The 56,386-nt window shown below is 46.1% G+C and carries 58 protein-coding genes (1 of these 58 only partly in view); 34 read left to right on the plus strand and 24 right to left on the minus strand.

Features of this window, described 5'->3' with window-relative positions; translation table 11 throughout:
* The 4 genes from D9A03_RS02695 to D9A03_RS02710 all read right to left on the minus strand — a co-directional run.
* Positions 1-510, minus strand: partial view of a metal ABC transporter permease gene (locus D9A03_RS02695; RefSeq protein ID WP_120495708.1) — the 5' portion only. It extends 456 nt beyond the left edge of the window; the window shows 510 of its 966 coding nt (coding positions 1-510); the start codon lies at positions 508-510; its stop codon lies beyond the left edge, outside the window.
* The gene (locus tag D9A03_RS02700; RefSeq protein ID WP_120495709.1) at positions 510-1,724 is read right to left on the minus strand and encodes a metal ABC transporter permease; all 1,215 of its coding nucleotides are present in this window, start codon (positions 1,722-1,724) and stop codon (positions 510-512) included. Before D9A03_RS02700 ends, D9A03_RS02695 begins: the two co-directional genes overlap by 1 nt.
* Positions 1,725-1,805: 81 nt before the next feature.
* A complete protein-coding gene (locus D9A03_RS02705; protein WP_120495710.1) occupies positions 1,806-2,618 on the minus strand; it encodes a metal ABC transporter ATP-binding protein in 813 nt (270 codons plus the stop codon).
* Positions 2,619-2,639: 21 nt separating this feature from the next.
* Positions 2,640-3,623 (minus strand): metal ABC transporter solute-binding protein, Zn/Mn family, encoded by a 984-nt coding sequence (locus tag D9A03_RS02710; RefSeq protein WP_254054959.1) that lies wholly within the window; start codon positions 3,621-3,623, stop codon positions 2,640-2,642.
* A 290-nt stretch (positions 3,624-3,913) separates the two neighbouring features.
* On the opposite strand from D9A03_RS02710, the gene mntR reads away from it, so the two are divergent.
* The 3 genes from mntR (at position 3,914) to D9A03_RS02725 (ending at position 7,274) form a co-directional block, all read left to right on the plus strand.
* Positions 3,914-4,438 (plus strand): manganese-binding transcriptional regulator MntR, encoded by a 525-nt coding sequence (mntR, locus tag D9A03_RS02715; protein ID WP_120495712.1) that lies wholly within the window; start codon positions 3,914-3,916, stop codon positions 4,436-4,438.
* A gap of 187 nt (positions 4,439-4,625) precedes the next feature.
* Positions 4,626-5,231, plus strand: a complete 606-nt coding sequence (locus tag D9A03_RS02720) for a superoxide dismutase (protein WP_120495713.1) — start codon at positions 4,626-4,628, stop codon at positions 5,229-5,231.
* Between the two features lie 315 nt (positions 5,232-5,546).
* A complete protein-coding gene (locus tag D9A03_RS02725; RefSeq protein ID WP_120495714.1) occupies positions 5,547-7,274 on the plus strand; it encodes a hypothetical protein in 1,728 nt (575 codons plus the stop codon).
* Between the two features lie 80 nt (positions 7,275-7,354).
* Here D9A03_RS02725 and D9A03_RS02730 read toward each other — a convergent pair whose 3' ends face one another.
* Complete coding sequence (locus D9A03_RS02730) at positions 7,355-7,705, minus strand: hypothetical protein (protein ID WP_162937946.1); 351 nt, start codon at positions 7,703-7,705, stop codon at positions 7,355-7,357.
* Between the two features lie 185 nt (positions 7,706-7,890).
* On the opposite strand from D9A03_RS02730, the gene pgk reads away from it, so the two are divergent.
* Positions 7,891-9,093: a phosphoglycerate kinase gene (gene pgk, locus D9A03_RS02735; RefSeq protein ID WP_120495716.1), complete on the plus strand. Its 1,203-nt coding sequence runs from the start codon at positions 7,891-7,893 to the stop codon at positions 9,091-9,093.
* A gap of 42 nt (positions 9,094-9,135) precedes the next feature.
* Here pgk and D9A03_RS02740 read toward each other — a convergent pair whose 3' ends face one another.
* The 4 genes from D9A03_RS02740 to D9A03_RS02755 form a co-directional block, all read right to left on the minus strand.
* On the minus strand, positions 9,136-9,495 hold the full coding sequence (locus D9A03_RS02740; RefSeq protein WP_120495717.1) for an AzlD domain-containing protein: 360 nt from the start codon (positions 9,493-9,495) through the stop codon (positions 9,136-9,138).
* Complete coding sequence (locus D9A03_RS02745; protein ID WP_120495718.1) at positions 9,495-10,229, minus strand: AzlC family ABC transporter permease; 735 nt, start codon at positions 10,227-10,229, stop codon at positions 9,495-9,497. The genes D9A03_RS02740 and D9A03_RS02745 overlap by 1 nt, the downstream gene beginning before the upstream one ends.
* 122 nt (positions 10,230-10,351) lie before the next feature.
* Positions 10,352-11,920, minus strand: coding sequence for a PAS domain-containing sensor histidine kinase (locus tag D9A03_RS02750; RefSeq protein WP_120495719.1), 1,569 nt, complete (start codon positions 11,918-11,920; stop codon positions 10,352-10,354).
* A complete protein-coding gene (locus D9A03_RS02755) occupies positions 11,920-13,059 on the minus strand; it encodes a DUF2336 domain-containing protein (RefSeq protein WP_162937947.1) in 1,140 nt (379 codons plus the stop codon). The genes D9A03_RS02750 and D9A03_RS02755 overlap by 1 nt, the downstream gene beginning before the upstream one ends.
* A gap of 469 nt (positions 13,060-13,528) precedes the next feature.
* On the opposite strand from D9A03_RS02755, the gene D9A03_RS02760 reads away from it, so the two are divergent.
* The 3 genes from D9A03_RS02760 to D9A03_RS02770 all read left to right on the plus strand — a co-directional run bounded on the left by D9A03_RS02760 (position 13,529) and on the right by D9A03_RS02770 (position 14,752).
* Positions 13,529-13,789 (plus strand): hypothetical protein, encoded by a 261-nt coding sequence (locus D9A03_RS02760; protein ID WP_120495721.1) that lies wholly within the window; start codon positions 13,529-13,531, stop codon positions 13,787-13,789.
* Positions 13,790-13,941: 152 nt separating this feature from the next.
* A complete protein-coding gene (locus tag D9A03_RS02765; protein ID WP_120495722.1) occupies positions 13,942-14,493 on the plus strand; it encodes an NUDIX domain-containing protein in 552 nt (183 codons plus the stop codon).
* A 58-nt stretch (positions 14,494-14,551) separates the two neighbouring features.
* Positions 14,552-14,752, plus strand: a complete 201-nt coding sequence (locus tag D9A03_RS02770; protein WP_120495723.1) for a hypothetical protein — start codon at positions 14,552-14,554, stop codon at positions 14,750-14,752.
* On the opposite strand, the gene D9A03_RS02775 is transcribed toward D9A03_RS02770, so the two are convergent.
* The gene (locus D9A03_RS02775) at positions 14,739-15,677 is read right to left on the minus strand and encodes a LysR family transcriptional regulator (protein ID WP_120495724.1); all 939 of its coding nucleotides are present in this window, start codon (positions 15,675-15,677) and stop codon (positions 14,739-14,741) included. The two genes, D9A03_RS02770 and D9A03_RS02775, sit on opposite strands and share 14 nt — an antisense overlap.
* A 97-nt stretch (positions 15,678-15,774) precedes the next feature.
* Between D9A03_RS02775 and speB the strand changes: the two genes are divergently transcribed.
* Positions 15,775-16,737: an agmatinase gene (speB, locus tag D9A03_RS02780; protein WP_120495725.1), complete on the plus strand. Its 963-nt coding sequence runs from the start codon at positions 15,775-15,777 to the stop codon at positions 16,735-16,737.
* Between the two features lie 49 nt (positions 16,738-16,786).
* Here speB and D9A03_RS02785 read toward each other — a convergent pair whose 3' ends face one another.
* The 7 genes from D9A03_RS02785 to D9A03_RS02815 all read right to left on the minus strand — a co-directional run bounded on the left by D9A03_RS02785 (position 16,787) and on the right by D9A03_RS02815 (position 23,226).
* Complete coding sequence (locus D9A03_RS02785) at positions 16,787-17,521, minus strand: hypothetical protein (RefSeq protein WP_120495726.1); 735 nt, start codon at positions 17,519-17,521, stop codon at positions 16,787-16,789.
* A 27-nt stretch (positions 17,522-17,548) separates the two neighbouring features.
* Complete coding sequence (gene ftsY, locus D9A03_RS02790) at positions 17,549-18,490, minus strand: signal recognition particle-docking protein FtsY (RefSeq protein ID WP_120495727.1); 942 nt, start codon at positions 18,488-18,490, stop codon at positions 17,549-17,551.
* A 36-nt stretch (positions 18,491-18,526) separates the two neighbouring features.
* Entirely contained in the window at positions 18,527-19,834 is a 1,308-nt protein-coding gene (gene mtaB, locus D9A03_RS02795; RefSeq protein WP_120495728.1) for a tRNA (N(6)-L-threonylcarbamoyladenosine(37)-C(2))-methylthiotransferase MtaB, read from the minus strand.
* A gap of 70 nt (positions 19,835-19,904) precedes the next feature.
* The gene (locus D9A03_RS02800; protein ID WP_162937949.1) at positions 19,905-20,768 is read right to left on the minus strand and encodes an alpha/beta hydrolase; all 864 of its coding nucleotides are present in this window, start codon (positions 20,766-20,768) and stop codon (positions 19,905-19,907) included.
* A gap of 47 nt (positions 20,769-20,815) precedes the next feature.
* Entirely contained in the window at positions 20,816-21,661 is an 846-nt protein-coding gene (locus D9A03_RS02805; protein ID WP_120495730.1) for an alpha/beta hydrolase, read from the minus strand.
* Between the two features lie 145 nt (positions 21,662-21,806).
* Positions 21,807-22,637, minus strand: a complete 831-nt coding sequence (gene dapF, locus D9A03_RS02810) for a diaminopimelate epimerase (RefSeq protein WP_120495731.1) — start codon at positions 22,635-22,637, stop codon at positions 21,807-21,809.
* Positions 22,638-22,773: 136 nt separating this feature from the next.
* A complete protein-coding gene (locus D9A03_RS02815) occupies positions 22,774-23,226 on the minus strand; it encodes a PAS domain-containing protein (protein WP_120495732.1) in 453 nt (150 codons plus the stop codon).
* A 406-nt stretch (positions 23,227-23,632) separates the two neighbouring features.
* On the opposite strand from D9A03_RS02815, the gene ffh reads away from it, so the two are divergent.
* The 5 genes from ffh (at position 23,633) to rplS (ending at position 27,288) form a co-directional block, all read left to right on the plus strand.
* Complete coding sequence (gene ffh / locus D9A03_RS02820; RefSeq protein ID WP_120495733.1) at positions 23,633-25,003, plus strand: signal recognition particle protein; 1,371 nt, start codon at positions 23,633-23,635, stop codon at positions 25,001-25,003.
* 70 nt (positions 25,004-25,073) lie between these two features.
* Positions 25,074-25,463, plus strand: a complete 390-nt coding sequence (gene rpsP, locus D9A03_RS02825) for a 30S ribosomal protein S16 (RefSeq protein WP_046506346.1) — start codon at positions 25,074-25,076, stop codon at positions 25,461-25,463.
* 27 nt (positions 25,464-25,490) lie between these two features.
* A complete protein-coding gene (gene rimM / locus D9A03_RS02830) occupies positions 25,491-26,015 on the plus strand; it encodes a ribosome maturation factor RimM (RefSeq protein ID WP_120495734.1) in 525 nt (174 codons plus the stop codon).
* A gap of 55 nt (positions 26,016-26,070) precedes the next feature.
* Positions 26,071-26,802, plus strand: coding sequence for a tRNA (guanosine(37)-N1)-methyltransferase TrmD (gene trmD / locus D9A03_RS02835; protein ID WP_120495735.1), 732 nt, complete (start codon positions 26,071-26,073; stop codon positions 26,800-26,802).
* A gap of 57 nt (positions 26,803-26,859) precedes the next feature.
* Entirely contained in the window at positions 26,860-27,288 is a 429-nt protein-coding gene (rplS, locus tag D9A03_RS02840; RefSeq protein ID WP_120495736.1) for a 50S ribosomal protein L19, read from the plus strand.
* Positions 27,289-27,418: 130 nt separating this feature from the next.
* Here rplS and D9A03_RS02845 read toward each other — a convergent pair whose 3' ends face one another.
* Positions 27,419-28,309: a DUF547 domain-containing protein gene (locus D9A03_RS02845; protein WP_120495737.1), complete on the minus strand. Its 891-nt coding sequence runs from the start codon at positions 28,307-28,309 to the stop codon at positions 27,419-27,421.
* 510 nt (positions 28,310-28,819) lie between these two features.
* Between D9A03_RS02845 and leuC the strand changes: the two genes are divergently transcribed.
* From leuC to D9A03_RS02875, 7 genes are all read left to right on the plus strand, one after another.
* Positions 28,820-30,226: a 3-isopropylmalate dehydratase large subunit gene (gene leuC / locus D9A03_RS02850; protein WP_120495738.1), complete on the plus strand. Its 1,407-nt coding sequence runs from the start codon at positions 28,820-28,822 to the stop codon at positions 30,224-30,226.
* 17 nt (positions 30,227-30,243) lie between these two features.
* Positions 30,244-30,846 (plus strand): 3-isopropylmalate dehydratase small subunit, encoded by a 603-nt coding sequence (leuD, locus tag D9A03_RS02855; protein ID WP_120495739.1) that lies wholly within the window; start codon positions 30,244-30,246, stop codon positions 30,844-30,846.
* Positions 30,847-30,987: 141 nt separating this feature from the next.
* Positions 30,988-32,100: a 3-isopropylmalate dehydrogenase gene (gene leuB / locus D9A03_RS02860; RefSeq protein WP_120495740.1), complete on the plus strand. Its 1,113-nt coding sequence runs from the start codon at positions 30,988-30,990 to the stop codon at positions 32,098-32,100.
* 133 nt (positions 32,101-32,233) lie between these two features.
* Entirely contained in the window at positions 32,234-32,395 is a 162-nt protein-coding gene (locus D9A03_RS19720; protein ID WP_162937950.1) for a hypothetical protein, read from the plus strand.
* Between the two features lie 155 nt (positions 32,396-32,550).
* Positions 32,551-33,567, plus strand: coding sequence for an aspartate-semialdehyde dehydrogenase (locus D9A03_RS02865; RefSeq protein WP_120495741.1), 1,017 nt, complete (start codon positions 32,551-32,553; stop codon positions 33,565-33,567).
* Positions 33,568-33,859: 292 nt separating this feature from the next.
* Complete coding sequence (locus tag D9A03_RS02870; RefSeq protein WP_120495742.1) at positions 33,860-34,447, plus strand: TetR/AcrR family transcriptional regulator; 588 nt, start codon at positions 33,860-33,862, stop codon at positions 34,445-34,447.
* Entirely contained in the window at positions 34,444-36,969 is a 2,526-nt protein-coding gene (locus tag D9A03_RS02875; RefSeq protein ID WP_120495743.1) for a PEP/pyruvate-binding domain-containing protein, read from the plus strand. Before D9A03_RS02870 ends, D9A03_RS02875 begins: the two co-directional genes overlap by 4 nt.
* Positions 36,970-37,032: 63 nt before the next feature.
* Here D9A03_RS02875 and D9A03_RS02880 read toward each other — a convergent pair whose 3' ends face one another.
* Positions 37,033-38,073 carry a GlxA family transcriptional regulator gene (locus tag D9A03_RS02880; RefSeq protein ID WP_120495744.1) on the minus strand — a complete coding sequence of 347 codons (1,041 nt, stop codon included), beginning with the start codon at positions 38,071-38,073 and terminating at the stop codon, positions 37,033-37,035.
* Between the two features lie 173 nt (positions 38,074-38,246).
* On the opposite strand from D9A03_RS02880, the gene D9A03_RS02885 reads away from it, so the two are divergent.
* The 8 genes from D9A03_RS02885 (at position 38,247) to D9A03_RS02920 (ending at position 47,873) form a co-directional block, all read left to right on the plus strand.
* Positions 38,247-39,455, plus strand: a complete 1,209-nt coding sequence (locus D9A03_RS02885) for an MFS transporter (protein ID WP_120495745.1) — start codon at positions 38,247-38,249, stop codon at positions 39,453-39,455.
* Between the two features lie 183 nt (positions 39,456-39,638).
* Positions 39,639-40,520 carry a CoA ester lyase gene (locus D9A03_RS02890; protein WP_120495746.1) on the plus strand — a complete coding sequence of 294 codons (882 nt, stop codon included), beginning with the start codon at positions 39,639-39,641 and terminating at the stop codon, positions 40,518-40,520.
* A gap of 22 nt (positions 40,521-40,542) precedes the next feature.
* Positions 40,543-41,613: a MaoC family dehydratase gene (locus D9A03_RS02895; RefSeq protein WP_120495747.1), complete on the plus strand. Its 1,071-nt coding sequence runs from the start codon at positions 40,543-40,545 to the stop codon at positions 41,611-41,613.
* Positions 41,614-42,057: 444 nt separating this feature from the next.
* On the plus strand, positions 42,058-42,450 hold the full coding sequence (gene sdhC, locus D9A03_RS02900; protein WP_162937951.1) for a succinate dehydrogenase, cytochrome b556 subunit: 393 nt from the start codon (positions 42,058-42,060) through the stop codon (positions 42,448-42,450).
* 1 nt (position 42,451) lies between these two features.
* Positions 42,452-42,832: a succinate dehydrogenase, hydrophobic membrane anchor protein gene (gene sdhD, locus D9A03_RS02905; protein ID WP_120495749.1), complete on the plus strand. Its 381-nt coding sequence runs from the start codon at positions 42,452-42,454 to the stop codon at positions 42,830-42,832.
* A 10-nt stretch (positions 42,833-42,842) separates the two neighbouring features.
* A complete protein-coding gene (gene sdhA / locus D9A03_RS02910; RefSeq protein ID WP_120495750.1) occupies positions 42,843-44,645 on the plus strand; it encodes a succinate dehydrogenase flavoprotein subunit in 1,803 nt (600 codons plus the stop codon).
* A gap of 35 nt (positions 44,646-44,680) precedes the next feature.
* Positions 44,681-45,469, plus strand: a complete 789-nt coding sequence (locus D9A03_RS02915; RefSeq protein ID WP_120495751.1) for a succinate dehydrogenase iron-sulfur subunit — start codon at positions 44,681-44,683, stop codon at positions 45,467-45,469.
* Positions 45,470-45,692: 223 nt separating this feature from the next.
* Complete coding sequence (locus tag D9A03_RS02920; RefSeq protein ID WP_120495752.1) at positions 45,693-47,873, plus strand: PAS domain S-box protein; 2,181 nt, start codon at positions 45,693-45,695, stop codon at positions 47,871-47,873.
* A gap of 16 nt (positions 47,874-47,889) precedes the next feature.
* On the opposite strand, the gene D9A03_RS02925 is transcribed toward D9A03_RS02920, so the two are convergent.
* From D9A03_RS02925 to D9A03_RS02945, 5 genes are all read right to left on the minus strand, one after another.
* The gene (locus tag D9A03_RS02925) at positions 47,890-48,354 is read right to left on the minus strand and encodes a periplasmic heavy metal sensor (RefSeq protein WP_120495753.1); all 465 of its coding nucleotides are present in this window, start codon (positions 48,352-48,354) and stop codon (positions 47,890-47,892) included.
* A complete protein-coding gene (locus tag D9A03_RS02930; RefSeq protein ID WP_120495754.1) occupies positions 48,354-48,839 on the minus strand; it encodes a hypothetical protein in 486 nt (161 codons plus the stop codon). The genes D9A03_RS02925 and D9A03_RS02930 overlap by 1 nt, the downstream gene beginning before the upstream one ends.
* The gene (locus D9A03_RS02935; RefSeq protein WP_120495755.1) at positions 48,839-49,429 is read right to left on the minus strand and encodes a sigma-70 family RNA polymerase sigma factor; all 591 of its coding nucleotides are present in this window, start codon (positions 49,427-49,429) and stop codon (positions 48,839-48,841) included. The genes D9A03_RS02930 and D9A03_RS02935 overlap by 1 nt, the downstream gene beginning before the upstream one ends.
* 54 nt (positions 49,430-49,483) lie before the next feature.
* On the minus strand, positions 49,484-49,897 hold the full coding sequence (locus tag D9A03_RS02940) for an EF-hand domain-containing protein (RefSeq protein WP_120495756.1): 414 nt from the start codon (positions 49,895-49,897) through the stop codon (positions 49,484-49,486).
* A 78-nt stretch (positions 49,898-49,975) separates the two neighbouring features.
* Entirely contained in the window at positions 49,976-50,182 is a 207-nt protein-coding gene (locus D9A03_RS02945) for a DUF6494 family protein (protein ID WP_120495757.1), read from the minus strand.
* A gap of 168 nt (positions 50,183-50,350) precedes the next feature.
* Here D9A03_RS02945 and D9A03_RS02950 point away from each other — a divergent pair, with 168 nt between their 5' ends.
* The 6 genes from D9A03_RS02950 to sucD all read left to right on the plus strand — a co-directional run bounded on the left by D9A03_RS02950 (position 50,351) and on the right by sucD (position 56,344).
* A complete protein-coding gene (locus D9A03_RS02950) occupies positions 50,351-51,097 on the plus strand; it encodes an SDR family oxidoreductase (protein ID WP_120495758.1) in 747 nt (248 codons plus the stop codon).
* Between the two features lie 48 nt (positions 51,098-51,145).
* Positions 51,146-52,267 (plus strand): cell division protein ZapE, encoded by a 1,122-nt coding sequence (gene zapE, locus D9A03_RS02955; RefSeq protein ID WP_120495759.1) that lies wholly within the window; start codon positions 51,146-51,148, stop codon positions 52,265-52,267.
* A 221-nt stretch (positions 52,268-52,488) separates the two neighbouring features.
* Positions 52,489-52,806, plus strand: a complete 318-nt coding sequence (locus D9A03_RS02960) for a TraR/DksA family transcriptional regulator (RefSeq protein ID WP_120495818.1) — start codon at positions 52,489-52,491, stop codon at positions 52,804-52,806.
* 211 nt (positions 52,807-53,017) lie between these two features.
* On the plus strand, positions 53,018-53,977 hold the full coding sequence (gene mdh, locus D9A03_RS02965) for a malate dehydrogenase (RefSeq protein ID WP_120495819.1): 960 nt from the start codon (positions 53,018-53,020) through the stop codon (positions 53,975-53,977).
* A 293-nt stretch (positions 53,978-54,270) separates the two neighbouring features.
* On the plus strand, positions 54,271-55,467 hold the full coding sequence (sucC, locus tag D9A03_RS02970) for an ADP-forming succinate--CoA ligase subunit beta (RefSeq protein ID WP_120495760.1): 1,197 nt from the start codon (positions 54,271-54,273) through the stop codon (positions 55,465-55,467).
* Position 55,468: 1 nt separating this feature from the next.
* Positions 55,469-56,344 (plus strand): succinate--CoA ligase subunit alpha, encoded by an 876-nt coding sequence (gene sucD / locus D9A03_RS02975; RefSeq protein ID WP_120495761.1) that lies wholly within the window; start codon positions 55,469-55,471, stop codon positions 56,342-56,344.
* The last annotated feature ends 42 nt before the right edge of the window (positions 56,345-56,386 follow it).

Below are 56,386 nucleotides of genomic sequence, written 5' to 3' on the forward strand. Positions count from 1 at the left end.
GACCACAAGGGTGACGCCGCCAAGTCGGCTGATGCTTCCCGGCATCTGTGCCAACCCGTCTGCTGAGAGAATATCAGACCAGTCGTTCAAACCGAACCAAAGGGTAGATTCCAGGTTTCCATAAAGAGCGTGTTCGACATCAAGGTGTACGCCTGATGTGCCTGTCTGTTCCAAAATAAGCACGCCAAGGGCAAACATAGATGTAAAAACCACGCCCATGGCTGCTCCGGGCTCTACATTGCCCAAGCGGCGAATAATTTCGATCAATAGTGCTGATATAAGGGCAGCACCCAAAGCCCCGAGGAGCATCGGTAAAGTATCCAAAGTTCCAGACAGGAGATACCCGACAACAATACCGGGTAGAACCACGTGGCTCATCGCATCACCGATCAGGCTTTGCCGCCTGAGAACTAGGAAATTGCCGGGTAGGGCACAGCAAAGTCCCGCAAGGGACGCAACAAGAAGTGCCGGGAAGTCGATTTGTAGAAAATCTGCGAGAGGTAACTCCATTAGCCGATTTCCTTCTTTGGATGGTCAATCGACATTTCCAGCTCTTTTATCAAATCGCGGGGGAGAATGTCGGTAATCATGGCGAGTGACCAGCGGTTTTGGGCGAAAGCTTCTTCCGGGTAGTCACTGAGGTATTGATTCCAAAGTGCTTGATCTCTGGACATAGAGCTAACGGTTCTTTTGCCTTTTTCTGTCAGGGTGAGATCGCTGTTCAGAACGCCTTCACGCTTTAACATGAAGGAAGCTAAAAGAGATAGATCCTGTTTATTTTTGCCGAGGGATAAAAGGGCACGGCGTCGTGTGATTTTGAGCCTGAAGGAAAACTGTCGTAAGGCAGTGGCAATCACGCCTCTTTTCGGAGCGAAGAGAAGAGATAGTGTAAAGAGGGCAGTGGCTGTCAATACTATTGTTGCCCCAGATGGTAAGTCAGGGGTGAGTGCGGATAATGCTGCACCAAGATAACAACTCATTCCACCCGTAAAAGCAGAAATTGCGACCATAACACCTAAGCGGTCGGTCCAAAAACGGGCGGCAACAGGTGGAATGATGACTAATGCAATAATCAGAATAAGACCAACTGTTTTAAGGCCAATGACAACTACGGCAAGCAATAGTGCCATCATAAGAAGGTCGACTTTGCTTACTGCCCAGCCACGTGATGCGGCATAGTCAGGGTCGAAGCATACCAAGCCAAATTCTTTCATGAACAAGACAGCGAGCACGGTTATGACAAGAGCAAAAAGGGCAATTATTTCGGCTTCGCTTTGTAACATGCTGGCTGTTGAGCCTAGCAAATAGCTTTCCAGGCCGGCCTGGCTACCGCTTTTTAAAGTTTGGATGTAGCTCATCAAAACGACCCCAAGGCCAAAGAAAGAGCTAAGTACAGTACCAATTGCTGAATCTTCCGGAAGGCGTGTATTGTCCTTGATCCATTGAACCAATAAGACGCCAAGAATACCGCTTAGAGTTGAACCGACCATCAGGAAAGGAAGGCTCTTGCCTGTTCCTGTAAGGGCAAGGGCAACGAGAAAACCCAGTGTGATCCCGGGAAGGGTTGCGTGGCTGATCGCATCACTGATTAAGGCACGTTTGCGCAAAAGAGAGAATACACCGACAACTCCCCCTGCGGTGCCCAGTAAGCCAGCACCGAGAAGGACAACATTTGTGTTGTAACCGCTCTGGAAAGTTAGGATTTCAAAAAGTTCCTGAAGCACGATTCTGCCTTTGGTGTTTCTGGTGGTGTTTATTGGTTTTCAAAGTGTTCTGAGTATTTGTCTCTGCAGGCGCAAGTTAAGTTACTGGCCCGCGAGTGACATTAGTCCTGACAACTCCGAAGGTGCGAGGCGGCCACCGTAGGCACGTTGCAGGTTTTCAGAGGTAAAGGCCTCGTGCATTGGGCCACTGGCCACTGATCTTACGTTGAGAATAAGCGCGTGATCGAAATAATCTGGTGCGGATTGCAGATCATGATGAACGCAGATTACAGTTTTACCTTGGTCTTTTAGCTTTTTCAAAACGTTGATAATGGCACGCTCAGTTGCGGCATCGACGCCGACAAAAGGTTCATCCATGAAATAAAGTGATGCGTCTTGTGCCAGAGCGCGGGCAAGGAAAACACGTTGTTGTTGACCGCCTGATAGCTGTCCGATTTGCCGATCTGCAAAATCGACCATCCCGACTTTGTCCAGATAAGACAGAGCCTGTTCTTTGTGATTTTTTCGAACGGGTTTGAGCCAGCCAATCTCGCCATAAAGACCCATGGTGACAACATCCAGTGCAGACGCTGGGAAATCCCAGTCCACACTGCCTCGTTGAGGAACGTATCCGATAAGCTTGCGTTGTTTATCTACTGGCTTGCCGTAAACTGTGATTTTTCCGGATAATTTAGGGATCAAGCCAAGGGCGGCCTTGATAAAAGTTGATTTTCCTGCGCCATTGGGGCCGACAACCGCGACCAAACCCTTTTCAGGGGCAACAAACGAGAGATCCCATACCACTGGCTTGTGGTGGTAAGAAACTGAGAGGCCTTCGATTGCCAAAGGGGCTTTCTTGGCAGTATCTGTGCTGAGGGAAGTACTCGGTTGCAGTTTCAATAGCTTCGCGATCATCGGAAAATTTCCTATACAGCCTTAGTTAGCTGTGTGTTGCGTCAAGGTCAATTGTTTGCTCATGCCTGCCAGTGGTGCTTCACCACCAAGGGCGCGACTAATTACAGTTGCATTATGATCGAGCATGCCAATGTAAGTACCTTCGTAGGTTCCCTCAGGCCCCATAGCATCCGAAAACAATGTTCCACCGATTGTTATGTTATGACCGCGTGCTTCAGCACCTTCAATCAAAGCTTTCACATTGCGATCCGCTACCGAGCTTTCGACAAAAACGGCTCTGATCTTGCGGGTGACAATTAAATCAACCAGATTTTCTATCTTTTTCAGACCTGCTTCACTCGCCGTGCTTAGCCCCTGGATGCCGACAACTTCAAAACCATATGCTTCACCAAAATAGTTGAAAGCATCGTGGGCCGAGATAACAACACGTTCGTTTTCAGGGACACTCGCAAGGACGGTTTCTACATACCCATTAAGCTGTTCCAGTTTGATCAGATACTCTGCAGCATTTCTATCGTAAAAATCCGCATTTGCAGGATCGTATTCTTTGATGACGTTGAGCGCTTGACTTGTGACGGCCATCCACTTTCTAACATCCATCCAGACATGCGGATCATTCTTGTCCTCGTAATCCTGACTGGTTAACAGCAGAGATTTGTTGATTGTTTCTGCCAAGGGAACCACGGGCTTTTTTGCTGCCATGCGTTCAAGAGCATCTTCCATCTGTGCTTCCAGATAGAGGCCGTTGTAGAGAACTATATCTGCTTTTGTCAGGGCGGCGACATCATATCTGTTCATCCGATAGGTGTGGGGGTCAACACCTTCACCCATAAGACTATCTACTTCCATCTTGTCCCCGACGATGTGGCTAACGACATCTGCGATCTGTGCGATTGTTGTCATCACGACAGGTTTGTCAGCTCTGGCTGACTGGCTAGAAGCGATAAGAATAACAGCAACCAGAATAGTTTTGACTATGGAGGTAAAGGATCTAAATAACATCATCAGTTTCTTTTTATCTGCTCTATTTCTGAAACGTTAGGTGGTTGGTGGAATCGAGTCGTGGTTAAGTATGGCAACATTGATGTCGACAGGTAAATTTGTAGCCTAGGCTACATTTGGTGTCAATGGCATAATGTTTCAAGCGTATCTTATTTGTTTCGCGGGTAATAATTTGATGTTGATTTTTGGAGATACATAAGTGTGCTTGCTCTTTTACATTCGGGATTCTTTCAGGTAAGTAAGGCGAAGCAGAGTTAATATTAGATGAGTGGCGGAAGGTTATATTTAAGCCCATGACATCAGTGACTGACCCAAAGATTGAGCCAGAGAGCGATCTAGAAACTGGCCCAGAAGTTGCCCCGGAAATTGGCTCGGAAAATTCTGGACAGAATATAGAGTTGGAAGATGCTGAGCAGCAGGCTGCAAAGTTTGAGCGTGTGCGTGAAGCCCATAAAACAGAGGTTGCAGAAGATTATGTCGAGTTGATCGATGATTTAATCAATGCGAACGGGGAAGCACGTGTTGTTGAGTTGGCAGAACGTATGGGGGTTAGTCACGCAACTGTTAATAAAATTATCCAGCGTCTTCAACGCGAAGGTTTGGTTATTTCAAAACCTTATCGATCAATATTTCTGACCGATAATGGGCGAGCTTTGGCACAGGCTGCGCGACGTCGGCATGAAATTGTGGTTCGCTTTTTAAAGGCGGCTGGTGTGAGTGATGCAACGGCAGAGATTGACGCCGAGGGTGTTGAACACCATGTGAGTGAAGAGACACTGGAATGTCTTTCCGCTTTAACACTTAAGATCGAGAAATAAGCCGCTAGTTCTTTTAAATTTCCTGTTTGTTTCCTGACTTATCGCGAGCAAATTTTCTTTTCTTTTTATCTATTCGGAACTGAAAATCATTTAGATGCGATTTTCGCTTTTGATACAGGGGGGAAACGGGCTAAAGTGCGGCAGAAATTCTAACACTGAAACGAAACTAAAGAATTGGGGAAATCTCATGGCTCTTGAATTACCAGCCCTTCCATATGCTTATGACGCTCTGGGACCATACATGTCTGCAGAAACTCTTGAGTTTCACCACGACAAACACCACAACGCTTATGTTGTGAACGGCAACAAACTTCTCGAAGGTTCTGACCTGGAAGGTAAATCTCTGGAAGAGATCGTGAAGGGTTCTTTTGGTGATGCGTCTAAAGCGGGTATTTTCAACAATGCTGCACAGCATTGGAACCACATCGAGTTCTGGAACATGATGAAGCCGAACGGTGGCGGCGCTATACCTGGTGAACTTGAAAAGAAAATCATCGAAGATTTCGGTAGTGTTGATCAATTTAAAGCCGATTTCGTAAATGCTGGTGTTACACAGTTTGGTTCCGGTTGGTGCTGGCTGGTACTTGACGACAGTGGCAAGCTTGCTGTGACTAAAACTGCAAATGGCGAAAACCCACTGGTAGCTGGTGGTCACGCGCTTCTTGGCTGTGATGTTTGGGAACATTCTTACTACATCGATTACCGCAATGCGCGCCCAGACTATGTAAAAGCTTTTGTTGATAGCCTGGTTAACTGGGAATACGTTGCAGAGCGCTTTTCAAAAGCCGGGTAATATTACGAAAATTCCCGGTTAGAATTCTATATCAGAATTTTTGGCAGGAATTAATGCAAAACGGTCCGATTGTCGGGCCGTTTTTGTATGCAATATGATGTAGCACTTGTGTGTTTTCTTGTTGATTGCATCGAGATTCTGACGTGATTTTTGGCACAATTTCATGGGAATCTTGATCTGAATTTCAGTGAGACGATCAAGGCGGTTTTCTTTATCTGATCTTCCTGTTATTTTGCCAATGCTTTTATAAAGTATGTTTGATCAATTTGGTGACCAAATAGGCAACGACCTATTTGAAATGGGGAAAGAAGTCGTATGAGAGCATTAGGGCGTATTGCCGGAACGATGGTGGCTATTGTCGCTGGTTTCAGCTCTTTGGCAGAAAAAGTTTATGCCCAGGATTTGGTTGGTGAACCGGCACCAAATCAACTCATTGCTTTTGATAATTCTGAATATTCTGGTGCTGCAAAGATTTTTGAGCTTTCTGCTGACCAACTCTATTCTTTTGTTCCTTCTCTTGGTGATTTTTCTGGACGCATTTCATCGCTGAAGCTTGGCTCACAAGTTGGGGCGATATTTTTTGAGGGGCCACTGTTTCAAACAACTGACAAATCTTGTGCACCTCTTTTAGGAAGTAAAGAAGAGCCACATTTGTTGTGGCAGGGGCCTTCAGCTGATCTTGTTCCGTTGAAACGGGTAAATGATGCGCCGATATCAATGGCTGCTCCGCAAGATGATACCTATTCATCAATGATTATCTATCGTCGTGACATGGGGCCTCCGCCCGGGGTTCTTATGTTGCAACGTTTGAACACCTACAGCCGTGGTTGCGCAAATGTTCTTGAGCAGTTGAATTACCGACGCGCCTTTATCCCGGCATGGGACAAAGGGCGGACAGGCTATTGTCAGAATTTAGTTGGTCCGACGACCTACGCTGGTGAACGCGGTACCTTCCGGTTTAATGATAGCGATCAGTTGGTCTTCATGCATCCGGATGGAATGGATCGTACCTATCAATCTGTTCATCATCGTGTACGGGCAACGCTATATGACTTCCCTGATTGTCAGGGGAATCATGTTACTTTTCCTTTTAAAGCGGAAAGTATTCGCAAGTTTAATCTTGCGGATTATGGATACAAGGGGCGCGCACGTTCTGTAAAGGTTGAGTATGTATCTGGCCCTGCATCTGCTTTATCTGCATTGGCAGTAGCAAGCGCATCACCTAAAGCTGTTGTTGCAAAAGCATCTGAAGCCCCAGCCCCTGCTAAAGCTGTCGCATCTCAAACTGCTGCTGTAGAGCCAAAGACAGTGCCACAAGCTCCTCAGACTTTTGTTGCGCCAGAGCCAGCCACCACGCAAGAAGCTCCTGTAATTAAAAAGAGTGTAGAGGCCCCGCAATCTGCTGTAGTACAGAAGCCTGCACCACAGGCATCGACTGAAACACAAGTGTTTGTTGCTCCTGAACCTCAAGTGTTTACAGCTCCGGCACCTGCTGAGACGTTTCAGGCACCTGCTTACAGTCCGGCAGATTCAGATTTGCTTGCGGCGGGTATAACACCTGCTGGTGATGATGCGTTAATCCCTCAGCCTACACAGGCCACTGAGGGAGAATTGGAACGCCAAGCGATCACCTCGCAATCGGAAAATCCACTTTTTACGCCATCATACCAACTGTTCGAAGCACAACCTGCTGAAAATGTTGATAGCCAACCCCTGAATTCTGATGGCTCGGCGGATTCTGCAAATCAAGGAAGCTTACCGACGGAAACGGCAGAACGTTTTGTGAGTCCTTCAACAGGGGGAATAACTTATGAGTTTCCTGTTTTTGATGCCTATCGCTTGAATTATTGCTTAACACCGGGAACAAACTGCGGAGAACCAGCCGCACGTGAGTGGTGCAAGAAAAAAGGACATGAAACGGCCGTTGCGTGGGTCAGAGATGATAACATTGGTTCGCTCTTCCCGACGATTAACATGGGATCAAAAGAGATTTGTTCAAATTATCGCTGTGATGGTTTTAAAGAACTGACGTGCTCGAACTAAGACGTCGTTTGGTTGGATTCCGAATAGAAACCTTGGATTAATCAAACAGGGTTGGCTATGCCAACCCTGTTTTTGTATATTTATGGCGCAGGGAAAGAGCTGTAAATTTCTTCTAGCAAGATATTGTGCTTTTTTATTGCTTCAGGACCTTGGTCAGGGCCGTCATAAAGGCCGAGTTCTCTTAACAGAATGAAAAAGCCACTACGCGGAATTGCTGGTTCACCGCGACTGACAGCAAGAGGTACCAGCGAGAGATCTCCGGCATTATGATCTGTTCGCATGATGTCTTCGAGTTTATGTGTCAGTTTGTGAATGATTTGAGGCCCAGGAATTTCGGCTTCTATAGCCAGCATGCGATAAGTGATCGTTTGGTGTTTCTTAGCTGTGTTTCTGAGTATCGTTCTGATTTTTTGTTCTGTGTCGGCATTCACGAAACGCATTTCCTCTGTTGTGATCCGCTTTTGATTTCAGACTTAATGTAAAGCCCACTTCGGACTTGAATTTGAGCGAGCGACTCTGTACCACTTCCTTTAAGTAACAAGCTAGTTGTAAATAAGAAACCATTTGGGCGCCAGAAGTCTCATTAGAAATTTCATAAGAACCACAGGAAGTAATTATGACCCAGTTTCAAACGATCGACGATCTTCAATTGAGCGGAAGGCGTGCGCTTGTCAGAGTAGATTTTAATGTGCCTATCAGAGATGGGAAAATCACTGATAACAGTCGTATTATTCGGGTGTTACCAACAATACGTGATCTAAAAGCGCAAGGCGCCAAAATAATTCTGATGGCCCATTTTGGCCGCCCAAAAGGAAAGGTCGTTCCTGAAATGAGCTTGGCCCCGGTCGTTAAAGGGCTTTCAGATGCTTTGGACGGTGAAGAAATCGCTTTTGCAAAGGATTGTATTGGTGCTGAAGTTGTTGCTCAGATTGATACCCTTTCAAATGGTGAAATATTGCTGCTTGAAAATCTCAGGTTTCATGCCGGAGAAGAAGGGAATGATGCTTTCTTTGCACAGGAACTCGCGAAGCTTGGCGATGTTTATATTAATGATGCTTTTTCTGCTGCTCACCGCGCACATGCCTCAACCGATGGATTGGCCCGCTTACTTCCTGCGGCGGCTGGCCGATTGATGCAGACGGAACTTGAGCATTTAACGCAGGCATTGGCGCACCCCAAACGCCCTGTTGCTGCCTTGGTTGGCGGAGCAAAGGTATCAACGAAGCTGGATTTGCTTGGTAATCTCGTGAGCAAGGTAGATGTACTGGTTATTGGCGGTGGTATGGCCAACACTTTTTTGAATGCACAGGGGATCGAAGTCGGACGTTCACTTTGTGAACACGAAATGGCGGATACTGCGCGTTCTATCCTGAAAGAAGCTGAAGCACAAAATTGTAAAGTGATGTTGCCTTGTGATGTAGTTGTCGCGGAAACACTGGCTGAAAACGTTCCGACTTCAACTGTCGAGACATCATCGGTTCCTGATAACCAAATGATTTTGGATGCAGGTAATCAAACGGCACAGGAGATAATTTCCGAGTTGAAAGATTGTAGGACACTCGTTTGGAATGGCCCGCTTGGATGTTTTGAAACAGAGCCGTTTGATGCGGCGACAAATTCTGTTGCTCAGGCTGCGGCTCGTCTGACCACATCTGGAGAATTGCTTACTGTTGCTGGTGGCGGTGATACTGTTTCTGCCTTGGCTCACGCCGGAGCTGAGAGTGATTTTTCCTATATTTCAACTGCGGGTGGTGCCTTTCTGGAGTGGTTGGAAGGAAAGACTCTTCCCGGGGTTAAAGCCTTGGAAGATGCGGCTTAATACAGCTCAATCAATCTAGTTTAAAAAAGCGAACTGGGGTCTTTAGAGAGGCCCCAGTTTTGCCATTAAAACCAGTGCAGTTGCACCTGCTGTGACGCCTGCGAGTAAATTTTTTCTTGTGAGAAAGAAGACGGCGAGAGAGATGATTGTTGCTCCCGCGCGTTGTCCCAGGCCGAGTTCTGCCAGTGGTCCGATGGGAAGGAGGATCATGCGGGCGATTAATCCGGCGAGTAAGGCGTAAGCAACACAGGTAACCCAGCGGAAAACAGCACTGTCTTTATCCATTTTCCCTGATACAGCAACGCCTAGTCCTCGCCAAAAGTAGGTAACAGCAGCTGCAACCCCCAAGGCAGCCATTGGTGCCATGAAATCTGAATTTAGAAAGCTGTCCAATTCGCTCATTACGATTGCGCTTTCCTGAGCTTGCACTCGCTGATCAGGAAGGCGATTGTTCCGGCAATAAGCCCCGTGATAAGTAAGCTCCAGTTGGGGGTGAACAAAAAGGTTAATGGCCCAAGAATGGCCCCGAGAATTAGAGCTGTCGGACGTCCCGGTTGGGTAAAGTCAGCAAGAAAAACCAGCATAAAGTAAACCGGGTTCAGGAAGACCAACCCCATTGTTACCTCTACTGGTAACAGGCCGGGAAGGTGATATCCAATATATGTGGCGAACATACAAACCGACCATAGAGGAACAACAAAGCCGGTAAAGTATGGCAGGCGTTGTTCTTCTGGTAATTTTGGGCACTGTTTCATTGCCGCTGCCCATCCCGTAACGGCGATGAAGTTGCTCATGAAGTAATAAACAATTTTGGGCGTTGTTTTATTTCGGATAAAGGGCATTAAAACAATAGTCATGGGCATCAGACGGCAATTAATCAAAGCAACTGCCGCGGCAATTACGAACAGGGATGCGTTGATTGCGTAGAGTTCCATCGTGGCGATTTGCCCGGGCACGGCCCAGTTAACGGCCGTTGAAATAAGGGCGTGCCAGACTTGCAACCCGGTTTCACTGACCAGAGCACCAAACCCCATATAGGTGCTGCCCAATATGAGTGCTGGTATTGTGAGAGCATCTTTTGCTCCCTTGATATAAGCGGCTTGTCTAGAGCCAAAATCATCAGGTGTGTCGTGCATACCCGGCTTTAGACTCCGGATTAAAAAGAAGAGACCAAAAGCCTAGCACAGAGGATGGAATGAAAGCATCTGTTTTGTGCGGTGCAAAATATTTCAGGTAAAATAGTACGTCGTCGAGGGGATCAAGAGGGTAATATTCTGGAGCCTGGTAGAACACATTTAACCGAGGTTCCTTTGCCTGGATCGCTCGTCATTTCCAGCTCACCGCCGTGTAGTCTGACTAATCCTTGTGCCAAGGGGAGGCCAAGACCTGTGCCATCGAACTGTCGACTTAGGGTGCTATCAATCTGTGCAAAGGGTTCAAAGGCTTTTGGTATGTCTTCTTCAGACATCCCAATGCCGGTATCCATGACGATAAATTCGAAATCGCCATCATCATTAACCCCACCAGCAAGTTCTACGATGCCGCCAGATGGTGTGAACTTGACTGAATTGGCGAGCAAATTGATAAGAACTTGCTTGAGTTTGCGCTGGTCTGCATGAAGCATTGGCAGTTTCGAGGGCAGGGAAAGTTTAAGTTTCAATCCTGCATTTTCAGCGCGCTCAATCATCAGGCGTTGAACGGATACGGCCAGCTTCAGCGGGTCCGTTGCATCCTCCAGTAACTCTAGCTTGCCAGCTTCAATTTTTGCCACGTCAAGGATATCATTGATCACGCTTAGAAGGTGGCGGGCAGAAGTATGAATGTCGTGAGAATATTCGTGATATTGCTTGTTCCCAAGAGGTCCCAAAAGCTGTGATGACATCATCTCGGAAAAGCCGATAATGGCGTTAAGAGGCGTACGAAGTTCGTGGCTCATATTCGCCAAAAACTCTGATTTTGCCCTGTTGGCTACTTCTGCTGTTTCTTTGGCTGTTCTAAGGGCACCTTGTTGATACTGTTGCTCGGTTACATCTCTGGCGCTACCCCGGTAACCTGCATAAGCCTTGGTTTCGTTGGTATAAAAAGCAAGGCCACTTACTAGAAAAACACGCTCTTCACCTGATCTGCTCAGAACTGTCAGTTGTTCATCTCTAAAAGGTTTATGGGGCCCTGTTGCTTTGGTGTTTGCAAATATATGATTCGGTTCTTCTACAATGAGATCTTTGATACTGCGACCCAAAAGCTCACTTGGGTGATACCCCAGGGCCTTTTGGACCTGTGGTGAAACATAGGTAAAGTTTAGATCTTTGTCTGTTTCCCATGTCCAGTCAGAAACCAGTCGACTCATGTCATTCAGGCGATTTTGCACAGAGTCCAGAATTTTCTTGAGTTGAGCATTTTCGTCATGAGGGCGTAAAACGACGGCAGTTGCACCGGGGTGTACGTTTGTTGCACTTATAAAATGGTAAGAAGCTAGATAGTGTCGAGCTTTTTTATTAACAATAATCGTATATTCATCAGGGTTACTACCACCAGCCGATTTTATGGCTTTTATTTCTGCGGGACTGTATGGAGGGGCAATTGCATTTTCGATCAAGCCTGCCTCTTCCATTTCCGTGGCGATCATTTCATAGGCTTCGTTCGCGAAGATTACCTGACCTTCATTACTGATGACACAGGTCGGGGGGCCGTTGTGAACGATATCATTTTTTAGTGCCGAAATAATTTCGAATGAACTGCTTAAGTTATAGGGAAGGCCAGTATTTTTACCTTTCGTATCGCGATCCTTGGGAAGCTTGACGATACGACCCTTCGTTTCCTTTACCATCACGATGCCTTTGCCCCACTTGCCGATTTTTTACCTGTGGAGGCTGTATCGATTTCACTTATTGCGTTTTGATACTTGGGATCCATTCGCCAGGAATCAGTAATTAACTGAGCATCATCTTTACTGACTTTGTCGTAGATAAGCATTGCCCGGGAAAGGTCTCGCGGATCTGTTTTGTGACCACGGGGATTCCCTTTCCGACTTAGTAAAAAGATGGTGGCAAATGTTTGTTTAGGTATCTCCATGGCAAGACATAGAATTGCAATACCTTCGCCTTTGGTTTCATAGAGGGCTTTTCGCAAGCCGCCTGGCCTAAAGCCACTCATTTCACAGAACATACTTTCAAATAATTCAACTTCGCCTTGTCGAAGAGCCTGAACCAGACTGTCAATGGTTAACAAGTTGTTTTGTTTTAATTTCTGGGCGAGTTTTGTCGACGGGGCATGGAGTTTCGGAGAAACCCTGTCCTGATCGACAAGTTTGTGAATGCCAGACTGGATTTTGTTATCAACTTCCTGAATGTCCACCGGGAAATTCTTGATGATGTGTGATCTCAGGGCTGCGGATACCCACCAGTACATGCGTTCTGCCAGGTGAGCGGGCAGGTCCTCCCGGTTAACCAGAGGTTCTTGAAAATCGTCAATACGCCGGGATTGGTCTGCGAGGTATTCAAGTGTAAGTTCTGAAATAGTCGCATTTTTGTTTTCTAGCAGGGTTTTGATGACGTCTTTTTTTCCTGTATTAACAAGGGCATCAGAAACTTCACTGCTGAGTTCATTTCGAAGTGCTATTGAAAGCTGATGTTGATGCGTGCGTGATTTAATAATATCGACCAGATCTTGATCCTGAAGGATATTACTGTTCATTAAAATGGGGCGAGCAACTTCAATGTCGTCATTTGCGAGCATTAAAATCAATTCATGGGGAACGGTTTTTGTTGAGGCAAGTTCTTCACTTAATGCCTGTCGTACAAGTTGCTCAACATCACTTATCAATTTACTCAGGATGTCAGTCATCAAAGCTCTTTCCAGTTCGGAAAGAACACGTTCTTCTTCTGAGAAAAGTTGCCCTATCGTACGCGCAAGCGTCTTCCGACCCTTGACCGAACGGTCAAGTGCCATAGCCAGCAACTTTTGCAAGTTATTATCCTGGTCTTCCGGCAAGGGAATCCCCGCTTCCTTATACCCCGGTGCGCTACATGCGCGTTCACAGCCATTATTGGCTGTATTGGTCCTTATTATACAAGTGAATCGGCTACCAGGCAGACTCACTTGTTAACAAACAATTACGACAAAATTTATGAAAATAGTCTTAACTTTTTCGTTAATCTATTAGGTGATTTTTAGATGCAGGTTTAATAGATACTAAATATAGTAGTTTGGTTGTGTAGTTGATGGCAAGTTCTGTATGGTTAATAAAAGTTTCATCAAAAGAATCGACCTAAATATACAACGAGAAAATCCTGGATGATTAGTTGGTGATAACTTATGCGTTATGATGCCGAATATTTATTCTCTTAAAAAGAGTTGTTGATTTGAAATATTATCTGATGCGACTTTTTCAGTTGCGATTAACGTATTGTTTACAAGATTTGGTCATTCTGCTCTGATGAAAGTTTCCAATAAAACGAGTGCTGGCTTCTTTTCGGATGTACTATCTGACGGAATAACAAAGCGTCAGCCATCTAAAATTAAGAAAGAAACGGCTCCAGCACGGTTGACGGTTGAAAAGGCACTTAAGCCCTTTACCGGTGATCTCAGGAGTTTCGGTATTACCGAGCGTCTTAAAGAGCTTTTTGAAGCAGCGAAAATCGCAGCTGAATCCGGTAAAATAATGCCACGAGGATCATTCTTGAATATTACGGTGTGACAGCAACAATAGTATTGTTTCCAGCGGTATTCGTGTTCTTTTAGTATTTCCATTCGCTATTCATTCATACGTATATATTTATGAAAGCACTTATCGTGTCTGGGAAATACAATTTTCTTGCTCTCAGGTCGTAGCGCGGACATGCTGATCGTATGAACAATGATGATCATTTACACATTCCATCGGATGCGTCTTTTTCCCGTCGAATTCCTGATCAGGATGACAGGGAACGAATAGTTTGCGATACCTGTGATTATGTTATCTATGAAAACCCCAAAATTGTTGTTGGGGTTGTTGCCGCGTGGCACGAAAAAATCCTGTTGGTTAAAAGAGAGATAGAGCCAAGGCGTGGATATTGGTCACTTCCTGCTGGTTATTTGGAGCTTAATGAAACAGCGGAAGAAGGCGCAGTCAGGGAAGCTTGGGAAGAGGCGAGAGCAAAGTTGATCATTGATCAAATTCTTGCCGTTTATTCTATTCCTCGTATTAGCCAAATTCAGATAATTTATCGTGCCAAGTTGTCCAATCCGAAAGTATCTGCTGGGCCAGAAAGTCAAGAAGTCGAGTTATTTGGCTGGGAAGATATTCCGTGGTCTGACTTGGCTTTTCCGACGGTTGAGTGGGCGCTTAACCAATATCATTCTGTCCGCAATAGAAATGCGTTTCCTCCCTTTGCTAATCCCATTGGTTCTGAAATCCTTTAAGGTTTGTTTTTGGTGATTTATCAAGTTGTAATGCCTGTTAAAATGATTGGTGGCGTTATTGGGGCGTGCGCAAATTAAGTTGGATTATAGCCGGACTGAAAAGCCGTTGATTTTGGCACCTGAATTCTGGGTTGAAGAATTTTCCTTAACATTGATTACCATTACACCAAGTAAAAAGGTTACTGTTTCCGTGACTGAGACTGTTGAAGAAAAAGGGCAGGTGCAGTTGAGATCTCACGTAATGTTTAAGAAGCGGTGATGGCTACTGATGAGCCCTTTTTATTTTCTGTTCTGAGACTTGCTATAAAACACTTTCTAAAGGCATCAAGAACAGGAGAAGGGTGTGTACCTGCCCTGACAATTAAGTCAAAAGTTGATTTATAACCTAATTTCTGAGGGTTCAGTGCTTTCATTTCTCCATCCTCAACCCATTTCTGGGCGAGATGATCGGGGAGATGGGCAAGGAAATGCCCGGAAAGTATCAGGTAAACAAGCCCTTCCATTTGGTATGATAAGGCACCTGATCCTATTGTTTTAATGTTTGAAGGGTGAGGGCGACCTGCTGTGTAGCCGCGTTGAGCAATCTTGTAATCTGCTAAGCCTTGAGGTTTTAGCTTATCGGTATTCTTGTGAAAAAGAGGGTGCTTTGAGCCGCAGTACAGGATTTGATTTTCCGTAAAAAGTGGTTGGTAATGAAGACCGGGTAGGTGTTTGGGAAAAGCACCTATTGCAATATCCAAACGCTGGTCAAGCACTTCTCTCTCTAACAGGTTGGGAGGAAGAATATTGATTGTTGCCTCTATTTTTCCTTCCAAATTGAATAGCTCATGCAAACTTTGTGAGATTGAAGAGTTGGGGTGGGTAATTAGGTTGTCTGTAATGCCCAATGAGAGTTTGCCGCTTAGTTCTTGGCGGAGATCATGAACCTCATTGGTGAAGCCATCAATCTGATTAAAAAGTGTTTTAGCGGCGCTATAAACACGCTCTCCTTCTTTGGTCAAAGAAAAGCCTGTTCGTCCGCGCTGACATAGGCGCATACCAAGTCGGGTTTCGAGGTCCGACATTTGAATACTGATTGTCGAGATGCTGATATTCAACTCGGCCTGTGCTTGTGAAAAACCGCCGCAGTCAGCCACAGTTAGGAAAACGCGGAGCTGGCGGAGGTCCAGACTATCTAATTTCATGCTTTGATTTTTCTCAAAGTAAATTTTATTATTTTATAATTTCTTTAAGTTACTTCCAAAGTCACACTATTGGCGAGTTTTATTTTGGGAGGCAAGAATGAGCAACGTTACGGAACTACCACCAGACGGAATGGATTTACCTAGATTTAGTGGTATTGCAACTTTTATGAGATTGCCACATGTCACTGACTTCACGGGGTATGATATTGGCATTATCGGTGTTCCTTGGGATGCTGGTGTTACCAATCGACCAGGGACGCGTCATGGTCCGCGTCAACTCAGGGATATGTCGAGTCTTATCCGCAGATATAACGGGGCAACCTGGGTTGCTCCCTTTGATGATTGCCGGATCGCCGACTTTGGGGATGTGAAAGTCAACCCTGTTGATCTCGATATGACAATGCAGCGCGTCACGGACTATATGGCGAGTGTTCGTGAAGCTGGTGTCATGCCAATGGTGGCAGGTGGAGATCACATGATCTCGCTTCCGATACTACGTGGACTTGTTGCTGATACCGGACCTGTAGGTATGGTGCATTTTGATGCCCATATGGATGTAAACGACAGCTATTTCGGTGGGAGTAAATTGACCCATGGCACGCCTTTTCGACGCGCAATAGAAGAGGGTTTACTTGATCCAAAGCGGGTTGTGCAGGTCGGAATACGGGGGTCGCGATATGACCGCTCTGATGAAGAATATGCACAAGAGGTTGGCATAAGAGTTATCACGATTGAAGAGTATTTTGATCTTGGAATTCAAGAGGTTATTAAGGAAATTCACCGTGTGGTTGGAGGTCAAGGAACCTATGTGACCTTTGATATCGATGCGTTGGACCCTTGTTATGCGCCCGGGACCGGCACACCTGAAATAGGTGGGTATACACCATTTGATGCGCAGGTGATGATAAGATCGCTTGGCGATTTAAATCTGATTGGTGCAGATTTGGTTGAGGTATCTCCGCCATTTGATCAATCAGGTGGCACGGCAATCGTTGGTGTCAATCTAATGTTTGAGCTGATCTGCGTACTTTCGCAGGCGCGATGCCGACAAAAGACATGATTTTACGCTAGGCGGTGTATTTGATTTCAGAGGATCCTTAAGTTGTAACTTAAGGATCCTTTGGGGCAAATGCCAAGCGGAACTGTTGCATCAGCATTCTTGTCAGTTGCCAGCCCTGGAGCGTTTGCTGATTGGTTGCTTCTCCGCAAGAAGCTTTATCTTGAGATGCGGCAGCTTTGTATGAAGCATCAATAACAGACGTGTCAGAAGTATCCGAGTATCTTGTTTGTAGTGCATCACTTAGCGCTTTGTAGCCAACACGCAATTGTTCTTCATACTCAGGTAAAAGATGGTTGCAAACAGCATTGGTCCCAGCCGCTGCGGCGATAATATCAATTCTTTCTTCGTCGAATTTTTTATCGCTGACATTTAACTCAAAGGTCTGTCCTGTTAGTTGCTGTGTCAGATCGCGTGCTTTTTGCAGGGAGCGCTGAATGAAACCTTGTGATTCCTGATCGCATTTGAATCGTTCGTCTCTGGATGTCTGGTAGGCTGTGCCTCGGATCATATTAAGGACTGGCGCGTTGGTGAAGATCTTGTTGAGTGAATAATCCAGCAGATACTGTTGCCAGTAATATTCTCTGGTTTCTTCTGGGGAGAGAAGTAGGCATCTTTCTTCCAGCGCAAGGCCGGTAGCAATTTTGCCGTATTCAGTGATTACTTCATTTGAATCAAGCTGTTTTTCCAGTTCAGCATAGCTTGCTGATGTCTGTGTAATTGCAACACAAAAGACAGTGCAAACTGGGATGAGGGCTTTTATGAGCAGAGAAACAGTGCTTTTCATTATCTTCCTATAAGGATCAATGGTGGTTTAGATATTGTCTAATCCCATAAGAGAACGTGAAAAATCTTTGGCTGTAAAGGGGCGTAAATCATCGGCTGTTTCACCTACCCCGATTGCATGAACAGGTAACCCAAATTTTTCCGCTAAAGCGACCAGAATTCCCCCGCGTGCAGATCCGTCCAATTTGGTGACAACCAGACCAGTTACATCAACTAATTCTTTAAAGGTACCTACTTGAGAAACCGCATTTTGCCCTGTTGTTGCATCGAGCACCAAGACCACGTCATGGGGTGCATTTTCATCTAATTTTTTGATGACACGGATAATTTTTTGGAGTTCTGACATCAGATCGGATTTGTTGTGTAAGCGCCCGGCAGTATCTATGAGAACAACATCCGCATTTTCTGATCTTGCTTGCTCGATGGCTTCGTAAGCAAGTCCTGCTGCATCTGCACCCGTTTCTTTGGCGACAACAGGGCATCCTGTTCGTTCGCCCCAGATCTGGAGTTGTTCAATTGCTGCCGCCCTGAAAGTATCACCAGCGGCGAGCATTACTTTCAAACCTTGAGACTTGTATTGTGTGGCCAGCTTGCCAATCGTTGTCGTTTTTCCACTGCCATTGACGCCAACCATCAAGATAATATGGGGGGATTTGGATCTATCAACATCAAGAGATGTCGCGACAGGTTCCAGTATTGTTGCGATATCTGCAGCCAGCGCTTCCGAAACTTCTTGTGGCTCAACATCTTTATTAAATCGGGTTTTTGCCAAATTACCTGTGAGCTTTGTCGCTGTTGCAACCCCAAGATCAGAGGTGATAAGAAGTTCTTCCAGCTCTTCGATACTTTCTTCGTCGAGTTTCTTCTTAGTAAATATCCCACCAATACCATCACCGAGTTTAGAGGACGAGCGGCTAAGCCCAGCTTTCAGACGGGAAAACCAGCCACCTTTTTTCTTATCTTCACTCATTTGGGGTATCACTCATGTTGTGGGTTTTATGTTGGGTTATTGGGTAGAAAGTTGCTCTCGGGCAATATTTGCTGCGTCTGTTCCCAATGGGTAAGCGAGTAGTTTCCCATCGCGGACACTGGCAATGTACACAGGAACGACCTGTCCGGAAAGATCTCCTTCAAGGGCGTCAACCTGAACAGGCGCATAGTGCTCTGTCCGTCCAAACCCATTCTTCTCGATAAGAACCTGTGCTGTGGTACCTACTCTGTCATGCATGAAAAGATTCTCGGCTTTTTGTCCGGCATCACGTAAGCGTGCAGCACGCTCTTTACGAATATTTCCTGGTACTTGAGGCATCTTTGCAGCTGGAGTCCCGGGACGTTCCGAATAAGGGAAAACATGAAGATAGGTCAAGCCAAGCTCTTCGACCAGACGATAGGTGTTTTCGAACATTTCATCGGTTTCAGTCGGAAAGCCCGCAATAATGTCAGCGCCAAAGACAACATCAGGCCGGAGTTCCTGAGCTTTGACCACCATGTCGACAACGTCTTGTCGTAAATGTCGTCGCTTCATCCGTTTGAGAACCATATCATCACCGGCTTGAAGTGAAATATGCAGATGAGGCATAATTCGCGATTCTTCGCTGAATAGTCTATAGGTATCTTCGTCAATCTCTACAGGATCAAGGGAAGAAAGCCTTAGGCGTTTGAGTTCAGGTACTTGTGCAAGCAATCTACGTGTCATCTGGCCGAGAGTAGGTTTTCCCGGCAGATCTAGGCCATAGTCAGTGATATCAACCCCGGTTAAGACGACTTCTTGTACGCCATTGTTAACAAGTATTTTTACTTGTTCGGTAATCGCACCAATAGGTACAGAGCGATTATTACCGCGCCCAAAGGGGATAATGCAGAAAGTACAGCGGTGATTACAGCCTTGTTGGATCTGAACAAACGCCCGTGTGTGTTCTTCAAACCCGTGCACGAGATGAGCAGCCGTTTCTGTGGCTTCCATAATATCATTTACGGATACCTTGGCGCTTGGATCCAGATCGAAACTCTCACGCTTTAACTTCTCCTCATTGCCCATGACATGATCAACCTCTGCCATATCGGCGTAGAGGTCGGGGTTAATTTGAGCGGCGCATCCGGTCACAATGATTTTGGCATCTGGGTTCGTGCGACGTGCTTTGCGAATACTTTGACGGGCCTGACGTTCTGCTTCTGTGGTCACGGCGCAAGTGTTGAAGATAATCGTATCTGACAATCCAGCTTCACGGGCATGCTGGCGCATTACCTCGGACTCATAGGTATTAAGCCGGCAACCAAAAGTAACAATCTTTGGATCTGTCAGATTCTTTGTCATGCCGCTTTATGAACGATCATTTAAGCCTTGTCCAGCAACGGCTTTGCAAGTCAGCTATGCCCGACAAAGGTTAGTTTGTGTTATTGAAACTCTGGTTTTGGGCAGCGGATATGCGTTGTTGAATATATTGCCAGATTTTTGGGGTTTCTTTTTCTCTGAAGCATCGGCTCCAGGGGTAACCGTGAAAGTCTGAAACACCACAATCTTCCGGGGTTTGGACAAACAATGTGATGTTGTTCATTTTCTTCATGAAGTCGAGATCTTCAGGCGGGGCAATTGTATCACCTTCAAACGTATAAACGAGACCCGGCTTTTCTGTTGCTTGCTGGATAGTAGATTTCCAGATCTTGTAATAGGGTGCTACGTCATCTGATTCTTTACTCTTACCTGTATAAGCAAAGCCATATCCGGGGGCAGAAACGATGAAGCCGTTAAATGAATTCGGTATATCTGCCGCTGCGACCAAAGTGGTCGATGCACCACCTGAATGACCTAATAAAAATGTTCTATCTGGTGTAATGCCGTGGCGTTTAAATCTCTCTAAAAGGAGTTCTATTTCAACACTTCTTTTAAAGTAACGGGCTTCACTGGGTGTTTTACCGCTTACTTGTTGGGAACAGAGATAAAAAATTACGGTTTCTTCATGCTGGCGAACAATTGCACGTGCGTAGGATGGAATGAATTCTGGATAGCACTTTTGGCCGTGTCCACCATTACTTGTTCCATGGTTGTAGATAAAAAGAACTGTGTTTTCCGGATTGGGGATGTTCCGTTTCATTTCTTTTAAGAAATCTGCATCCCTTATGGCAGTAAAACTGTCGCCAACCGCAAAAGCACCATAGGGATCGTTTATTTTGTTTATTTTGGTCGTTTGGCATGCCGTTATGAGCATAAGTGATAGCGTAGTACAGAAAACGTATAGTCCTAATTTCATTATACTCTTCTTCATCTATATGACAGAATCAATGAAAGGATGAGCTTTTATTCACTGCTTTTTTTAATATAATTCAAGATGAATTTGGTTTCACTTAGAGCGAAACATTTAGTCCATGGATAAGCATGAATTTCGTCTAATTCGCAGGTTGTATCATCTTTATTTAATAAGATTTTGTAGTCAATGTTACGCATGTTTTGCATGAACGCAATATCTTCAGGAGGGGAATATTTATCACCAGGGAAGGCATAGACAACTCCCCGGGATTTAGTGCCTCTTTGAATGATGGTTTTCCAATTATTATACAAGTTTCCGTAGTTTGAAGCTTGATTTGATCCTCCCAGATAGGCGTAGCCGTAACCAGGTGCTGTTATAATATAACTATTGAATTTTTCAGGTGTTCTTGAAGCAGCCATTAAGCTTGATGAGGCGCCACCTGAGTGACCCATCAGAAATATATTATTCTTTAGGATTCCGAGTTTTTGAAATTTATCTGATACTTCAGCGATTTCGATGCCTCGTTTGTAATGTACTTGATTTACAATACTGTTTCTGGAGTTTCCTCCAGATTCTTGTGAGCATAGATAATATGCAATGATATCTGAATCTTGTTTGGTTAATAGTCTGACATAAGCAGGTAGCCAGTCTGTGTGGCACCTTTGGTGGATACCTGAACTTATTGTGCCATGGTTGTAAATTAAGAGGGTCGTTTTGCTGAGATCTCTATTTTTGAAAACCTTAGTTGTATCAAGTTCGAAATCGTTCAGTGTTCCGCCGACAACTTGGTCGCCATCGACATAAAATGCACCATGTGTTTCTTTTGATGATTTATTCGTCGTCTGGCATGCGGTGAGAGCAGCAAGGCATAGCGTAACAAGAAATAGATACTTCATTTAATTCCCCCTAGTTTAGAGAGAAAATGTATGCCTTTAATGTGAAGTGCAATGAGAAAATTTCAACATACTAAATTTTACAAACTCAATTAAAAGGTGTGAACACCTCCAATGTTTGCGTAACTATTTATAATCAATTGGAGATTTATAATAATTCAGGTGCTATGTGTCCTTCAAAGACTTTTGAAACAGGGCCTGTCATCAGGACAGTGTTGTCTTCCTGCCAGCGGATAAACAGAGGGCCACCATCAAGATCGACCTGTACTTTTTTGTCCGTTAGCCCTCGCCTTGCTGCGGCTACAGCTGCTGCACAGGCTCCTGACCCGCAGGCTGATGTAATGCCGACGCCACGTTCAAAAACGCGCAGACGAATGTGATCGTCACCAATTAAAGAGGCGACACTGATATTTGCCTGCTCTGGGAAGAGCGGATGGTGTTCCAGCCTGGGGCCCAAGGCTTCGAGTTCGATGGCATCGGCGTCTTCAACAAAAAATACAGCGTGTGGGTTCCCCATATTTACGCAAACCGGGTTGCGTAAGGGAGGGAGTTTGATACCGGTATTGAGCGTATCTCTTTCTTCCGAGAGCGGGATATCTTTCCAGTTCAAAAGCGCAGGCCCCATGTTCGCGGTGATCAGACCACTTTCTTCTTTACTAACGTGTAGAAGGCCTGCCAAAGTTTCTACTGTAACTGTATCTTGCTCTGTTTCGTCCATGAGTATGGATGCGATACAACGGGTGGCATTGCCACAGGCGCCAACCTCACTACCGTCTGCATTTTTAATGCGCATAAAGGCGTTGGCGTCAGGGTTTTGGCTTTTTTCAATGATGATAAATTGATCACAGCCAATACCAAAGCGACGATCTGCAATCAATCGTGATTGATCTTCCGTAGGTGTGAATGCTTTTTCCCGTGCATCAATGACGACAAAATCATTGCCAAGGCCATGCATTTTAACAAAGGATCTGCCGCTCATTTTATGTTCTCTTATGACGTTATTTTTTGGTGTTTAATGCCTTAAGGGAATTGAATTCCTTATCTGTTGTAAGGTTAGTGAAAAATTCTTCTATTTAAAAGCCTTTAAGGTACTTATTGGCGAAGCGAGTCTTTTATCAACTTGCTGATTTGTTGATGAAAGAGACTCCAACCAACAGCATGTCAACTTTTACACCGTCTCGGGCAAGCGGAAGAATCAGATCTTCGACTTCAACGATTTCTTTTTTAGGCCCTACATAAGGTGTGTGCGGATAAACTGGTAGAGCGGTTTCAACAGCTTCCTTGCAATTATTCCATATCGTACTTGGTGGTTTTTGATGATGTAGGGCACTCATCCATTGATTTGTCAGGTCGTTTTCAAGGTACGCTGCGATATGAGTGCCAACCAATCTGTACCGGAAATCGAGTGGGGCTGTTTGGACATCAAGTAATACTAAGTGCGGAAGAAAATCAGCCATTTCAGCCGGATCAATGTCATGCCGAGCTGGTAACTTATTTTGAGGCGATTTACTTTGCCAATACTCATATAGCTTTTTTAGAGGTTGTGTTTTTATATTAATTTTTAACATGCCGAATTTGTGCCTGAATCGGATGTGTTTTTATTGTCGTTAGGATATGAAGTCCGCATTCGGGTATTAGAAGCCGTTGTTTTCTTGTTATTTATTTATGGCCTATAATTAGGCGAGACGAATTAAATGACAACTGACGAGTGATTGTATTTCTTACATGAACGACACTTGGCGAGTCGAATGAGATAAAAACGTAACCCCTGACTGTGCTGAGTCGCTGAAAAAGCTTGACCTTCTCGTGCGTTTTTTATAGGTTCCACTCAAATATCTGCAAAAGTTAAGTGCATCAGCTCCAAGGAGCTCCGCCAGTCCGCGAGTATCGCGCACTGGCGTAAATTGCGTTCGGCCTTTGTGATGAGCGTTTTCAACCCTATTGGTTGAATGATTGAGGGAAAGAGGAACAAGTATGTTCGATAGCTTACAGGATCGTCTGGGATCAGTCTTTGACAAGCTGAAGCGCCGTGGTGCATTGAGCGAGGCTGATGTTACAGCTGCTCTGCGCGAAGTGCGTGTTGCTTTGCTTGAAGCTGATGTGGCGCTGCCTGTGGTCAAGGACTTTATCGAAAAGGTAAAGGTTGAAGCTGTCGGTCAGGATGTTCTGAAATCTGTCACACCGGGCCAGATGGTCGTTAAGATCGTCAACGATCATCTCACTGAGATGCTGGGTGCAGATCACGTTGCCCTTAATCTGCAGGTGACACCACCTGCTGTGATCATGATGGTCGGCTTACAAGGCTCTGGTAAAACAACCTCTACCGCTAAAATTTCTAAACGCCTGAGCGAAAAAGAACGCAAGAAAGTCCTGATGGCTTCTCTCGACGTTCGTCGTCCAGCGGCACAAGAACAGTTGGCTGTTCTTGGTGCGCAAATTGGCGTGAGAACCTTGAATATTGTTCCCGGCGAGCAACCTGTGGCTATTGCCAAGCGTGCTGTGCAAACTGGCGCACTTGAAGGTTTCGACGTGGTGATGCTCGATACCGCAGGGCGTCTGGCTATCGACGAAGAGTTGATGGCCGAAGTTGCGAGTGTCCGGGATGCGGCCAAGCCAGCTGAAACTCTGTTGGTTGCAGATGCGATGACTGGTCAGGATGCGGTCAACGTTGCAGATACCTTTAACCAGAAAATCGGGTTAAGCGGTATCGTGATGACCCGTATGGATGGTGATGCCCGTGGTGGTGCAGCCCTGTCCATGCGCGCTGTAACCGGTTGTCCGATCAAATTGATCGGTGTCGGTGAAAAACTTGACGAACTAGAAGATTTCCATCCTTCCCGCGTTGCTTCCCGTATTCTCGGAATGGGCGACGTGGTCTCCTTGGTCGAAAAGGCCGCTGAATCCTTTGAAGAGGACGAAGCAGCCAAACTTGCCGAGAAGATGAAGAAGGGTAAGTTTGATCTGAACGACTTGGCGTCTCAGCTCAAACAAATGCAAAAGATGGGTGGCATGTCGAGCCTGTTGAACATGCTTCCGGGTATGAACTCCGCCCAAATGAAGAAACTGAAAGATGCCAAGATTGACGACAAGATTATCAATCGTCAATTGGCCATCATTTCATCCATGACACCTCATGAACGTGAAAAACCGGAAGTTATCAAAGCAAAGCGGAGAACCCGTATTGCCAATGGTTCCGGGACTTCTGTTCAGGATGTGAACAAGCTTCTAAAGCAACAGCAGGAAGCTGCCCGTATGATGAAGAAGGTCCAGAAAATGGGCAAGAAAGGCATGATGCGGGGTGGGTTGCAAAACCTGATGCCTCCTGGGATGGGGTTCCCTAAATAAGGGACGTCCACGAAAGAGTGCTTCTGAATAAATTGAGTATTAAGTTTAGTGTTTAACAAGAGGAACTGAAATGGCTGTAAAAATTCGCCTGGCCCGTGGCGGCGCCAAAAAACGTCCATACTACCGTATCGTAGTTGCTGACGCTCGCGCTCCACGTGATGGTCGCTTCATCGAAAAGATTGGCGCCTATAACCCAATGGTACCAAAAGATCACCCAGAGCGTCTGATCCTGAACGAAGATCGCGCTAAATACTGGTTGTCTACTGGTGCTCAGCCTACAGATCGCGTTGCGCGGTTCCTGGGCAATCTTGGTCTTGCTGAAAAGCGTGCTGTTCCAGAACAGACCAAGAAAAACCAGATGAAAGCGAAAGCAAAAGAGCGTCTGGAAGAAAAGCGTATGGCTGCGGAAGCGGCTGCTGAAGAAGCTGCTGCAGCTTCTGAAGAAAGCGCAGCTGAGTAATTCAGCGAAGTTAGGATTTCTTAGCTCATGGCTTCAAACCACGAAGATAGAATTTGTGTAGGTGTGATCGCTGGCGCGCACGGAGTGCGTGGTCAGGTCAAGGTCAAAAGCTACACCGAAATTCCTGAAGACGTGGCGGCATATGGACCGGTGACGGATGACGCGGGCAACCGCCTCAAAATTACTGTAACAGGCCAGGCCAAGGGCACTGTTCTTACGCGGATTGAGGGTGTGAAGGGTCGTGATCGCGCCCAGGAAATGCGAGGAACAAAATTGTATGTTAACCGTGATCTTCTACCGAAACTGACAGAAGATGATGAATATTACTATTCTGATCTCGTAGGCCTTAAGGTCGAGAACACTCAGGGAGTGGCTCTTGGTACTGTAAAAGGTGTCTTTGATTTTGGCGCTGGGGATATTCTTGAATTTGTCAGTGATCGTGGACAATCGGAAATGGTCAGCTTTACTGAAAGCTCTGTGCCGGTTGTGGACCTCGAAGGGCAACGTATCGTAGTTGATATGCCCGACGTTGTTCTGGGTCGGGAAGACTAGGGATAAAGATCTGTGATCTGTGTTCCATGTCTTTCAAACCGGGTTGCTCGACAGGATGTTGGATAGCGTGACGGCCAACTGGAAAGCAACAGTACTTTCGCTTCATCCGGAAATGTTTCCGGGCTCTTTGGGATTATCCCTGGCGGGCAAGGCTCTTGAAAAAGGGATCTGGGAGTTGGAAAAGGTGGACATTCGCGATTTTGCGTATGATAAACACCGTACTGTTGATGCGATCCCCTTTGGGGGAGGTGCCGGTTTGGTGGTGCGCCCGGATATTGTTGATGCAGCTTTGGACTCTGTGGCTGGCAATGCTGGCCCGGTTATCTATCTCTCGCCGCGTGGACGGCTTTTGGACCAGGATCTGGTCAAAGAGCTAGCGGCAGGACCCGGGGTAACTCTCTTGTGCGGGCGTTATGAAGGGATTGATCAGCGGGTCTTGGACGCGCGTGAGGTGATAGAGGTTTCGGTTGGTGATTACATCCTGTCCGGTGGCGAACAGGCGGCGTTAATCCTTATGGATGCTGTCATCAGGTTGTTGCCGGGGGTTATGGGGAACAAGGAATCCGCAGACGAAGAATCGTTTGAAACTGGTTTGCTGGAATATCCGCTCTATACGCGACCTGCCGAATGGCAAGATCGCAAGGTGCCAGAGGTTCTATCCTCTGGCCACCATGGAAAGATAAAGCAGTGGCGCCAGGAACAGGCGGAAAAGATTACCAGGGAACGACGCCCGGATTTATGGGAAAAGTACCTGGATAAACGTAACGATACCAAACTGGGCCGATAGGTCCGTTGAAAAGTTAAACGGGTCATTGGCCCCAATAGAATGGTAGAGGATAGAAACATGAATGTAATCGAGAAGCTGGAAGCTGATCAGGTAGCCAAACTTACAGATGGCAAGAACACTCCCGAGTTTGCTGCTGGTGATACCGTCCGCGTAAACGTTAAAGTTGTTGAAGGTACACGTGAGCGTATCCAGGCATTTGAAGGCGTATGTATCGCACGTAAAAATGCTGGTCTGAACTCTTCTTTCACTGTTCGTAAGATTTCTTACGGTGAAGGTGTTGAGCGTGTATTCCCACTGTACAGCCCACGTGTTGATTCAGTTGAGTTGGTTCGCCGCGGTGATGTGCGTCGTGCTAAACTTTACTATCTACGTGGCCGTCGTGGTAAATCTGCACGTATCGCAGAAAAAACAACCGGTGCTGCGGGTAAAGCTGCTGCTGCGGATCGTGCTGAAAAAGCTGCCGTTAAAGCGGTTGGCAAAAAATAAGTTACATGATGGCTTGATGAAGATATTTCTTTGTCGGTCAGGAGTTACAAAAAGGGTGCTGTCGGGCACCCTTTTTGTTTGTTTAAATTTGCAGGAAGGTTCTATGGCTTTCGGAAAAATACGGATTTACTTAAGATCCAGTTGAAGCCGTTGCGACAGCGGGAACAGAGTTTAGACCCCAGTCATAAGTATGATTTTCGATAGAGCGAATCTTCATGAGTTCTTTCTGGCGTTCTTTCGATGCATAGGTGCGCAAATGATCCAATACTGCCGCATCGCTGCCGCCAAAGTCTTCTTTGAACCAGACATAAATACTGGAAACAATTGCTTCGTTATTCTCGCCAATACTCACTGCTCGGGAATGATCAATAAAGCGCCGGGCCGCAGCCGTTAGCTGAGCGTCGTGTTCCACGGCGGTGATAACTTCTTTTGGTAAATCAGGACAGCCTAGGGATGCACAGTTGAGAGCATAATGAATGCGGGGATCCTTCCAGCCCGGACGCAGAATACCGTGTTCAATATCATTGAGGGAGACTTTCTCTCCTTCGATGCGGAGGAGCTTTTTACCCCAGGGACCGGATGCGAAGAGCCCGGGAGAAATATTGATATCTCGGATACTTTCAACAGGCATGTGCTCCAGAATCAGATTTACGGTTGTTGCATTGTAGAGATTAATCCAATAGGCAAGTTGTTGATTTCTGTTGAGGTTGCTGACTTGGATACCCTGCAGATATTTAAGATGTTCTTTGAGTGCCAGTCGATCTTCGAAGCTAACTCTGTGATAGGCTATACGCGCGATGCCGTCATAGTTTTCTTCGCGGTATTTCTGGATGAAGGTAGCCCATTCATTCTGATTGACCGTTTCGGTGCTTTCAGTGTTAAAATCTGCCCAACGAGGAATAAGATTGGAATTTGGGGCAAAAAGCGACTCGAGGGGACTGAAGCCACTGGTGAATACCAGTATTGTTAAGGCCAGGGGCACAGCCAGTTGCCTAGAGAATCTCTGTGTAAAACTGGCCATATAAATAAACTCCCATTTTTACCTAAAAATTAAATGAAAACCTAGTTTGAAACACATTGTCATAAACTTATGTACTTATTATGGGCAAACTGAGGCCATTTGGTGAGTGTTCGTCCAGTAACAATCCTGTGGCATAAATGGTCAATATTCGTGAAAATAGTTGGTAATTATATGTTCTCGCAGCGATTTTTCCTCACAGAGAGCTCACTTTTTTCGTGAAGGGAATAGGGCGTAAAAACAGTGATTTTTTGAAAATTGCACAATTTCGTTCTGTATAAAGTATGTGATTTACAGTCCAAAAGTGAAATTTTCTTATAGAATCGTCATAAAAACAGATTCAATCGTTCTAAAGGACTTTTCGCCGCACTGCGGAAGCGCTATGCTCCGCGCGAAACTAGTAAGAAGACTGCTTGGCCGTTGTCGGAGGTCTAGCCTCGTTGACAGAACCTGTTTATGGCGGGAATAGCCACTTTAAAAATATGCAGTTAAATATACAAGGACGATGTTAGGATGAGTAACCCGCGTACCCTTTTCGAAAAGATTTGGGATAGCCATCTGGTTGACCGTCAGGAAGACGGCACCTGTTTGCTTTATATTGATCGCCATCTGGTACACGAAGTCACAAGCCCGCAGGCGTTTGAAGGACTTCGTATGGCTGGCCGTAAAGTTCGCCGCCCGGAAAACACACTTGCTGTTCCCGATCACAACGTACCAACGTCTGGTCGGGCACAGGGAATCGCTGACGAAGAAAGCCGCATTCAGGTTGAAACGCTTTCCAGTAACTGTGAAGAGTTTGGCGTACAGCTTTTTGGTATGGATGATGTTCGCCAAGGCGTTGTACACATCATCGGCCCAGAGCAGGGCTTTACCCTACCGGGAATGACAATTGTTTGTGGTGATAGCCACACGGCGACGCACGGTGCTTTCGGTTCTCTTGCCTTTGGTATCGGAACATCCGAAGTTGAACACGTTCTGGCGACGCAAACGCTGATCCAAAAACCAGCCAAAACAATGCGTATCACTGTTGAAGGTGATTTATTGCCGGGCGTTACCGCGAAAGACATGGTGCTGCATATCATTGGTGTAATCGGTACTGCGGGTGGTACAGGCTATGTGATCGAATATGCTGGTGAAGCCATGCGCAAGCTTTCCATGGAAGGCCGTATGACGATCTGTAACATGTCAATCGAAGCTGGCGCGCGCGCAGGCCTGATTGCTCCTGATGAAATAACATTCGAATATATCAAAGGCCGCCCAATGGCCCCGAAGGCGGGTAACTGGGAACAGGCTGTTGAATATTGGAAAACACTACCTTCTGACGAAGGTGCGACCTATGACAAGGAAGTTGTCATCAAGGCTGCGGATATCGAGCCACAGGTTACCTGGGGCACATCGCCGGAAGATGTTGTTGGCATTTCAGCGGTTGTTCCTGCGCCATCTGATGGACGTGACGAAAACAAAAAATCTGCAATTGAGCGTTCTCTTGAGTATATGGATCTCAAAGCAGGTCAGGCGATCAAAGATATTGCCATTGATAAAGTCTTTATCGGATCTTGCACCAACGGTCGCATCGAAGATTTACGTGAAGTGGCACGTATCGCAAAAGGCCGTAAGGTTTCCGACAGTGTTTATGCCATGATTGTTCCCGGATCTGGATTGGTTAAAATTCAGGCGGAAGAAGAAGGTCTGGATGAGATCTTTACAGAAGCAGGTTTTGACTGGCGTGAACCCGGTTGTTCCATGTGTCTGGCGATGAATGCTGACCGTCTGTCACCGGGCGAACGCTGTGCGTCCACATCAAACCGTAACTTCGAAGGCCGTCAGGGCCGTGGTGGTCGTACGCATCTGGTAAGCCCGGCTATGGCGGCTGTTGCTGCAATCGCTGGTCACTTCGATGATGTTCGCAAATACGATTAAGCAAAGGAATACAGAGAATGGATAAGTTTACATCACTCACCTCTGTGGCGGCTCCCTTGCCATTGGTGAACATCGATACGGATATGATTATTCCAAAGCAGTTTTTAAAAACTGTGAAGCGCACAGGCCTGAAAGCTGGTTTGTTCTATGAATTACGTACAGATGAAGACGGTAATCCCGTTGATTTCGTTCTGGATGAACCCGCCTATAAAGAAGCGAAAATTCTGGTAACTGGCGACAATTTCGGTTGTGGTTCTTCTCGTGAACATGCGCCGTGGGCCCTTTTGGATCAGGGCATTCGCTGCGTTATTGCGCCAAGCTTTGCGGATATTTTTTATAACAACTGCTTCAAGAACGGTATCTTGCCAATTGCCTTGCCACAGGAAGAGGTGGACAAGTTGATGGATGATGCAAAACGCGGTTCCAATGCTATTGTTTCTGTGGATCTGGTTGCCCAGGAAATTAAAGGCCCGGATGGCGGTACAATCTCTTTTGAGGTTGATGCTCATCGCAAACACTGTTTGTTGAACGGCTTGGATGATATTGGCCAGACTTTTGAAAAGTCCGCGCAGATAGATCAGTTTGAAAATCAGCGTAAAGCGACACAGCCTTGGCTGTAATGATTTGATGAGGGCCATAACTGGCCCTCATTTTTTGTGAAAAGGCACTGGGATATTATTGAAAATATCTCAAAAGGCCTGTGTTTATAGAAAGACTGGCAATCGCCAGTCTTATCTTTGTAAAAATTCGGAAGAAGAAACATGGCATCTAATAAAAATCTATTGATTCTCCCCGGGGATGGAATCGGTCCTGAAGTTATGCGCGAAGTGCGTCGCGTTGTCGATTGGATGGACAAGCGTCGCGCAGTGACATTTGATATCGACGAAGATCTGGTCGGTGGTTCTGCAATTGACAAACACGGTGTTCCCCTGGCTGACGAAACAATGGATAAGGCGATGGAAGCCGATGCCGTGTTATTGGGTGCTGTGGGTGGTCCACAGTGGGATAATCTTGATTTTTCCATCAAGCCTGAACGTGGTCTCCTTCGCCTGCGTAAGGAAATGGAACTCTTTGCCAATTTACGTCCGGCACTTTGTTTTGATGCTTTGGTTGATTCTTCATCCCTAAAGCCAGAACTGGTTTCCGGTTTGGACATTATGATCGTGCGTGAACTTACGGGTGGAGTTTACTTTGGTGAGCCACGCGGGATCGAAGACCTTGGCAATGGTGAGCGTCGCGGTATCAACACGCAAGTTTACACAACATCTGAAATTCGCCGTGTTGCCGAAGTTGCTTTCGATCTGGCTCGCAAGCGCGACAGCCGGGTCTGTTCTGTTGAAAAAGCCAATGTTATGGAATCAGGCCTGTTGTGGCGTGAAGAAGTGACCAAGCTACATGGTGAAGGCTTTGACGATGTTGAACTGTCTCACATGTATGCTGATAACTGTTCAATGCAGTTGGTACGTACGCCAAAACAGTTCGATGTTATTCTGACTGATAATCTTTTTGGTGACATGCTCTCTGATACAGCGGCAATGCTGACTGGGTCACTTGGTATGCTGCCATCTGCATCTTTGGGTGCGACAGACGAAACAGGTCGTCGCAAAGCAATGTACGAGCCTGTACACGGTTCTGCACCGGATATCGCGGGAGAAAACAAAGCCAACCCGCTGGCGACCATTCTCTCCTTTGCCATGAACCTGCGCTATTCTTTCGACATGGGTGATGAAGCTGATCTGATTGAAAACGGCGTAAACAAAGTTCTGGCATCTGGCAAGCGCACAGGTGATATCATGGCTGCTGGGTGTGAAATCGTCTCCACCGAAGGTATGGGCGATGCTCTTCTTCGCGCTTTGGATGAACAGGCTGCTTAAGTTAACAGGAGCGTAAATTTGTTTTTTGGATCTCTTGTTGTACAAACAAGAGAATCTAGAATTTCATTGTTGACCGATGAGATAAAGCTGATTAGGTTTACGCCCGAGTTAAATCCCGAGTGGAATAGAGTTCATGTTTAATAACGTTGTACATATGGCACCGCGCGCTGCACACACTGCGAAGTCTCTTCGTCGTGCGTTCACTGCTGCGCGTCCAGTTGTAACAACTACATGGACTACGATTACCAGCACGCCTGTCAAAACCATGAAGGTTAAGATGGGCGACAGTAGGTAAACCCTCTCGGGAATAAAGGCTGATAAAAGGGCCGTCCCATTGAGGGGCGGCCCTTTTTCTTTAGGGCTTCTGTCACTACTTCTGAGGTGGTGAGGATGAGAAGATTTTTGAAACGGTCCTTTGGACCAGTAACTGAAAGAGCATAGGCTAAAGCCATGGGTCACAAGATTGCAGTAATGGGCGCAACAGGCGCCGTAGGTCGTGAAGTTCTAACAACTTTGTCCGAGCGCGGGTTCGATATCAACAATATCACCGTTCTTGCGTCTAGCCGTTCGACCGGTACCAAAGTTTCTTTCGGTGAAGAAGGTGAACTAACCGTTCAAAACCTTGCTGACTTTGACTTCAATGGCATCGATATTGTGTTGTCATCACCAGGTGGTGCCGTATCTGCAGAATATTCACCAAAAGCGGCTGCGGCGGGTGCTGTTGTAATCGATAACACTTCCTACTTCCGTATGGATCCGGATGTTCCTTTGATTGTGCCTGAAGTTAACCCGGAAGCTTTGGCTGGTTATAAAAAACGTAACATCATTGCCAACCCGAACTGTTCAACTATTCAGATGGTTCACGTACTCAAGCCGTTACACGAGCTAGGCTTGATCAAACGTGTGGTTGTTTCCACATACCAAGCGGTTTCAGGTTCTGGTAAGGATGCCATGGACGAGCTGTTTAATCAGACACGCGGTATTTTTGTGAACGATCCTGTGAAGAAAGAATGCTTCACCAAGCAGATTGCTTTTAACGTTATTCCACACATTGATGTCTTCATGGAAGATGGCTACACTAAAGAAGAGTGGAAGATGATGGTCGAGACCAAAAAGATTCTCGATCCAAAAATCAAGGTAACAGCAACTTGTGTGCGTGTGCCTGTTTTCATTGGTCACTCCGAAGCTGTTTCTATCGAGTTCGAAAAAGAAGTGACTGTTGAGCAGGCTCGTGAAGCGTTGAAGGACACGCCCGGTATTTCCGTAATCGATTATCGTCAGGATGAAGGTTATGTCACTCCGCAAGAAGCGCAGGGCGAAGATCCAACTTTTGTGAGCCGTATTCGTGTTGATCCAACCGTTGAAAACGGTCTGAGTTTGTGGATTGTCGCTGACAATCTACGTAAGGGCGCGGCCCTTAACGCAGTTCAAATTGCTGAACTGCTTATTAAGGATCATCTCAGCTAAGCTGAGGTATTCCTTAATACCTTCTCTGTCGTACTTGCCGGGCTCGGAAATTTATTTCCGAGCCCTTTTTTATGATCACTGGTGCTCGGAAATTTATTTCCGAGCCCTCTTTTTGTGGCCACTGGCGTTCGGAAGTTTATTTCCGAGCCCTCTTTTTGTGGCCACTGGCGTTCGGAAGTTTATTTCCGTGTCTTCTTTTATGGTTATTGGAATTTGTCACTCATAACAGAGCTTGACTCTTATTAGACTTGAGTACAAATTTAGACTGTAGTCTAAATAATGAGTTATTCCTATGGTCAAAAATTCTCGCCCTAAATCCCGTGATTTAATTATGGATGCTATGGAAGGCATCTTGAATCAGCATGGATTCGAGGCCGCTACGGTTGATGTGGTTATTGAAAGGTCCGGTGTAGCTCGGGGAACCTTTTATTATAATTTCCCGAGTAAGAATGCTGTTATCCACGCCTTGGCCCGACGCGCTGCGCAGCCAATGGTGACACGAGCGAGAGAAAGGCTATCAAATGATGCATCGCTATCAGAGATTTTGTCTGATATTGCGTTGGGAATAGCAGACTGGAACCAGCAACATCCAAAGCTGGGGCGCGCTGTTTTAAGTAGCATCTATGACGAGCGCGGTGTACCCGTGCCAACTGATCCCAATAATCCGGAATCTTTTCGCAGCTTTCTTTCCGACGTTTTTTTGATGAGTCAGCAAAAGGGTGAAATTCGCGAAGATATTCCGGCCATGAACTTGTCGTTGATGTTTATTGGCATGCTTTATCAAGGATTGTTTATGTGGTTTGTCCGCCCCGATGCGGCAAATCTTCCTTTGTGGGCACAACAATCAGCCTCGCTTTTTCTGGAGGGAGTTAAGTTATGAGTGGGTATATCCTTACGATGGAAGAAGCCTTTGATCATGGAGCAGATATTGTTGGGGGCAAGAACTGGGGCCTTGCAAGGCTTGATCGCTATGGCTTTAAGATACCCAAAACATTGGCGCTGACGAATGCGCTATATCTGGAACTGATTGAAACAGCTGTGCCGGACAGTCTGTTAAAGGATCTGGTATCCAGACCGGATGATCTGATTTTGATCGAACAGGCACATGAACTTCTTTTAAAGTCTGAATTGCCGGAAGCATTCATTGAAGAGCTAGAGACAAGCCTTTCCATGCATGATTTGCAACACGCGGATCTTGCTGTGCGATCATCTGCTGTTGGAGAAGATGGTGTTTCAGCATCCTTTGCCGGGCAACATCAATCAATTCTTTCCGTGAGGGGAATTGATGCGCTGATTCTTGCGATTAAACAGTGCTTTGCTTCTTTGTGGACCCCTGCGGCTGTGGCTTATCGCACCCGTATGGGCTTTGATGTTCTGGATGTTACGATGGCGATTACACTCTGTAAAATGATTGGAGGGCGCACAGAAACCACCGCTGGTGTGGCCTTTACTGTCGATCCGGTTACAGGGCGGCGCGACATTATGGTTGTCGAGGCTGTCACAGGATTGGCTGATGCACTGGTCAATGGTCAAGTTCAGGGATGCCGCTATGAAATCACCCGGCAACATTTGACGGCATCTGCTGTCCAAAATGGTCCTTTGAGTGATCGACAATTAGAGTTACTGGCTGAACAGCTCTCCCGCCTTCACTGGACCATGGGGGATGGGGATACAGCCTATGATACAGAGTGGGTTTTTGAGGGGAATGATCTGTACTTTGTTCAGGCTCGCCCCGTAACAGCAACACCGCATTTGACGCTACCGAGGCTTGCCTCTGATCCTGTTATCTGGAGCAACGCCAACTTCAAGGAAGTTCTTGCTGAAATACCTTGTCCGATGAGCTGGAGCGTTATTGAAACAGCAATTCCTGAAATGTTGTACATGATCCCGAATTGTACAGGGTATCAAGTTCCATCGGGGCTTCATACCATCAAGCGTATTAAAGGGCGGTGCTATGCCAATCTGTCAGAATTACAATGGCTTTGGTATGACGGTTATGGACAAAATCCAGATGATTCCAATAGAAATCTAGGTGGTCATCAACCTGCTATCGCTTTGCCGGAACAGGAAGGTTTGTTTGTAAAATTAAAACGTATCTGGCGCGGAATACGAGTCATGTTGCTCTTAAGTGGTGCAGATAAAAAGCTGGAAGAAGCAAGTGCAGCCATTTTTGAAAGGGTTCGATCTTTTCGTAAACATGATTTGACGGAGTGGAAAAAAGAGGATCTGACCGATAATCTGTGGCGCTGGATGGCTGATACAGAAGCTTTCATGCCTGATTTTGCAAAAGGCGCCAATTACTGTGGTATCAAGCTTTTCCTCTTTGAACAGCAGGTCAGTAAGCTGAAATCTGAAGCAGATCGTAAGCTTGCCTACGCTTTGTTGAGCGGAGGTGGGCAGATGGATAGTGCTGAACACGCTATTTCTCTGCGTGCAATTGCCGAGATGGCCGAGAATGATCCCAAGGCTAAGGATATACTGGAAAGCAACGATTTGCCCATCGAGGTTGGGGATGGTGCTTTTGAAACTGCTTTGCGGGACTATCTGGATCTTTATGGGCATCGCGGTGTTGGTGAATTGGATATGCGATATCCACGTTGGAGCGAGTCACCCCGATTTTTGTTTGAGCAAATCAAGTTTCTTATGAATCAAGGGAAAAATGTTTCAAAGAGATCCACTGTTGATAGTGATTTGAAGCAGATGCTGGATGCTTTGCCTGCGAGGCAGTGTAGAGCTTTAATGGGGGCTGCAAAACAAGCCCGTGCAGGTATGGCGTTACGAGAACGGGTTAAATCAGCGATTGTTGCCCTTATGGAACCAGCCCGGCGGTTGGTTATGGAAAAGGGGCGCCGGATGGCCCGAGATGGAAGTATTCAGGCGGCAGATGACTTATGCTGGATTACTTTTCAGGAATTTTCGGCTCTAATCGAAGGAACATGGAACGGTAAAGGGCTTTGCGAGTTGATTGAAATTCGACGTCAGAAGCATGACCAGTGGGCTAAAGAAACCGTTGCAAATGTCTATATCGAAGAACCCGGGCAAAAGCCTGTTCAGCAAGTTACTGAGCGGTTGGCTGGGACTGAGTTAGTAGGGTTTGGTGCCTTCCCGGGACAGTACCAAGGCATAGCCAGAGTGCTGAGTTCACCTGATAAAGGGCAAGGAATGATGCAAGGAGATATTATGGTTGCTCCCTTTACGGATCCGTCCTGGACACCATTGTTTTTAAGGGCAGGAGCACTTGTCATGGAAATTGGGGGCACAATGTCCCATGGTGTTATTGTTGCGCGTGAACTTGGACTTCCAACCGTGGTCAATATTCCCGGTGCCTTGGAGTGGGTGCAGGATGGGGAGTTGCTAGAGGTTGACGGAAGTTTGGGGCGCATAACCAAAAAGGCAGCGTAGATCTGTCAGATATAAACACACCAAAATATAGACGCAGTTATGAAAATCGGATCCATGATTTGGTCAAGAGGGGCCAAAATGCTGTAAGTACTCTGTTGTTGTTATGCCGAGATTACGCAGAAAACTTCTGCGCATTTTTTGAAGATCGCCAAAGCCACATAAGCTTGCGACCTGTTTCATTGAAATGCCTTTGGCCAGAAGAACTCTGGCCTGATTAAGCCGGGTCAGTTCAACAAACTGGACAGGGGAAGAGCCTAACGCTTGATTGAAGTGGCGATCAAGTGTGCGTGGTGTCATGTTTGCTTCTTTTGATAACTCAGATAGTGTCCAGTTTCTACTGAGATCGGTGCTAATTTTATCGACAAGCTTTAGAAGGTTTGGTTCAAGACGCTTTTGTGCTTCGAGAAGATCAGAAAACTGCTTTTGTCCACCATTTCTGCGGAGGTAAACAACGAGCTCCTGGGCTACATCGAGTGAGTTTAATGTGCCATGGTCTTCTTCAATAATTGCCATTGCCAGATCAATGCCGGTTGAAACACCCGCAGAGGTATAGATTTGATCTGATTTTGTGTAGATGGTGTTGAGTTGCCAATTTACATTGGGAAAGCGTTCTTTTACAATCTGTTCCCGGGACCAGTGGGTTGTGGCTTCACGGCCGTCCAGAACACCTGAAGCCGCTAGAATAAGAGCACCTGAACAGATGGAAATGAGTCGACGATCTTTGTTGTGGGCGTGAAACCCCTTAAGCATATGCTGTAAAGTTCTGTTTTCAAGAAGCTGATCGACACCAATACCGCCCGGGATTAACAGATCTGAATGGAGATGTAGATCGGTTATTTTACCGTGGGGCATGATTTTCATCCCGCAGGATGTGCGAATTGATTCGCCGTCAAGGGAAAGAAAGCGGTGTGTGTAACGCGGTGTATTATCTGTTGCGCTATCTGATCTCCTGTGTGTGTTTGCACGTGCTGTCTTTTCTGGCGTAGAGGCGCTATGAAAAGCTTGCACAGGGCCGCTTATATCTAGAATATTTGCATTATCAAAAATCAGAACACCGATTTCACGGCCCATTTTTTCTGGTTTCAGCGTTTTCTTTGCTCTCAATACTGCGCTCCTGTTTTTCCTGTCAATATGGCTTGTTTTATAGTTATTGGCAATATTTGATGTTAAAGTGTCATTTTTGACATTAGGTGTATGAAATACAGTACGTCTTGTGAATGAGAATATTTGGATTAATCCGGGTTAGGAATACCAATAACAGGAGTGCCGATAATAGTATGAGCGATAGTATAAACATGCCGGATCAAACACAGCGATTGAATTTTTCGTTAATACTTCTTGGTAATGCGGTGCTTGGAACGCCAATGCCCATGTTGATTATCCTGGGTGGGCTGGCAGGGGCCATGCTGGCACCTTCGGGTGAACTGGCAATTCTCCCGGTTTCGGTGCAGATGATGGCGGGTATGTTAACGGCGGCACCGATGTCTGTCTTCATGGGAAAATATGGACGAAAGCTTGGGTTCTTGTTAGGGGCTACGGTTGCTGCATCAGGAGGAGCTCTGGGTGTCTATAGTCTGTTCTACGAAAATTTCTATACTTTGTGTCTGGCTCATGCCGCTATGGGAAGTGCGTTGGTTTGTTTCGGTTATTTCAGGTTTGCTGCTGCAGAGGTTGTTTCTGAAGCCTGGCGCCCAAAAGCCATTTCTTTCACTCTAGGCTCTGGCCTGGTTGCGGCATTGATCGGGCCAGAGGTTTTTATCTACAGTAAAGATATTTTCTCTCCGATCCCCTTTGCAGGTGCCTATGGGGCGATCACAGCATTGTCTGTTATCGGGAGTCTTCCAATCCTTGCGTTGAGATTGGTGGTAACGGATAGTTCTGGACAGTCGGATAGGGATGAAAAAGTGACGTCGGTTGGTGAAATTGTTCGGCGTCCTGCTGTCTTTACTGCCATTCTCTGTGCGGCGATCTCATTTGGTGTCATGGTTTTGTTGATGGCACCGACGCCCCTCGCCATGGTGGGGTGTGGCTTTACTGATGTACAGGCTGGCGATGTAATCCGCTGGCATGTTATTGCCATGTTTGCACCGAGCTTCTTTACTGGAAGCTTAATTTCCCGATTTGGTTCCGGGAAAATTATTTCCTGTGGTTTGCTGATGCTGTGTTTATCGTCCGTGATAGCGATGGCAGGCATAGAGCTTACAAATTTTTATCTTTCGTTGATTTTATTGGGATTGGGGTGGAATTTTGGGTTTATCGGAGCAACGAATATGCTCAATGAAAACCTGAACGCGGGTGAAAGATCTGTTGTCCAAGGGGCAAATGATACCCTTATTGCCCTTGTCTCTACCCTGGCATCGTTTGGATCTGGGATTCTGATTTCCAGCTTCAGCTGGACGGTGGTGGCAGTAACAGCCTTGCCGCTTGTTCTGGTTGCTTTTGCCGGGCTTATCTTTTTGCGCCAGCATGCCCGACCCGCTGCATGAACAGTAAATTGGTAGTGATGTTTAGTGGTATCGCCTCCGTTGGTCTGGGTGAGTGTTGATGCATGGGAAATAAAAAGTCTTGTTTGTCGATCAGTTTGGTGGAAGTATGCAATAAATGCTGCGGTGCACAATAAATTGTTGCGAAGATCAAAATGACGGCAAGACAAGACAGAGGAGCTAAAGATGGTAACGGCACAAAGACCAAGAAGATCTGTTCTTTACATGCCTGGTTCGAAAGCTAGGGCCTTGGAAAAAGCGCGAAGTCTTTTGGCGGATGCGCTGATCTTTGATCTGGAAGACGCTGTTACTGATGATAAAAAGATCGAAGCTCGACAAATGGTCGTTGAGGCTTTGCAACAAGGAGGATATGGCAAGCGCGAAATCATTGTTCGCGTGAATGGGCTGGATACAGAATGGGGTCTTGAGGATATCAAGGCGATCTCTGGAACAACAGCTGATGCAATCTTGCTTCCCAAAGTCGAAAATGAAAGGCAAGTGCATAATCTTGTCGACTTGATGAACAAGTCGGGTGCGCCGGAAAGTATGTCTGTCATGTGTATGATGGAAACTCCTTTGGGTATGCTCAATGCCAAAGAGATTGCGGCTTCATCCGAACGAATTTCCTGCCTTGTAATGGGGACGTCTGATCTGGTTAAGGATTTGCAAGCCCGACATACACGAGAACGCTTGCCCGTGATTACATCGTTGGGGTTATGTTTATTGGCAGCCAGAGCTTATGGCATCGGTATTGTCGATGGAGTTTGTCTTGACCTTAACAATGATGATGCCTTTGCAGAAGTCTGTGTTCAGGGGGTAGCTCTGGGCTTCGATGGGAAAACGCTGATTCACCCCAAAACGATCTCTGTTGCAAACAATACCTTTGGGCCTTCTAAAGAGGCAGTGGAAAAAGCGAGATCCATTGTTACGGCTTTCGAGGAAGCAAAAAAGCAAGGGCAGGGTGTTGTCGTGCTGGATGGCCGTCTGATTGAAAACCTCCATGCTGATGAGGCCCGCAGATTGATCGCCTATTCAGATGCGGTCATCGCGTTGGAACAGAGCGCGTAATAAGAGAATAGGGGAAAAGGTCATGGGTATTAAAGATCATACAAAAAATAAAACCCGGGAAGGGAATTTCTTCGAAGATTTTTATCCCGGTATGGTGCTTACGCATGCAACCCCAAGAACTATATCTTCTGGCGATCAAGCTCTTTACACGGCCCTTTACGGTTCCAGATTTGCCTTTTCTTCTTCTGATGAGTTTGCGCGATCCCTTGGCTTTAATCGCGCACCGATAGATGACTTTCTTGCATTTCATATTGTCTTTGGAAAGACTGTTGCTGATATCTCATTAAATGCTGTGGCTAATCTTGGGTATGCAGAAGGTGTTTTCGGGGTGCCATTGTATCCGGGGGATACAGTCTCGACGGTTAGCGAGGTTGTTGGAGTAAAAGAAAACTCCAACGGGAAAACGGGTGTTGTTTATGTTCGCTCGACTGGATGTAATCAACGCGGGGAAATGGCGCTTGAGTACGTGCGCTGGGTTATGGTGCGAAAGCGTGAAGTCGGCTCTCCTGCCCCGGAAGTTATTGTGCCTGATTTGAGCAAGGGTGTTACCGCAGATTCTTTGTCCATTCCTGACGAGCTTAATTTGGCAGAGTATGACTATACCTTGTCTGGTTCAGCTTACAGATGGGGCGATTATAATGTTGGCGAACGCATTGCTCATGTTGATGGCATGACCATCGAAGAGGCCGAGCACCAAATGGCGACCCGACTCTATCAGAACACCGCGAAGGTTCATTTTAACCAGCATACAGAATCTCAAGGACGCTTTGGGCGGCGCTTGATCTATGGAGGGCATGTCATCTCAATCGCGCGTGCCTTGTCTTTTAATGGTATGGAGAACGCGTTCAAAGTAGCTGCGATTAACGGGGGAACTCATGTTGCCCCGACGTTTGCAGAAGACACGATTTATGCCTGGAGTGAAGTTCTGGAGAAAATTGAACTTTCCGGGCGCGATGATGTCGGGGCCTTAAGAGTCCGCTTGGTTGCGGCCAAAAATAACAATTGTGAAGACTTCCCCTTAAAGAACAGTGAGGGGAGGTACCAAGACGATGTTATTCTGGATTTTGATTACACAGTCCTGATGCCTATGTGAAAAAATAGCTCCAATAGCGGGTAATTGTCAGTATTTGCTCGGATACGTGCTAATGTATCGATGCAATAAATATTAAGTTTATTCAATGCTGTTGTCTTAATCTGCTCCTTTGCATGAATAAAGTTCAACACTTCTGTCCTTCGTGTTGATTTTTTGTAAGAGGAAAGTGATTTTTTATTTCAGTATTTCTTCTTTTATATGTGATTGTGCGATGCAGCATTGCTGCGTATGAAAGTCTTAAGGTGATGTTAATAAGTAAAAGTCACAATTATTATCACTGGAAATTACTTGTTTGCTGTCAGGTCGTTCTTTAGCAATTTTCAGTCGCCTTGCATTGACTAATGCTGCATTGCGGTTTAACGTCGTCAAATCTTTGGGTTCTGCTAAATATAAGGCGCGCGAAGTTGAAAAGTGGAGCCAGTGCGCAATATCGGGAAAGAAAATATGTCCAGGGGTAACAGACCTCTTTCACCTCATTTGCAGGTGTATCGTCCTCAATTAACTTCCGTACTTTCTATTCTATTCCGCATCATGGGCGTTGCCACATCTGTGGGTTCCATCGTTCTGATCTGGTGGCTTGCTGCGGCAGCAAGCGGCGCGGAATATTTTGAACTGGTACAATCCTTCTTGGGATCCTGGTTCGGCCGATTGCTTCTTTTCGGTTGGACTTTAGCCCTCGTTTTCCATCTTTGTAACGGCATTCGCCATCTCTACTGGGATGCGGGTAAAGGCCTTGAGCTTGAGACCGCCTATGCATCTGGTAAGGCTGTGATTGTGTCCACAGTTATTATCACCTTGGGGCTTTGGGGCCTCGCCTATGTAGTGGGAGGAGCTTGATATGTCGCTTCGTACGCCTTTGGGACGTGCTCGTGGATTAGGGTCAGCAAAAGAAGGCTCTTCACATTGGTGGTCACAACGCTTGACCAGTTTGGCACTTGTTCCTCTCGTGCTGTGGTTTGTTTTTTCGGTTGCGCTGATGACCGGGGCTGACCATGTGCAGTTTCTGGAATGGGTGCAATCGCCTGTGGTTGCTGGATTGTTAATTCTTTTGATTTCTGTTGGTCTTTTGCATTCTCAACAGGGAATGCAGGTGGTGATAGAAGACTATGTACATGGAGAGGCCAGTAAAGTTCTTTCCCTGTTCCTGAGTCTGTCGGTCCATGTTGTTCTGGGTCTGACGGGTATTCTTTCAATTTTGATGATTCTATTCAGGGGCTAGGAAATAAACGATGAACACTGCTCCATCAAACAAAGCATATGAGTTTATCGACCACACTTATGATGTGGTCGTTGTCGGGGCCGGTGGCGCAGGTTTGCGTGCGACGCTGGGTTTGGCAGAAGCAGGTTTGAAAACGGCCTGTATTACCAAAGTTTTTCCAACCCGTAGTCACACTGTTGCTGCTCAAGGGGGCATTTCTGCTTCTTTGGGGAATATGGGGGAAGATGATTGGCGCTGGCACATGTACGATACCGTTAAGGGATCTGACTGGCTGGGTGATCAGGATTCAATTGAGTACATGGTGCGTGAAGCTGTTCCGGCGATTGTTGAGCTTGAACATTACGGGATGCCATTTAGTCGTACGGAAGAGGGTAAGATTTATCAGCGTCCTTTCGGTGGTATGACAACCCGATTTGGCGAAGGTATTGCGCAACGTACTTGTGCAGCTGCTGACCGTACAGGCCACGCGATGTTGCATACGCTCTATCAACAGAGCCTGCGACGTCACGCTGAGTTCTTTATTGAATACTTTGCCATTGATCTGATCATGGAAAATGGCGAATGTCGGGGTGTTGTGGCGTGGAATCTTGATGATGGTACGATCCACCGCTTCCGTGCGCAGAAAGTTATCTTAGCGACTGGTGGCTATGGCCGTGCGTATTTCTCCTGTACCGGGGCTCATACCTGTACAGGTGATGGTAACGGTATGGCGTTACGTGCTGGCCTTGATTGTCAGGATATGGAATTTGTTCAATTCCACCCAACTGGAATCTATGGCGCAGGGTGCCTGATTACCGAGGGTGTTCGCGGAGAAGGTGGGTATCTGACCAATTCTGAAGGCGAGCGTTTTATGGAGCGCTATGCCCCGAGTGCCAAAGACCTTGCATCCCGTGATGTTGTTAGTCGTGCCATGACAATGGAAATTCGCGATGGTCGCGGTGTCGGATCGGGCAATGATCATATTCACTTGCACATTGAACATCTGGATCCCGATCTTATTGCTGAGCGTCTGCCGGGTATTGCTGAATCAGCAAGTATTTTTGCCGGTGTTGATGTTTCAAAAGAACCTATTCCAGTGATCCCGACCTGTCACTACAACATGGGCGGTGTCCCTTGTAAGTACACAGGCGATGTTGTGACCAGTAAAAACGGTGATCCGAATACAGAGGTTCCCGGTTTGATGGCTATTGGTGAAGCTGCTTGTGTTTCTGTACACGGGGCAAACCGTCTAGGGTCAAACTCTCTGCTTGATTTAGTCGTCTTTGGTCGTGGTGCTGCGCTTCACTGTATCGAAACGCTAAAACCAGGTGCTTCACAAGCACCGCTTCCTGCCGATGCTGGGGATAACTCTCTCGCGCGTTTGGATAAGGCACGTTATGCCAAAGGTTCAATGAAGACATCAGAAGTTCGTTTGGAAATGCAAAAAGCAATGCAGAACCATGCGGCCGTGTTCAGAACTGGTGAAAGTTTGAAGCAGGGTATTGATCTTCTCGGATCAATCTGGAGTAAACGTGACGATATCAACGTTACTGATCGCTCTTTGATCTGGAACTCTGATCTGGTCGAGACTTTAGAGCTTGATAATCTGATGTATCAGTCACGCGTCACCATGGCTGGTGCCGCAAATCGTGAGGAAAGCCGTGGCGCGCAAGCCCGCGAAGATTTCCCGGATCGCGATGATGAGAAATGGATGAAACACACGCTAGCCAAGTGTGATGAAGACGGGAATGTTACTTTTGATTACCGCCCGGTTAATCTGGAGCCGTTAACTGATGAAGTGCAATCCTTCCCACCAAAAGCCCGCGTTTATTAAGTGGCTAAAGGGAAAGCGTCTAGGAGAAAATAACAATGGTAGAATTTGCACTTCCAGCTAATTCAAAAATAAATAAGAGCGGGAAAAAACACCCTGCTCCGGCTGGGGCAACAAAGACCAAAACCTTCCGCGTTTATCGCTGGGACCCTGATAGCGGGGAAACACCACGTGAAGATGTTTACGAAGTGGACATGGATAACTGTGGTCCAATGGTCTTGGATGCCTTGATCAAAATTAAAAACGAGATTGATCCAAGCCTGACCTTCCGGCGTTCCTGTCGTGAAGGGGTTTGTGGATCCTGTGCTATGAATATTGATGGCACGAATACATTGGCTTGTACCAAATTCTGCAGTGATGTGGATGAAGGAGATGAAGTTAAAATCTATCCTTTGCCACATATGCCTGTGGTCAAGGATCTGGTTCCTGATCTCAATCAGGTTTATGCGCAATATGCATCAATCGAGCCTTGGCTGAAAACCACGACGGCAGCCCCTGAAAGAGAGCGCCTACAAAGCCCGGAAGACCGTAAGAAATTGGATGGTCTCTGGGAATGTATCCTTTGTTTTAGCTGTTCAACTTCCTGCCCGAGTTATTGGTGGAATGGCGATCGCTATCTCGGCCCGGCTGTTTTGCTTCAGGCCTACCGCTTTATTGCCGATTCTCGTGATGAAGAAACCGGGTCGCGTCTGGATAATCTGGAAGATCCGTTCAGGCTTTTCCGGTGTCATACAATCATGAACTGCACGAAAACCTGTCCGAAAGGGTTAAATCCTGCCAAAGCGATTGCAGAAATCAAAAAACTGATGGTTGAAAGAAAAGTTTAATTATCAGTCAGGTTATTGATAAGATGACGAAAAGGCTGGCAGTTTTTCCAGCCTTTTTCTATGCAAATTTTGTCGCATTTACTTCCTGTTAGTTTTCATTACTAATACTGCTAGTATATAAAAGTAAATGTTTAAGTTTTAGGATAATCTCCGCAAATTCTGGGTGGTTGATAAGAGAGATACTTCTGTAAAGCGAGTATGGGGTTAGGAGCCTGGTCATTAGATGCTGGATTTGACTGCCGAAATTATTCGCGCAGCCGTTCTGATCATTCTTGTTGTGGTAGTTATTTGGCGTCGCCCGACCCAGGACCTAACTTTTCAGGGATGGAATTACATAACGGCGGGCTTCATTTTCTTGGCTTTTGGCAGCCTGCTGGATGTCACGGATAATTTCCTTCAACTGGATAAATTTCTGATTGTTGACGATATACCTGTTCAAGCGATACTCGAAAAGTTGGTAGGTTATTTAGGGGGAACACTTTTTCTCTTTGTTGGTGCTATTAAAGTAGCCACCAGTTTTAAAAAACTTAGCGAACAGGTTGAATGCTTTGAATCCGCAGAGCGGACAGTAGAACGCCACAATGATTTTCTCCAAACGCTGTTGGATGCAATGCCAGCACAGATCTTCTTTAAGGATCATGAAGGTAAATATTTAGGGTGCAACAAGCTCTTTTTGAAAAATATTGAACTGGAACTGGATGAGATCGTTGGGAAAACGTCACATGAACTTTTTCCTAAGGATCTGGCAGACTCTTTCATTGAAGATGACGTCAAGGCAATAAAGTCTGGTGTTACAGATGAAAAGGTGGCTGTCTTCACCCGCCCAGATGGTTCGCACATGCATATTCTAATGCACAAGGCTCGCTTTAATAATCCAGATGGCAGCTTTGCCGGGTTAATTGGCATAAGTGTCGATATTTCCGAACGGATAAAGGCAGAAGAGGATCTCCGTATCAGTGAAGAACGCCTTCGTAGATTATCGGAACTCTCTAACGAAGGGATTATTATTCATTCAGAAAAGGGAATGTCTGATTGTAATGATGCAGCCATGCGTATGTTTGGTTATGAATATGAAGAAATGATAACACTTAGGGCGCCCGAACTCATTGCACCGGAATCACTTGATAGGGTAATGGATGCAATACGTGCGAAAAAAACAGGTGGTTACGAAGCTATTGGTGTTCGTAAAGATGGCTCTCGGTTTGAGATAGGGATTATAGCGAAGGACAGCGTTCTTCACGGGGAGAATAACAGAATAACCTTCATTCGTGACATCTCTGCGCAAAAGGAAGTCGAGGGGCGTTTGCGTAAGTTGTCAAAGGCAATAGAACAAAACCCGGCTGTCATCCAAATTACAGACCCTCAAGGTGTTGTTGAATATGTGAATCCTAAATTTACTGACGTTACTGGCTATGAGCCGGACGAAATTATCGGCCGAACACCAAGCGTATTGAAGTCAGGGCATACTTCGGAACAAGAATACAGAGAGCTTTGGGAAACGATTTCGAACGGTAATGTCTGGACTGGTGTGTTTAAGAACAAGCACAAAAATGGTGATTTTTTCTGGGAACGTGCTTCTATTTCCAGTGTTGTGAATGATTTGGGTGAGATCACAAATTATGTAGCGACAAAAGAAGATATTACCAAGCAACGTATGGCTGAAGCTCAGTTAATGCAGGCAAAAGAAAGTGCCGAGGTTGCCAACAGGGCAAAATCAGAGTTTTTAGCTAATATGAGCCATGAACTCCGGACACCCTTGAACGCCATTATTGGTTTTTCCGAGTTGATGGAGCGAGAGGTTTTTGGACCTCTGGGGTCCGAGCGCTATCACGAATACCTGTCTGATATTCGCAATAGCGGTGATCATCTTTTGAAGCTAATTAGCGATATACTGGATCTATCCAAGATTGAAGCTGGCGAGTTTTCTCTAAATGAAGAAAATATTGATCTTCAGAGTTTGATTAACTCGTCTATCACAATTATCCGCCCAAGGTTGGATAGTGGGGATTTGGATCTGGAAATTTCATCAACATCTTCTCTGCCGAACGTCTATGCGGATGAGCGGGGCATAAAGCAGATACTGATCAACCTTTTGTCCAATGCAGTGAAATTTACCCCCTCAGGCGGTAAAATACGTATTGAAGGGGGGCTTGATAAAGATAATATCTTTATCAAGGTTGTTGATACCGGTATTGGTATTCCAAAAGAGAAGTTGGAAGATGTCATGAACCCTTTCACTCAAGTCGATGCTGCGATGACACGGCAGGTTCAGGGTACAGGTCTGGGGCTTTCAATTTCTCAAAAGCTTTGTCAGTTACATGAAGGTAGCCTCCAGCTTTCCAGTGAAGAAGGTAAAGGAACCGTTGCGTCTGTCATTTTACCCGCGAGCCGAATTGTTCAGTAGTTTGCAAAATTTAAGGTCAGGGTTTGCCGTGTTGGTGCCTGCCTCGTGTTCCCCACAAAGAAAGAAATGTACTACGGTCTTCTGGTGGTAAGGTCATCGCGATATCTAGTAATTTTTTTGTTGTCTCGCTGTGAATAGCAGATTGTTCAGCGCGAAATATTTCAAAAGCAGCTTCAAATTCACCGCGTTCGGTTTTCCCTTTCAAATTCGCTTTTAGCTTTTTATGGGATGTGCGGAGTTCTTTGAAAGTGGATTTGATCTCATCTTTATTCTCACGCCAGATTTTTTTGAAAAGATCGCGTTGTTCCGAAGAGAGCTCTCGCCATTGCTTCCTTTGATCGTGAGATTTGCCGTGTGTTACGCTTGGTCCATAAGTACGGGCGTGCCACATGTGTGATCCTATCAGGCCACCCATGAAAATATTTAAAGCCAATGAGATAGAAAAAAGAATGGTAAGAGCTTTTTTTGAAGGAACGGGCATTAGTCGATTTCTCCTTCAGGGAAATTGTTCGAAAAATTATCACCAAGTGAAAATTCGAGATAAGCGCTTTCGATCTCTGTTATCTCTTGCTGATAGAGAAAGTCTGGTGAGCTTGTGCCAAGTATGATGCCGAATACTCCCGCGGTCGTTAGGGCTGACAAAGGACGCCAAATGCTTTCATAAGGCCATAATTGGCTTAAAAGATTTGGAGCATCTTGTTTCCTTATTTCCTGGGTTTTCTGAGGAGCTTGCACCAGAATCGAGCTGATGAGGTGGGATGAATTTGGTTCGGCTGAACTGCAATCAAGCAACTGATCCAGTTCCAACGCTTGATCTCTCATGATTCTGGCTTCTTGGTATTGCTCAATAAGGTTCAAAGCCCAGCTGCGTTTTTCTTCTGGCCAGTGGTGGGTGTAGGCCCCATAGCAATCCAAAAGAAAGGTGAGTTTGTCCCTGTCTTCACCTGAGAGATTTGAATGTGACATCACAATGTTGCTCCCAATAAATCTGCACGGCTTTCTGAAAGGATCTTCTTGAGGCTTTTCCTGCCCCGTGCCAGCAGAGATTCAAGTGCATCAACGGATATATCCATAACGTGGGCCGCTTCTTTGTTCGACATATCTCTATGATGGACAAGGGTAATGGCTGTCCTTTGCCGTTCAGGCAAGTGAGATATGGCGGTTTCAATCTGCCGTGTTATGTCCTGTTGATGTAGCATATGATCCTGATTGTTTTGCGTACACGTTGTGTTTTCGTTTATTTCTACCTGATCGTTTACAGACAGCTTTTGTCGTTCTCTTCGGCGAATGGCATCAATAGCAAGATTGTGAGCCACTCTGTACAGCCATGTTGATATTTTTGCCTTAGCCTGCCAATCGTGACTTTGCTTCCATAGCCTGACGAAAGCCTCTTGGGCGATGTCTTCGGCTTCAGATTTGTTCGTTGTCATTCTCAAGGCCAACCCAACAAGTGGATTGAGATGGCGGTGCACAAGAAGACGACATGCATGTTCATCTCCCTGTGCAACACGGGCCATTAATTTTGCATCCTCTATTGGGGTTTGAGGCGTTGTCATTGACAGCCCGTTTTCTCTACAACTCAATCAAGCGATGATGGGGTAATTATCGTGCTATCCTTTATGCCATTTATTTTTGGGCATTTCATCCTGAGTAATAATTCCATCATTATTGCGATCAAGATGTTCTACCATCTTGTTTATTCTGCTGTTGAATTCTTCAGCTGTGATTCCACCAGAATTATCTGCATCCATTTTATCAAATTTTCTTTTTGTTCGTTCTGCAATGTGTTTGGTAATTGCTTCTTGCATCTCTGTCAGGCTGATAGAGCCATCATTGTTTAAGTCGGCTTGGCTGAACTTGGTCGCCTGGGCATTGGCAATTTCCTGCTGTGTAATTTGCCCGTCGCCGTTCGCATCGACTTCTTCAAAGTTCTTCTTCCATTTGCCTCCACCGGCAGCGAAGGCCGCGCCAGCCGTAAGGAAAGCGATTGAACCTGCAACGATAAGTGTTTTTTTACTGATCATGATTTTTCTCCAGCAATGATCGTTTCATGCTCTTTCAACGCTGGGGGAAATAAAAACCGTCGCTTGCCCGGAAAAAAATTATTCCAGCTCTATTTTTCCGTCAATTTTATGGTTCAATCCAAGATCCGGTGCATGTAATTGCACGGAGATGGTAAAGGATGATTTATTGTTCAGCTTATCATTCCCGATGCTATTGCGAATGGCGGCCTCTATTTCACGCTGTGATGTAATACCGACTTTTTTGAGAAATTTTCGGATACTCATGTTCAGGGCATCTTCATTCATTGTTCTTCTCCTGTAATTTAAATCAGCTTTAGCCGATGAAAGTGAGCGGATGAATTTTCAACTGTTGCTCTGCTTGTTATTTCATTATGACTCAGGGAGTTGAAATAATAATCATTTCAGGTTTTTATGATCTCGCATTGCGATATCAAGCGCAAGACGGGAGGTACTATGAACAAAGTTATGATCGTTACTGGTGGGAGCAGGGGAATTGGTGCGGCTATATCAAAAACAGCTGCGGCAGAGGGCTATGCTGTGGCGATTAATTACCATACCCGCGCTGATGACGCTGATAACATTGTTTGGGAAATAAATGAACAGGGGGGCATTGCGCAGGCAATAAAGGCGGATGTTTCTGATCCTGTACAAGTTAAAACACTTTTTGAGGAGGTGAAATCCAAACTCGGTGTACCTTCTGCTGTGATTAATAACGCTGGTACGACGGGTAGGATTTGTCGGATTGATGAAGTAGATGCCGAAACGATGAATCGCGTAATCGGTATTAATACGATGGGGGCGCTTTATTGTTCGCAAGAAGCCATAAAACTGATGTCTGCGAAGCATGGTGGAGATGGCGGATCAATTGTGACGGTCTCATCCATTGCTGCCCGCTTGGGATCGCCCGGGGAATATGTTTGGTATGCTGCTTCAAAGGCAGCCGTTGACGCGATGACTGTTGGCTTGGCGAAGGAAGTTGGTGGTGAAGATATCCGCGTGAACGCAGTATCTCCGGGTATTATTGATACGGAGATACACGCTTCTGGTGGAGAGCCGGGACGGATTGATAGAATTGCCCCAGCTATTCCAATGCAACGTGCAGGGATAGCACAGGAAATTGCCAATGCTGTTCTTTGGCTTTGTTCAGATCAAGCGTCTTACTGTAATGGAGCAATACTGGACTGTTCCGGTGGACGTTAAGGCACTTCATCTTGTTAACTTATATACAGGCTTGGGAATTTCTTTTCTATGAGTGAAGGACCGCTCTTTCTCTATCGTGACATGCGTAATGCAGGCGAACTGCGTCCCGATCAAACGCAGGAACTTGCAGCTGAAAAACTGCAAAGTCTTTATCTCGCATTGAAAAATTATCAACCTTCCACTGGTATGGGGGGGTGGAAAGAACGACTTGGTTTGGGGAGGCGGAAAGTAACACCACCGCAAGGCTTATATCTGTTTGGTGGTGTTGGTACTGGTAAGTCTACGATTATGGATATGTTTTTCTCTGTGGCTCCGACAGAGCCGAAGCGACGCGTACATTTCCATGCTTTCATGCAAGAGGTGCAGGAACGACTGCATAAATGGAGAGAGAAACATAAGGGCACACGGGCTGACCCCTTGCCGGATGTTGCTGCAGAGTTAGCTGAAGAAGCCTTGCTGCTTTGTTTTGATGAATTCCATGTGGTGAACATTGCTGATGCCATGATTTTGGCCCGTCTGTTTGAAGCCTTGTTCGAAAAGGGTGTTGTTGTCGTGGCTACATCAAACTGGCCACCAGATCGTTTGTACGAAAATGGCCTGCAGCGCGATAGTTTTTTACCCTTCATAGATCTTTTGAAAGAACGATTGGATGTGTTGCAGCTTGATTCTGGAATTGATTACCGTTTGGAACGGATGAAAAACCTTCCTGTCTACCACAGCCCGTTGAGCAATGAAGCTAATCTGGCATTGGAAGAAGCTTTTGCTCAATTGACCGAAGGTGCGAACGCCGAGGAAGAGATGCTTCATATTAAAGGACGTGAAGTTAAAATGGCTAGGACAGCTCGGAAAGTTGCGTTTGTGACGTTTGATGAGCTCTGCGCAACAGCTTTGGGGCCAGGTGATTATTTAACGATTGCCAAGAAATATCATACGTTGATTATGTCCGATATCCCTGTAATGGGACCTCAGAACAGGGATAAAGCCCGCCGCTTCATGTCTTTGATTGATGCATTGTATGAACATCGTTGCAATCTGGTTGCAGCTGCGGCGGCTGAACCGGAAAAGCTTTATCCTAGTGGAGATGGTGCTTTTGAGTTTGAACGCACTGTCAGCAGGCTTCAGGAAATGAGGTCACAGGAGTATATCGTTCAACCGCATGTTGATGTATAATTGGCTTACCAGAAAAGATATGACAGCCGATCTTTTAGGTAAAGCTTCCTTTAAATAGCTAAAAGCCTTAAACTGGTCAGGAATGAGTGAAAGCTCTGATGAGCTGTGAACTTGCGGACTTTTTTGGTGCTGACCTGAGTCAATGACACTTTAAACGCAAGTGACATAATCCCAATAGTGCTATCAAAATGAATAGAACTATCAGAAGGGAATCTATGAAAATGCCTGATCTGAATAAAGTTAAAGCCAACCTAAAAGCCCGAATGGTAGAATTGGGTGTTAGGGTGGACCAAATTGAACATGACCTTCGTGAACCCCATAGCCAGGATTGGGGTGAAAACGCGACAGAAAGCGAAGGAGATCAAGTGCTTGAGGGACTTGAAGAGGCGGGTTTGGATGAAATTAATCAGATTCGAGCTGCGCTGACGCGGATAAGAAATGATAGCTACGGTATTTGTTCCGATTGTGGTGAAGCTATCCCCGAAGGACGTTTGCTTGCCCTTCCTTATGCAACGACCTGTGTTAACTGTGCAGAATAGTTCGAATCAGATAAAGGTGATCGGATCTGCTCTTTTGATAGGGATCACCAAAAATTGAAGAGAAGGAGTCTGTGTGCAATGCAACAAAGTTCCTTGCTCCAAATGGGGATACGCGCTAGGACTCCCTGTGTATTTTGCAGGTTCTTTAATCTGCGACGCATTTGATCGAGGGCCCGATCGGGCCGAAGAAATCCTGATAAGGACAGAAATCATGGCACGTAAAAAGATCGCGCTTGTTGGTGCTGGTAATATTGGCGGCACCCTTGCTTTGTTGGCTGGAATGAAAGATTTGGGCGATGTTGTTCTATTCGACATTGCTGAAGGTATTCCTCAGGGTAAGGCGCTGGATCTTGCTCAGCTTTCTCCTGTAGAGGGTTTTGATGCTGATCTTAAAGGGGCAAACGACTACGCAGATATTGCTGGTTCTGATGTTGTTATCGTGACTGCTGGTGTGGCACGTAAGCCAGGTATGAGCCGTGATGACCTTCTGGGTATTAACATCAAAGTTATGCAGTCTGTTGGCGCAGGTATTAAACAGCATTGTCCAAATGCTTTTGTGATCTGCATCACCAATCCGCTGGATGCAATGGTTTGGGTTCTTCAGCAGGCATCGGGTCTTCCGGCAAATAAAGTTGTTGGTATGGCCGGGGTTCTCGATTCTGCCCGCTTCCGTCACTTCCTTGCTGATGAAATGAATGTGTCTGTCGAAGACGTGACTGCATTCGTTTTAGGGGGGCACGGCGACACGATGGTACCCATGGTACGTCATTCAACTGTTGCCGGTATTTCGCTTCCAGAGCTCATTAAAATGGGTTGGATGAGCCAGGAAAAACTGGATTCTATTGTTGAGCGCACAAAAAATGGTGGTGCCGAGATCGTTGGATTGCTGAAAACCGGTTCTGCTTTTTATGCACCAGCCGCTTCTGCGATTTTGATGGCAGAAAGTTATCTGAAAGATAAGCGCCGTGTTTTGCCATGCGCTGCATATCTTGAAGGTCAGTATGGCGTTGAGGGAATGTATGTTGGTGTGCCAGCAATTCTGGGCGCGAACGGTGTTGAAAAAGTTGTTGAAATTGACTTGGATGCTACAGAATCAGCGCTTCTCGCCAATTCTGTCGAGGCTGTAAAAGGCCTTGTTGAAGTTTGCAAGGATATTCAGTCAAAGGGCTAACTGGATACTGTGCGTTGCACAATTAGATCCCCTTACGATTGAGAAGATAAAAGGGCGTTGCTGACCACAGGTCGCAACGCCCTTCGGTCTTCCGACAATCCGCGTCATTTTATGTCAATTTTCCGACAAAAATTGCTGCGGTGCGGTTGCGCTCTGGGTCCGGGGTGTTAATCTATCGCTAAGTATCTGGCGTTATGCTCTTATCAAATTAGGTGTATATCGCGGGTACTAGGGTTTCCGGACTCGTTAACCATATTTAAAAAATAAAACCAATTGAGGCTTTGTGGCGTCCCATGAACATTCATGAATATCAAGCTAAAGAGCTGCTGAGAAAATACGGTGTAGCTGTTCCAAGAGGATCAGTCGCTTTCACACCGGAAGAGGCAGAAAATGCAGCCCGCGAACTGGGCGGCCCAATCTGGGTTGTAAAATCCCAAATCCACGCAGGTGGACGTGGAGCAGGCCGTTTCACCGACGACCCTGATGGCGATGGTGGAGTTCGTCTCTGCAAGACGCTTGATGATGTGAAAGAAAACGCGCGCAAGATGCTCGGTCATACCCTCGTGACAAAGCAGACTGGCGCTGTCGGTAAAGAAGTGAAACGCCTTTATATCGAAGAAGGTTGTGACATTAAACGTGAACTCTATCTCGGTATGCTGATTGACCGCGCGACCAGCCGCGTGACGATTATGGCGTCTACTGAAGGTGGAATGGAAATTGAGGAAGTGGCGGAAGCCACGCCTGAGAAAATTCTAAAAGTTGCGATTGATCCTGTGGAAGGCTTCATGCCTTACCATGGTCGTAACCTTGCTTTTGGCCTTGGACTTGAAGGCAAACAAGTCAGTTCTGCTGTGAAATTCATGGCAACAATGTACAAAGCCTTTATGGATCTTGATGCCAGCATTGTTGAGATCAACCCGCTGGTTGTTACTGGTGAAGGTGACATTATTGCCCTCGACGCGAAAATGAACTTCGATGATAACGCACTCTTCCGTCACAAAGATGTTGCAGGTATGCGCGATGAAGATGAAGAAGATGCAAAAGAACTTGAAGCAGCTCGCCATGAATTGAACTACATCTCACTGGACGGTGAAATTGGTTGCATGGTGAACGGCGCGGGTCTTGCAATGGCGACGATGGACATCATCAAACTATATGGTAGCGAGCCTGCCAACTTCCTTGATGTTGGCGGTGGCGCAACCAAAGAACGTGTGACCGTTGCTTTCAAAATCATCCTTTCTGATCCTAACGTTAAGGGTATTCTGGTAAACATCTTTGGCGGCATCATGCGGTGTGATGTGATTGCCGAGGGTGTTGTCGCTGCTGCCCGCGAAGTATCTCTCAGCGTTCCATTGGTTGTCCGTCTGGAAGGTACAAACGTCGATCTTGGTAAGAAAATTATGGCGGAATCCGGTCTCCCGATTATTTCTGGCGATGACTTGGCTGATGCTGCTGAAAAAGTGGTCAAAGCCGTGAAGGAGGCCGCGTAAAATGTCGGTACTTGTTAATAAAAATACTCGTGTTATTTGTCAGGGCTTCACAGGTGCACAGGGCACTTTCCACTCTGAACAGGCTGTTGCCTACGGTACACAGATGGTTGGTGGCGTGACACCGGGTAAAGGTGGTACAAGCCATCTTGATCTACCTGTTTTCAACACTGTTGCAGAAGCCGTTCACACAACAGAGGCAAATGCATCTGTTATTTATGTACCACCACCCTTTGCTGGCGATGCTATTCTTGAAGCTGTTGATGCAGGTGTTGAGCTGATCGTTTGTATTACTGAGGGCATTCCGGTTCTTGATATGGTACGTGTTAAACGTGCGCTTGCAGGATCCAAATCCCGTCTGATTGGTCCAAACTGTCCGGGTATCATTACCCCTGATGAATGTAAAATTGGTATTATGCCGGGGCACATTCACCAGCGTGGCAAGATTGGTATTGTTTCCCGTTCCGGTACATTGACTTATGAAGCTGTGGCGCAAACGACAGCTGCGAACCTTGGTCAATCAACCTGTATTGGTATCGGTGGTGACCCTGTCAACGGTACAAACTTTATCGACTGCCTGGAGCTTTTCCTGGAAGATGATGAAACGCAAGGCATTATCATGATTGGTGAGATTGGTGGTAGTGCCGAAGAAGAAGCCGCAGAATTTTTCGCTGCGTCTAAAGTGAAAAAGCCAATTGCTGGCTTTATCGCGGGTGTTACGGCACCTCCAGGTCGTCGTATGGGCCATGCCGGTGCGATTATCGCTGGTGGTAAAGGTGGCGCAGACGACAAGATTGAAGCCATGAAGTCAGCTGGCTTCCATGTTGCAGATTCTCCTGCTAGCCTCGGCAGTACTATGCTGAAAGCTATGCAAGGATAACAACCTAATATTGGAGGGAGCCGAACTGGTACCCTCCAGTTC

The sequence above is a fragment of the Kiloniella sp. EL199 genome (assembly GCF_900313065.1).
Taxonomy (GTDB): domain Bacteria; phylum Pseudomonadota; class Alphaproteobacteria; order Kiloniellales; family Kiloniellaceae; genus Kiloniella.

Excerpts from the sequence above, each read along its gene's own strand:
- D9A03_RS02705 (WP_120495710.1), bottom strand. The coding sequence starts at position 2,618 with ATGATCGCGAAGCTATTGAAACTGCAACCGAGTACTTCCCTCAGCACA.
- D9A03_RS02710 (WP_254054959.1), bottom strand. The coding sequence starts at position 3,623 with ATGATGTTATTTAGATCCTTTACCTCCATAGTCAAAACTATTCTGGTT.
- mntR (WP_120495712.1), top strand. The coding sequence starts at position 3,914 with ATGACATCAGTGACTGACCCAAAGATTGAGCCAGAGAGCGATCTAGAA.
- D9A03_RS02720 (WP_120495713.1), top strand. The coding sequence starts at position 4,626 with ATGGCTCTTGAATTACCAGCCCTTCCATATGCTTATGACGCTCTGGGA.
- D9A03_RS02725 (WP_120495714.1), top strand. The coding sequence starts at position 5,547 with ATGAGAGCATTAGGGCGTATTGCCGGAACGATGGTGGCTATTGTCGCT.
- pgk (WP_120495716.1), top strand. The coding sequence starts at position 7,891 with ATGACCCAGTTTCAAACGATCGACGATCTTCAATTGAGCGGAAGGCGT.
- D9A03_RS02740 (WP_120495717.1), bottom strand. The coding sequence starts at position 9,495 with ATGAGCGAATTGGACAGCTTTCTAAATTCAGATTTCATGGCACCAATG.
- D9A03_RS02745 (WP_120495718.1), bottom strand. The coding sequence starts at position 10,229 with ATGCACGACACACCTGATGATTTTGGCTCTAGACAAGCCGCTTATATC.
- D9A03_RS02750 (WP_120495719.1), bottom strand. The coding sequence starts at position 11,920 with ATGGTAAAGGAAACGAAGGGTCGTATCGTCAAGCTTCCCAAGGATCGC.
- D9A03_RS02760 (WP_120495721.1), top strand. The coding sequence starts at position 13,529 with ATGAAAGTTTCCAATAAAACGAGTGCTGGCTTCTTTTCGGATGTACTA.
- D9A03_RS02765 (WP_120495722.1), top strand. The coding sequence starts at position 13,942 with ATGAACAATGATGATCATTTACACATTCCATCGGATGCGTCTTTTTCC.
- D9A03_RS02775 (WP_120495724.1), bottom strand. The coding sequence starts at position 15,677 with ATGAAATTAGATAGTCTGGACCTCCGCCAGCTCCGCGTTTTCCTAACT.
- speB (WP_120495725.1), top strand. The coding sequence starts at position 15,775 with ATGAGCAACGTTACGGAACTACCACCAGACGGAATGGATTTACCTAGA.
- D9A03_RS02785 (WP_120495726.1), bottom strand. The coding sequence starts at position 17,521 with ATGAAAAGCACTGTTTCTCTGCTCATAAAAGCCCTCATCCCAGTTTGC.
- ftsY (WP_120495727.1), bottom strand. The coding sequence starts at position 18,490 with ATGAGTGAAGATAAGAAAAAAGGTGGCTGGTTTTCCCGTCTGAAAGCT.
- mtaB (WP_120495728.1), bottom strand. The coding sequence starts at position 19,834 with ATGACAAAGAATCTGACAGATCCAAAGATTGTTACTTTTGGTTGCCGG.
- D9A03_RS02800 (WP_162937949.1), bottom strand. The coding sequence starts at position 20,768 with ATGAAATTAGGACTATACGTTTTCTGTACTACGCTATCACTTATGCTC.
- D9A03_RS02805 (WP_120495730.1), bottom strand. The coding sequence starts at position 21,661 with ATGAAGTATCTATTTCTTGTTACGCTATGCCTTGCTGCTCTCACCGCA.
- dapF (WP_120495731.1), bottom strand. The coding sequence starts at position 22,637 with ATGAGCGGCAGATCCTTTGTTAAAATGCATGGCCTTGGCAATGATTTT.
- D9A03_RS02815 (WP_120495732.1), bottom strand. The coding sequence starts at position 23,226 with ATGTTAAAAATTAATATAAAAACACAACCTCTAAAAAAGCTATATGAG.
- ffh (WP_120495733.1), top strand. The coding sequence starts at position 23,633 with ATGTTCGATAGCTTACAGGATCGTCTGGGATCAGTCTTTGACAAGCTG.
- rpsP (WP_046506346.1), top strand. The coding sequence starts at position 25,074 with ATGGCTGTAAAAATTCGCCTGGCCCGTGGCGGCGCCAAAAAACGTCCA.
- rimM (WP_120495734.1), top strand. The coding sequence starts at position 25,491 with ATGGCTTCAAACCACGAAGATAGAATTTGTGTAGGTGTGATCGCTGGC.
- trmD (WP_120495735.1), top strand. The coding sequence starts at position 26,071 with ATGTTGGATAGCGTGACGGCCAACTGGAAAGCAACAGTACTTTCGCTT.
- rplS (WP_120495736.1), top strand. The coding sequence starts at position 26,860 with ATGAATGTAATCGAGAAGCTGGAAGCTGATCAGGTAGCCAAACTTACA.
- D9A03_RS02845 (WP_120495737.1), bottom strand. The coding sequence starts at position 28,309 with ATGGCCAGTTTTACACAGAGATTCTCTAGGCAACTGGCTGTGCCCCTG.
- leuC (WP_120495738.1), top strand. The coding sequence starts at position 28,820 with ATGAGTAACCCGCGTACCCTTTTCGAAAAGATTTGGGATAGCCATCTG.
- leuD (WP_120495739.1), top strand. The coding sequence starts at position 30,244 with ATGGATAAGTTTACATCACTCACCTCTGTGGCGGCTCCCTTGCCATTG.
- leuB (WP_120495740.1), top strand. The coding sequence starts at position 30,988 with ATGGCATCTAATAAAAATCTATTGATTCTCCCCGGGGATGGAATCGGT.
- D9A03_RS19720 (WP_162937950.1), top strand. The coding sequence starts at position 32,234 with ATGTTTAATAACGTTGTACATATGGCACCGCGCGCTGCACACACTGCG.
- D9A03_RS02865 (WP_120495741.1), top strand. The coding sequence starts at position 32,551 with ATGGGTCACAAGATTGCAGTAATGGGCGCAACAGGCGCCGTAGGTCGT.
- D9A03_RS02870 (WP_120495742.1), top strand. The coding sequence starts at position 33,860 with ATGGTCAAAAATTCTCGCCCTAAATCCCGTGATTTAATTATGGATGCT.
- D9A03_RS02875 (WP_120495743.1), top strand. The coding sequence starts at position 34,444 with ATGAGTGGGTATATCCTTACGATGGAAGAAGCCTTTGATCATGGAGCA.
- D9A03_RS02885 (WP_120495745.1), top strand. The coding sequence starts at position 38,247 with ATGAGCGATAGTATAAACATGCCGGATCAAACACAGCGATTGAATTTT.
- D9A03_RS02890 (WP_120495746.1), top strand. The coding sequence starts at position 39,639 with ATGGTAACGGCACAAAGACCAAGAAGATCTGTTCTTTACATGCCTGGT.
- D9A03_RS02895 (WP_120495747.1), top strand. The coding sequence starts at position 40,543 with ATGGGTATTAAAGATCATACAAAAAATAAAACCCGGGAAGGGAATTTC.
- sdhC (WP_162937951.1), top strand. The coding sequence starts at position 42,058 with ATGTCCAGGGGTAACAGACCTCTTTCACCTCATTTGCAGGTGTATCGT.
- sdhD (WP_120495749.1), top strand. The coding sequence starts at position 42,452 with ATGTCGCTTCGTACGCCTTTGGGACGTGCTCGTGGATTAGGGTCAGCA.
- sdhA (WP_120495750.1), top strand. The coding sequence starts at position 42,843 with ATGAACACTGCTCCATCAAACAAAGCATATGAGTTTATCGACCACACT.
- D9A03_RS02915 (WP_120495751.1), top strand. The coding sequence starts at position 44,681 with ATGGTAGAATTTGCACTTCCAGCTAATTCAAAAATAAATAAGAGCGGG.
- D9A03_RS02920 (WP_120495752.1), top strand. The coding sequence starts at position 45,693 with ATGCTGGATTTGACTGCCGAAATTATTCGCGCAGCCGTTCTGATCATT.
- D9A03_RS02925 (WP_120495753.1), bottom strand. The coding sequence starts at position 48,354 with ATGCCCGTTCCTTCAAAAAAAGCTCTTACCATTCTTTTTTCTATCTCA.
- D9A03_RS02930 (WP_120495754.1), bottom strand. The coding sequence starts at position 48,839 with ATGTCACATTCAAATCTCTCAGGTGAAGACAGGGACAAACTCACCTTT.
- D9A03_RS02935 (WP_120495755.1), bottom strand. The coding sequence starts at position 49,429 with ATGACAACGCCTCAAACCCCAATAGAGGATGCAAAATTAATGGCCCGT.
- D9A03_RS02940 (WP_120495756.1), bottom strand. The coding sequence starts at position 49,897 with ATGATCAGTAAAAAAACACTTATCGTTGCAGGTTCAATCGCTTTCCTT.
- D9A03_RS02945 (WP_120495757.1), bottom strand. The coding sequence starts at position 50,182 with ATGAATGAAGATGCCCTGAACATGAGTATCCGAAAATTTCTCAAAAAA.
- D9A03_RS02950 (WP_120495758.1), top strand. The coding sequence starts at position 50,351 with ATGAACAAAGTTATGATCGTTACTGGTGGGAGCAGGGGAATTGGTGCG.
- zapE (WP_120495759.1), top strand. The coding sequence starts at position 51,146 with ATGAGTGAAGGACCGCTCTTTCTCTATCGTGACATGCGTAATGCAGGC.
- D9A03_RS02960 (WP_120495818.1), top strand. The coding sequence starts at position 52,489 with ATGCCTGATCTGAATAAAGTTAAAGCCAACCTAAAAGCCCGAATGGTA.
- mdh (WP_120495819.1), top strand. The coding sequence starts at position 53,018 with ATGGCACGTAAAAAGATCGCGCTTGTTGGTGCTGGTAATATTGGCGGC.
- sucC (WP_120495760.1), top strand. The coding sequence starts at position 54,271 with ATGAACATTCATGAATATCAAGCTAAAGAGCTGCTGAGAAAATACGGT.
- sucD (WP_120495761.1), top strand. The coding sequence starts at position 55,469 with ATGTCGGTACTTGTTAATAAAAATACTCGTGTTATTTGTCAGGGCTTC.